At 67.9% G+C, this 55,616-nt stretch carries 52 protein-coding genes (2 of these 52 running past the window's edge); 26 read left to right on the top strand and 26 right to left on the bottom strand.

Annotation, left to right across the window (positions count from 1 at the left end; all coding sequences use genetic code 11):
* On the top strand, positions 1-160 hold the 3' portion of the coding sequence (rpsT, locus tag AC5I49_RS25155; protein ID WP_016448982.1) for a 30S ribosomal protein S20. The gene continues 140 nt to the left of window position 1, outside the view; only the last 160 of its 300 coding nucleotides appear in the window; its start codon lies off the left edge, out of view; the stop codon is at positions 158-160.
* A gap of 238 nt (positions 161-398) precedes the next feature.
* Here rpsT and AC5I49_RS25150 read toward each other — a convergent pair whose 3' ends face one another.
* Positions 399-716: a DUF3579 domain-containing protein gene (locus AC5I49_RS25150; protein ID WP_012204103.1), complete on the bottom strand. Its 318-nt coding sequence runs from the start codon at positions 714-716 to the stop codon at positions 399-401.
* A gap of 349 nt (positions 717-1,065) precedes the next feature.
* Here AC5I49_RS25150 and AC5I49_RS25145 point away from each other — a divergent pair, with 349 nt between their 5' ends.
* The 4 genes from AC5I49_RS25145 (at position 1,066) to AC5I49_RS25130 (ending at position 3,907) form a co-directional block, all read left to right on the top strand.
* Positions 1,066-2,262 (top strand): aspartate aminotransferase family protein, encoded by a 1,197-nt coding sequence (locus AC5I49_RS25145; RefSeq protein ID WP_495790065.1) that lies wholly within the window; start codon positions 1,066-1,068, stop codon positions 2,260-2,262.
* Positions 2,263-2,272: 10 nt separating this feature from the next.
* On the top strand, positions 2,273-3,205 hold the full coding sequence (gene argF / locus AC5I49_RS25140; RefSeq protein WP_016448984.1) for an ornithine carbamoyltransferase: 933 nt from the start codon (positions 2,273-2,275) through the stop codon (positions 3,203-3,205).
* Positions 3,206-3,246: 41 nt separating this feature from the next.
* The gene (locus AC5I49_RS25135; RefSeq protein ID WP_016448985.1) at positions 3,247-3,465 is read left to right on the top strand and encodes a hypothetical protein; all 219 of its coding nucleotides are present in this window, start codon (positions 3,247-3,249) and stop codon (positions 3,463-3,465) included.
* A gap of 94 nt (positions 3,466-3,559) precedes the next feature.
* Positions 3,560-3,907, top strand: a complete 348-nt coding sequence (locus AC5I49_RS25130) for a YkgJ family cysteine cluster protein (protein ID WP_016448986.1) — start codon at positions 3,560-3,562, stop codon at positions 3,905-3,907.
* A gap of 50 nt (positions 3,908-3,957) precedes the next feature.
* Here the strand turns inward: AC5I49_RS25130 and AC5I49_RS25125 are convergent, their stop codons facing one another.
* The 3 genes from AC5I49_RS25125 to AC5I49_RS25115 are packed head-to-tail and all read right to left on the bottom strand — an operon-like array spanning position 3,958 to position 6,454.
* A complete protein-coding gene (locus tag AC5I49_RS25125; RefSeq protein ID WP_016448987.1) occupies positions 3,958-4,152 on the bottom strand; it encodes a hypothetical protein in 195 nt (64 codons plus the stop codon).
* Between the two features lie 14 nt (positions 4,153-4,166).
* Positions 4,167-6,110 (bottom strand): ferrous iron transporter B, encoded by a 1,944-nt coding sequence (gene feoB, locus AC5I49_RS25120; protein WP_016448988.1) that lies wholly within the window; start codon positions 6,108-6,110, stop codon positions 4,167-4,169.
* Positions 6,107-6,454, bottom strand: coding sequence for a FeoA family protein (locus AC5I49_RS25115; protein ID WP_495790064.1), 348 nt, complete (start codon positions 6,452-6,454; stop codon positions 6,107-6,109). The genes feoB and AC5I49_RS25115 overlap by 4 nt, the downstream gene beginning before the upstream one ends.
* Positions 6,455-6,649: 195 nt before the next feature.
* On the opposite strand from AC5I49_RS25115, the gene AC5I49_RS25110 reads away from it, so the two are divergent.
* On the top strand, positions 6,650-6,970 hold the full coding sequence (locus AC5I49_RS25110; protein ID WP_026062772.1) for a YkgJ family cysteine cluster protein: 321 nt from the start codon (positions 6,650-6,652) through the stop codon (positions 6,968-6,970).
* A gap of 24 nt (positions 6,971-6,994) precedes the next feature.
* On the opposite strand, the gene AC5I49_RS25105 is transcribed toward AC5I49_RS25110, so the two are convergent.
* Entirely contained in the window at positions 6,995-7,465 is a 471-nt protein-coding gene (locus AC5I49_RS25105) for an Lrp/AsnC family transcriptional regulator (RefSeq protein ID WP_277849568.1), read from the bottom strand.
* 138 nt (positions 7,466-7,603) lie between these two features.
* On the opposite strand from AC5I49_RS25105, the gene AC5I49_RS25100 reads away from it, so the two are divergent.
* The 9 genes from AC5I49_RS25100 (at position 7,604) to kynU (ending at position 16,747) form a co-directional block, all read left to right on the top strand.
* The gene (locus AC5I49_RS25100) at positions 7,604-9,043 is read left to right on the top strand and encodes an amino acid permease (RefSeq protein ID WP_212646165.1); all 1,440 of its coding nucleotides are present in this window, start codon (positions 7,604-7,606) and stop codon (positions 9,041-9,043) included.
* Between the two features lie 75 nt (positions 9,044-9,118).
* Positions 9,119-10,324 carry an amino acid aminotransferase gene (locus AC5I49_RS25095; protein WP_250438815.1) on the top strand — a complete coding sequence of 402 codons (1,206 nt, stop codon included), beginning with the start codon at positions 9,119-9,121 and terminating at the stop codon, positions 10,322-10,324.
* A complete protein-coding gene (kynA, locus tag AC5I49_RS25090) occupies positions 10,321-11,181 on the top strand; it encodes a tryptophan 2,3-dioxygenase (RefSeq protein WP_046238767.1) in 861 nt (286 codons plus the stop codon). The genes AC5I49_RS25095 and kynA (AC5I49_RS25090) overlap by 4 nt, the downstream gene beginning before the upstream one ends.
* A 176-nt stretch (positions 11,182-11,357) precedes the next feature.
* Complete coding sequence (locus AC5I49_RS25085) at positions 11,358-11,735, top strand: RidA family protein (protein WP_013803668.1); 378 nt, start codon at positions 11,358-11,360, stop codon at positions 11,733-11,735.
* 105 nt (positions 11,736-11,840) lie between these two features.
* Positions 11,841-12,461, top strand: a complete 621-nt coding sequence (locus AC5I49_RS25080) for a LysE family translocator (RefSeq protein WP_192366967.1) — start codon at positions 11,841-11,843, stop codon at positions 12,459-12,461.
* Positions 12,462-12,473: 12 nt separating this feature from the next.
* The gene (locus tag AC5I49_RS25075; protein WP_016448995.1) at positions 12,474-13,259 is read left to right on the top strand and encodes a helix-turn-helix domain-containing protein; all 786 of its coding nucleotides are present in this window, start codon (positions 12,474-12,476) and stop codon (positions 13,257-13,259) included.
* Positions 13,260-13,358: 99 nt separating this feature from the next.
* A complete protein-coding gene (locus AC5I49_RS25070) occupies positions 13,359-14,756 on the top strand; it encodes an amino acid permease (RefSeq protein WP_016448996.1) in 1,398 nt (465 codons plus the stop codon).
* A 4-nt stretch (positions 14,757-14,760) separates the two neighbouring features.
* Positions 14,761-15,390: an arylformamidase gene (gene kynB / locus AC5I49_RS25065; RefSeq protein WP_043824042.1), complete on the top strand. Its 630-nt coding sequence runs from the start codon at positions 14,761-14,763 to the stop codon at positions 15,388-15,390.
* A gap of 52 nt (positions 15,391-15,442) precedes the next feature.
* Entirely contained in the window at positions 15,443-16,747 is a 1,305-nt protein-coding gene (gene kynU, locus AC5I49_RS25060) for a kynureninase (RefSeq protein WP_034365330.1), read from the top strand.
* A gap of 17 nt (positions 16,748-16,764) precedes the next feature.
* Here the strand turns inward: kynU and AC5I49_RS25055 are convergent, their stop codons facing one another.
* Both AC5I49_RS25055 and ada read right to left on the bottom strand, forming a co-directional pair.
* Positions 16,765-17,769: a DNA-3-methyladenine glycosylase family protein gene (locus AC5I49_RS25055; protein ID WP_495790063.1), complete on the bottom strand. Its 1,005-nt coding sequence runs from the start codon at positions 17,767-17,769 to the stop codon at positions 16,765-16,767.
* Positions 17,766-18,674 carry a bifunctional DNA-binding transcriptional regulator/O6-methylguanine-DNA methyltransferase Ada gene (gene ada / locus AC5I49_RS25050; RefSeq protein WP_495790090.1) on the bottom strand — a complete coding sequence of 303 codons (909 nt, stop codon included), beginning with the start codon at positions 18,672-18,674 and terminating at the stop codon, positions 17,766-17,768. Before ada ends, AC5I49_RS25055 begins: the two co-directional genes overlap by 4 nt.
* 163 nt (positions 18,675-18,837) lie before the next feature.
* Between ada and kynA (AC5I49_RS25045) the strand changes: the two genes are divergently transcribed.
* Both kynA (AC5I49_RS25045) and AC5I49_RS25040 read left to right on the top strand, forming a co-directional pair.
* Positions 18,838-19,713, top strand: coding sequence for a tryptophan 2,3-dioxygenase (kynA, locus tag AC5I49_RS25045; protein ID WP_495790062.1), 876 nt, complete (start codon positions 18,838-18,840; stop codon positions 19,711-19,713).
* Positions 19,714-19,804: 91 nt separating this feature from the next.
* On the top strand, positions 19,805-21,103 hold the full coding sequence (locus tag AC5I49_RS25040; RefSeq protein WP_016449002.1) for an MFS transporter: 1,299 nt from the start codon (positions 19,805-19,807) through the stop codon (positions 21,101-21,103).
* Positions 21,104-21,121: 18 nt separating this feature from the next.
* Here the strand turns inward: AC5I49_RS25040 and AC5I49_RS25035 are convergent, their stop codons facing one another.
* The 3 genes from AC5I49_RS25035 to AC5I49_RS25025 form a co-directional block, all read right to left on the bottom strand.
* Positions 21,122-22,330, bottom strand: coding sequence for an FAD-dependent monooxygenase (locus AC5I49_RS25035; protein WP_016452603.1), 1,209 nt, complete (start codon positions 22,328-22,330; stop codon positions 21,122-21,124).
* Positions 22,331-22,705: 375 nt separating this feature from the next.
* Positions 22,706-22,999 carry an H-NS histone family protein gene (locus AC5I49_RS25030; RefSeq protein ID WP_016449004.1) on the bottom strand — a complete coding sequence of 98 codons (294 nt, stop codon included), beginning with the start codon at positions 22,997-22,999 and terminating at the stop codon, positions 22,706-22,708.
* Between the two features lie 100 nt (positions 23,000-23,099).
* Complete coding sequence (locus tag AC5I49_RS25025; RefSeq protein ID WP_016449005.1) at positions 23,100-24,413, bottom strand: hemolysin family protein; 1,314 nt, start codon at positions 24,411-24,413, stop codon at positions 23,100-23,102.
* A 24-nt stretch (positions 24,414-24,437) separates the two neighbouring features.
* Between AC5I49_RS25025 and AC5I49_RS25020 the strand changes: the two genes are divergently transcribed.
* Positions 24,438-25,283: a symmetrical bis(5'-nucleosyl)-tetraphosphatase gene (locus AC5I49_RS25020; RefSeq protein ID WP_016449006.1), complete on the top strand. Its 846-nt coding sequence runs from the start codon at positions 24,438-24,440 to the stop codon at positions 25,281-25,283.
* A 78-nt stretch (positions 25,284-25,361) separates the two neighbouring features.
* Here AC5I49_RS25020 and AC5I49_RS25015 read toward each other — a convergent pair whose 3' ends face one another.
* From AC5I49_RS25015 to AC5I49_RS25005, 3 genes are all read right to left on the bottom strand, one after another.
* A complete protein-coding gene (locus AC5I49_RS25015; RefSeq protein ID WP_016452606.1) occupies positions 25,362-26,858 on the bottom strand; it encodes a DEAD/DEAH box helicase in 1,497 nt (498 codons plus the stop codon).
* A 185-nt stretch (positions 26,859-27,043) separates the two neighbouring features.
* A complete protein-coding gene (gene ypfJ, locus AC5I49_RS25010; protein WP_016449008.1) occupies positions 27,044-27,925 on the bottom strand; it encodes a KPN_02809 family neutral zinc metallopeptidase in 882 nt (293 codons plus the stop codon).
* 108 nt (positions 27,926-28,033) lie between these two features.
* Complete coding sequence (locus AC5I49_RS25005; protein ID WP_227468495.1) at positions 28,034-28,390, bottom strand: hypothetical protein; 357 nt, start codon at positions 28,388-28,390, stop codon at positions 28,034-28,036.
* Between the two features lie 101 nt (positions 28,391-28,491).
* On the opposite strand from AC5I49_RS25005, the gene AC5I49_RS25000 reads away from it, so the two are divergent.
* From AC5I49_RS25000 to nadB, 4 genes are all read left to right on the top strand, one after another.
* Positions 28,492-29,439, top strand: coding sequence for a delta(1)-pyrroline-2-carboxylate reductase family protein (locus tag AC5I49_RS25000; RefSeq protein WP_016449010.1), 948 nt, complete (start codon positions 28,492-28,494; stop codon positions 29,437-29,439).
* Between the two features lie 15 nt (positions 29,440-29,454).
* Positions 29,455-31,206: a sensor domain-containing diguanylate cyclase gene (locus tag AC5I49_RS24995; protein WP_016449011.1), complete on the top strand. Its 1,752-nt coding sequence runs from the start codon at positions 29,455-29,457 to the stop codon at positions 31,204-31,206.
* A 144-nt stretch (positions 31,207-31,350) separates the two neighbouring features.
* Positions 31,351-32,484 (top strand): quinolinate synthase NadA, encoded by a 1,134-nt coding sequence (nadA, locus tag AC5I49_RS24990; RefSeq protein ID WP_495790061.1) that lies wholly within the window; start codon positions 31,351-31,353, stop codon positions 32,482-32,484.
* 10 nt (positions 32,485-32,494) lie between these two features.
* Entirely contained in the window at positions 32,495-33,997 is a 1,503-nt protein-coding gene (gene nadB, locus AC5I49_RS24985) for an L-aspartate oxidase (protein ID WP_495790060.1), read from the top strand.
* A gap of 195 nt (positions 33,998-34,192) precedes the next feature.
* Here the strand turns inward: nadB and dcd are convergent, their stop codons facing one another.
* The 3 genes from dcd to AC5I49_RS24970 form a co-directional block, all read right to left on the bottom strand.
* Complete coding sequence (dcd, locus tag AC5I49_RS24980) at positions 34,193-34,765, bottom strand: dCTP deaminase (protein ID WP_013803686.1); 573 nt, start codon at positions 34,763-34,765, stop codon at positions 34,193-34,195.
* Positions 34,766-34,833: 68 nt separating this feature from the next.
* A complete protein-coding gene (guaD, locus tag AC5I49_RS24975; RefSeq protein WP_479930113.1) occupies positions 34,834-36,126 on the bottom strand; it encodes a guanine deaminase in 1,293 nt (430 codons plus the stop codon).
* Between the two features lie 111 nt (positions 36,127-36,237).
* On the bottom strand, positions 36,238-37,344 hold the full coding sequence (locus AC5I49_RS24970) for a BMP family ABC transporter substrate-binding protein (RefSeq protein ID WP_495790059.1): 1,107 nt from the start codon (positions 37,342-37,344) through the stop codon (positions 36,238-36,240).
* A 461-nt stretch (positions 37,345-37,805) separates the two neighbouring features.
* Here AC5I49_RS24970 and AC5I49_RS24965 point away from each other — a divergent pair, with 461 nt between their 5' ends.
* Complete coding sequence (locus tag AC5I49_RS24965) at positions 37,806-38,246, top strand: HIT family protein (RefSeq protein WP_349335476.1); 441 nt, start codon at positions 37,806-37,808, stop codon at positions 38,244-38,246.
* A gap of 6 nt (positions 38,247-38,252) precedes the next feature.
* Here AC5I49_RS24965 and AC5I49_RS24960 read toward each other — a convergent pair whose 3' ends face one another.
* The 8 genes from AC5I49_RS24960 to AC5I49_RS24925 all read right to left on the bottom strand — a co-directional run bounded on the left by AC5I49_RS24960 (position 38,253) and on the right by AC5I49_RS24925 (position 47,789).
* Positions 38,253-39,302 carry an adenosine deaminase gene (locus AC5I49_RS24960; protein WP_495790058.1) on the bottom strand — a complete coding sequence of 350 codons (1,050 nt, stop codon included), beginning with the start codon at positions 39,300-39,302 and terminating at the stop codon, positions 38,253-38,255.
* On the bottom strand, positions 39,302-40,309 hold the full coding sequence (locus AC5I49_RS24955; RefSeq protein WP_495790057.1) for an aromatic ring-hydroxylating dioxygenase subunit alpha: 1,008 nt from the start codon (positions 40,307-40,309) through the stop codon (positions 39,302-39,304). Before AC5I49_RS24955 ends, AC5I49_RS24960 begins: the two co-directional genes overlap by 1 nt.
* A gap of 195 nt (positions 40,310-40,504) precedes the next feature.
* Entirely contained in the window at positions 40,505-41,662 is a 1,158-nt protein-coding gene (locus AC5I49_RS24950; protein ID WP_016449762.1) for a BMP family ABC transporter substrate-binding protein, read from the bottom strand.
* Positions 41,663-41,912: 250 nt separating this feature from the next.
* Positions 41,913-43,085: a BMP family ABC transporter substrate-binding protein gene (locus AC5I49_RS24945; RefSeq protein WP_016449763.1), complete on the bottom strand. Its 1,173-nt coding sequence runs from the start codon at positions 43,083-43,085 to the stop codon at positions 41,913-41,915.
* Positions 43,086-43,133: 48 nt separating this feature from the next.
* Positions 43,134-44,054, bottom strand: a complete 921-nt coding sequence (locus tag AC5I49_RS24940; RefSeq protein ID WP_016449764.1) for an ABC transporter permease — start codon at positions 44,052-44,054, stop codon at positions 43,134-43,136.
* Positions 44,054-45,160 carry an ABC transporter permease gene (locus AC5I49_RS24935; protein WP_016449765.1) on the bottom strand — a complete coding sequence of 369 codons (1,107 nt, stop codon included), beginning with the start codon at positions 45,158-45,160 and terminating at the stop codon, positions 44,054-44,056. The genes AC5I49_RS24940 and AC5I49_RS24935 overlap by 1 nt, the downstream gene beginning before the upstream one ends.
* Positions 45,147-46,736: an ABC transporter ATP-binding protein gene (locus AC5I49_RS24930; protein WP_017404025.1), complete on the bottom strand. Its 1,590-nt coding sequence runs from the start codon at positions 46,734-46,736 to the stop codon at positions 45,147-45,149. Before AC5I49_RS24930 ends, AC5I49_RS24935 begins: the two co-directional genes overlap by 14 nt.
* Positions 46,737-46,856: 120 nt before the next feature.
* Complete coding sequence (locus tag AC5I49_RS24925; RefSeq protein WP_495790056.1) at positions 46,857-47,789, bottom strand: LysR family transcriptional regulator; 933 nt, start codon at positions 47,787-47,789, stop codon at positions 46,857-46,859.
* Between the two features lie 276 nt (positions 47,790-48,065).
* Here AC5I49_RS24925 and AC5I49_RS24920 point away from each other — a divergent pair, with 276 nt between their 5' ends.
* Together AC5I49_RS24920 and AC5I49_RS24915 are read left to right on the top strand one after the other, a co-directional pair.
* Positions 48,066-50,390 carry a DUF6351 family protein gene (locus tag AC5I49_RS24920; RefSeq protein WP_495790055.1) on the top strand — a complete coding sequence of 775 codons (2,325 nt, stop codon included), beginning with the start codon at positions 48,066-48,068 and terminating at the stop codon, positions 50,388-50,390.
* A 114-nt stretch (positions 50,391-50,504) separates the two neighbouring features.
* Complete coding sequence (locus AC5I49_RS24915) at positions 50,505-51,197, top strand: Crp/Fnr family transcriptional regulator (protein WP_017404028.1); 693 nt, start codon at positions 50,505-50,507, stop codon at positions 51,195-51,197.
* Between the two features lie 16 nt (positions 51,198-51,213).
* Here the strand turns inward: AC5I49_RS24915 and AC5I49_RS24910 are convergent, their stop codons facing one another.
* Together AC5I49_RS24910 and AC5I49_RS24905 are read right to left on the bottom strand one after the other, a co-directional pair.
* Positions 51,214-53,475 carry a sensor domain-containing diguanylate cyclase gene (locus tag AC5I49_RS24910; RefSeq protein ID WP_016452621.1) on the bottom strand — a complete coding sequence of 754 codons (2,262 nt, stop codon included), beginning with the start codon at positions 53,473-53,475 and terminating at the stop codon, positions 51,214-51,216.
* A 120-nt stretch (positions 53,476-53,595) separates the two neighbouring features.
* Entirely contained in the window at positions 53,596-54,231 is a 636-nt protein-coding gene (locus AC5I49_RS24905; protein ID WP_016449769.1) for a Crp/Fnr family transcriptional regulator, read from the bottom strand.
* Positions 54,232-54,371: 140 nt separating this feature from the next.
* Between AC5I49_RS24905 and AC5I49_RS24900 the strand changes: the two genes are divergently transcribed.
* A protein-coding gene (locus AC5I49_RS24900; RefSeq protein ID WP_495790054.1) for an EAL domain-containing protein crosses the window boundary here: on the top strand, positions 54,372-55,616 show its 5' portion. Its footprint extends 639 nt past the window's final position; the window shows 1,245 of its 1,884 coding nt (coding positions 1-1,245); its start codon is at positions 54,372-54,374; its stop codon lies off the right edge, out of view.

The following is a 55,616-nucleotide window of genomic DNA, read 5'->3' as shown; positions in this document are numbered from 1 at the left end:
TCTGACTGGCGACAAGGCCAAGGCAACCGAACTGTTTGCCGCAGCCCAATCCGTTCTGGACACGATCGCCGACAAGGGCATCTTCCACAAGAACAAGGCCGCTCGCGACAAGAGCCGCCTGTCCGCCAAGGTCAAGGCCCTGGCAGCCCCCGCCGCCTAATCCACTTAGGCAACCGCACGGATGGCCCCGGCCATCTGCCGTTTGTAACGGGTGCGCTGTCAGCGAACGAGAAAACCGCCTTCGGGCGGTTTTTTTGTGCCTGGACAAAGGCGCCGCCATCGGCAATCGCACCGAAGGAAAAGCCCGGCTCCACCAGCAAAGCGCAGCCGAAAAAAAACGCACCCCAGGCGCGCTTCACATCGGGCGGGAACCGGCCCCGCAAAAAAAGAAGCCGGCCTCAGCGGGCCGGCTCGTCCGGTATCAGGCAGGCTTCGGCAACCTGCAGGTTGTTGTCCTTGGCGAAATTCAGGCAGAAATCCCAGGCCATGGGCTCGTAGTCGCGCAGGTCGCGATGCACGACCACGCACTTGACGCCGTTGAGCGTTGTGGGAACACACCAGGGCGAGTAGCTCAGGTGGCTGCCGCGCTGGGCACCACCGGGACGGAACTGGCTCATGACGCCCGCCAGCCGCTCGGCCCAGTCGCTGGGCCGGAAAGTCTTGCCTTCGTGGGTGATGCCCTGGATGAACAGTTCTTTGCTGGAGGGAGAGACCATCAGGATGCGCACCAAAATACGACTTGCGCAACAAGGAGCAAAACAGGCGGCTTGCCAAGGGGCCCAGCACCTTGCCACTTCCTGTTTGCGCAAGTCCTTCAAAAAAGTCAGAGCCCGCAGACAGGATCGCTGCCGGCAGGCCAAGCGGGCATTTTATCTCTTATATAAGAGCTGGACCGTTGTGCAGCGCACTAACCAAGTGTGGCGTAGGTTCATTGCATGGCTGTGATGCGCAAACCGCAACGGTAGGCCATTGCGCGGCCCCTAGAATCGGGCTTCGCTGTTTTTCAGGCATCTGCGGCGGCAACGCCCGGATGCCGTTTACTTTCCAGCTCAGGAGATTTTTGCAATGACCGCTTTCATCGAGGCTGCCTCGCCCCACGTGATGAACACCTATGGCCGCGTACCGATCGCTCTGGAGCGAGGCCAGGGCTGCCGCGTGTGGGACGTCAACGGCAAGCAGTACCTCGATGCGCTGGGCGGCATTGCCGTGAATACGCTGGGCCACAACCACCCCAAGCTGGTGCCTGCGCTGCAGGACCAGGTGGCCAAGCTCATCCACACCTCCAACTACTACCATGTGCCCGGCCAGGAAACGCTGGCCAAGCTGCTGACCGAGCGCGCGAAGATGACCAATGTCTTCTTCTGCAGCACGGGCCTGGAGGCCAACGAGGCCGCCATCAAGATCGCGCGCAAGTACGGCGTGGACAAGGGCATCGCCAAGCCGGTGATCGTGGTCTACGAGCATGCCTTCCACGGCCGCTCCATCGCCACCATGACGGCCACGGGCAACCCCAAGGTGCGCGACGGCTTCGGCCCGCTGCTCGACGGCTTCCTGCGCGTGCCGGTCAATGACTTCGAAGCGCTGCAACAGGCCACGGCCGACAACCCCGACGTGGTGGCCGTGATGATGGAGCCCATCCAGGGCGAAGGCGGCCTGCACCCCATGCGCATCGAGTACATGCAGCAGGTGCGCGCTCTGTGCGATGCCAATGGCTGGCTGATGATGTTCGACGAAGTCCAGGCAGGCATGGGCCGCACGGGCAAGTGGTTCGCCCACCAGTGGGCCGGCATCATCCCCGACGTGATGACCCTGGCCAAGGGCCTGGGCTCGGGCGTGCCCATCGGCGCCGTCGTCGCCCACGGCAAGGCGGCCACCGTGCTGCAGCCGGGCAACCACGGCTCCACCTTCGGCGGCAATCCGCTGGCCATGCGTGCGGGCATCGAAACCATCCGCATCATGGAAGAAGACGGCCTGCTGGCCCATGCCACCAAGGTGGGAGACCGCCTGAAGTCCACGCTGCAAAAGGAGCTGGCCGACGTCAAGGGCGTGGTCGATGTTCGCGGCCAGGGCCTGATCATCGGCATCGAGCTGAACAAGCCCTGCGGCGCCCTGCTGGGCCGTGGCGCCGAAGCCGGCCTGCTGTTCAGCGTGACCGCCGACACCGTGGTGCGCCTGGTGCCGCCGCTGATCATGACCGAGGCCGAGGCCGACGAAGTGGTCGCCAAGCTCAAGCCCCTGATCGTGCAATTCCTGTCCGAATGAGGACCTGCCTATGACTGCCATCAAGCACTATCTGCAGTTTTCCGACTTCACGGCCGACGAGTACGCCTATGTGCTCGAGCGCGCGGCCCTGATCAAGAAGAAGTTCAAGAACTACGAAAAGCACCACACGCTCAGCGACCGCACGCTGGCCATGATCTTCGAGAAGGCCAGCACGCGCACCCGCGTGAGCTTCGAGGCCGGCATGTACCAGCTCGGCGGCTCGGTGGTCCACCTGACCACGGGCGACAGCCAGCTGGGCCGCGCCGAGCCCATCGAGGACAGCGCGCGCGTCATCAGCCGCATGACCGACCTGGTGATGATCCGCACCTACGGCCAGGACAAGATCGTGCGCTTTGCCGAGTACTCGCGCGTGCCCGTCATCAACGGCCTGACCAACGAGTTCCACCCCTGCCAGATCCTGGCCGACATCTTCACCTTCATCGAGCACCGCGGCTCGATCCAGGGCAAGACCGTCGCCTGGGTCGGCGACGGCAACAACATGGCCAACACCTGGCTGCAGGCGGCCGACCTGCTGGGCTTCACCGTCCACGTCAGCACGCCGGGCGGCTACGAAGTGGACGAGAAGCTGGCCTTTGGCGGCAAGGCGCCGCGCGAGGGCTGCTACAAGGTCTTCAAGGACCCGCTGGATGCCTGCAAGGGCGCCGACCTGGTGACCACCGACGTGTGGACCAGCATGGGCTACGAGGCCGAGAACGAGGCCCGCAAGAAGGCCTTCGCCGACTGGTGCGTGGATGCCGAGATGATGGCCGCCGCGCGTGCCGACGCCCTGTTCATGCACTGCCTGCCCGCCCACCGTGGCGAGGAAGTGCAGGCCGAGGTCATCGACGGGCCGCAGTCCGTGGTCTGGGATGAGGCAGAGAACCGGATGCACGTGCAAAAGGCACTGATGGAGTACCTGCTGCTGGGCCGCCAGCCGGGCTGATCACGCCCACTCCTTTGGCCCAGGCGCATTCCCCCACACCCATGCACCTGAGCCACGAACACTCCAGACACCGCCTGCAGGCCAAGCGCCCCCAGGCGGTGTTTCCGTTGGGCGGCTGCGCATTGCGCCATCCGCACATTGCACGCCATACGCGCGTGCCCTCGTTCTTCGGGCCGCGCCGGCATTTCGCGGCCCGGGTGCGTGCGCTGTTCGTGCGCATCCACACCTTCTATCTGAAGTTCCTCCAGGGCCATACCTAGGGCCGCACCTCCTCTTCCCAGCCTTATGCGCCGCCCCGGGCACCGGGCGCGGCAAGCCTGTGCGTGCCCTGCTGTCTCCCGAAGAAGAACTTCCATGTCCGAAGCCCTGCATCCCTGCCTGAACTGCGGCGTCTGCTGCGAACACTTCCGTGTCGAATTTTCCGTCTACGAACTGCGCTCCATGGGCGGCACCGTTCCCGATGAACTGGCCCATGAGGTCCACGGCAACCGCTGGCGCATGAACGGCACCGAGCGCCGCCCCGTGCGCTGCACGGCCCTCACGGGCCGCTGCGGCGAACAGGTGGCATGCAGCATCTACGAGCAGCGCTCATCGACCTGCCGGGAATTCGAGATGGGCACGGACCGCTGCAACGCTGCGCGCCTGGCGCATGGCCTGCCTGCGCTGGATGACGGCGCCCGCATCTGGCTGGCCGCTGCCTGAGCGTGCAGCCGGCCGGCGGCCCGGCGACCGGCCTGGCGACCGATCTGGCGCTATGGCTGGCGCCTGTCCGGTGCGCAGCTGTCTCCGCCGCAGGCGCTGCAGCCGCCGCAGCCGCCCCCGTCCTTGGGCGCCAGCGACGGATGCAGCTGACCGGCCTTCAGCCGCCAACGCGCCGGCAGGTAGCGCCAGACCAGGGACACGGCCGCCACCACCACGATCACGCCCACGATGATGTTTTGCCACATGCTCAATGCCCTCCTCAGCCCGCGCCCAGCGCGAGGGCCACGCGGTAGGTGATGAAGCTGGCCAGGTAGGCCAGCGCGAACAGGTAGCCCGTCATCAGCAGCGGATAGCGCCAGCCATTGGTCTCGCGCCGCACGGCCGCCAGCGTGGAAATGCACTGGGGCGCGAACACGAACCAGGCCAGCAGCGACAGCGCCGTGGCCAGGGACCAGGTATGGGCGATCAGCGGCCCCAGCTGCTCGGCCATGGCCTCGTCGCTGGCAGCGGACAGCGCATAGACCGTGCCCATGGCACTGACGGCCACTTCGCGCGCGGCCATGCCGGGCACCAGGGCGATGGCGATCTGCCAGTTGAAGCCGATCGGCGCCAGCACCACCTCCAGCCAGCCGCCGATGCGGCCTGCAAAGCTGTAGCGGATGGCCGCTTCGGTGACGCCATCGGGCGGCGCCGGGTAGCTGGCCAGGAACCACAGCACGATGCTCACGGTCAGGATGATGCCGCCGACGCGGCGCAGGAAGATCATGGCGCGCTCGTACAGGCCCAGGGCCAGGCTGCGCGGGCTGGGCCAGCGGTAGGAGGGCAGCTCCATCAGCAGCGGCGTGGGGCCGGCGCTGCGGCCCACCAGCTTGGCCACGCCGGCCACGGCCATGGCGCTGGCGATGCCGGCCACGTACAGCGCAAACAGCACCAGGCCCTGCAAATTGAAGATGCCGCCCACCGTGCGCTCGGGAATGAAGGCGCTGATCAGCAGCGCATAGACCGGCAGGCGCGCCGAGCAGGTCATCAGCGGCGCGATCATGATGGTCACCAGGCGGTCGCGCCAGCTGGTGATGGAGCGCGTGGCCATGATGCCGGGCACGGCGCAGGCGAAGCTGGACAGCAGCGGAATGAAGGAGCGGCCCGACAGGCCGACCTTGCCCATGATGCGGTCCAGCAAAAAGGCGGCACGCGGCAGGTAGCCCGAATCCTCGAGTGCAAGGATGAACAGGAACAGGATCAGGATCTGCGGCAGGAAGACCAGCACGGCGCCCGTGCCGGCGATCACGCCATCGGCCAGCAGGCTGCGCAGCGCGCCTTCGGGCATGTGCTCGTTGACCAGGGCCGAGACGGCCGAAACGCCGCCCTCGATGCCATCCATCAGCGGCTGTGCCCAGCTGAACACGGCCTGGAACATCAGGAACAGCGTGGCTGCCAGCAGCAGCATGCCCCACAGCGGGTGCAGCACCACGGCGTCGATGCGGTCGTCGCGCCGGGTGTCCACCACGGGCTCCTTGACGCAGTCGGCCATGATGCGGGCCACCTGCTGGTGCAGGGCCAGGACCTGCTCGCGCGCATCGCCCGGGCGGGCCGGGGCCTGCAGCTGCGGCGCCGCCAGGGCGCGGGCTTCGGGGCCGTCCAGCCATTGCAGCAGTTCGCGCGCGCCGTCCTGGCGCACGCCCACCGTGGACAGCACGGGCATGCCCAGGGCGCGTGACAGCGCCTCGCGGTCGATATCGATGCCCTGGCGCCTGGCCATGTCGCTCATGTTGAGCACCAGCAGCATGGGCAGGCCCAGGCGCTGGGCCTCCAGCACCAGGCGCAGGTTCAAGCGCAGATGGGTGGCGTCGGTGACGCAGACCAGCAGTTCGGGCGGCGCCTCGCGCGCATGGCGACCCGAGACGATGTCGCGCGTGATGCGCTCATCCTCGCTGTGCGCATGCAGGCTGTAGGTGCCCGGCAGGTCCAGCACGCGCACGCGCCGGCCGCTGGCCGTGCTCAGCCAGCCTTCCTTGCGCTCCACGGTCACGCCCGCGTAGTTGGCCACCTTCTGGCGTGCGCCGGTCAGCAGGTTGAACAGCGCCGTCTTGCCGCAGTTGGGATTGCCCAGCAGGGCCAGGCGCAGTGCTGAATCACCGCTGCCGCCGCCACCCTGGGCAGGCTGCAGCGGCTGGATGAGTTTGGGAGAGGACGACGCGCTCATGCCACCGCCTCCGGCGCCACGCGCACCAGGGCCGCCTCATGGCGGCGCAAAGCGAACGTGGTCTGGCCCACGCGCACGGCCAGCGGGTCGTCGCCCGGAAAGCCCGCGGCCAGGATGCGCACGGGCTCGCCGGGCAGAAAGCCGATCTCCATGAGCCGCAGCAGCAGTTCCTGCTCGCTGGCATCGCGTGCGGCATGGAGCTCGACCACGCGCGCCGATACCTGGCGGGGCAGGGCATCAAGGGTGATGGCCGTGGTGGCAGCAACGGCAGCAGAGGAGGACATGGGAGGCGCGGACAGCGTGGACGGAGCCGCAGCGTCCGTCGCGAGGTTCATCGAATGCATGGCGTGTTGTATCAATTGATTTTTATTCTCATTTTGATTTTGATCGAACCCGGGCGGCGGGACCGCGCATGGTATCGGAGTGCGGGACAGGGTTTTGCGTTCCCGGCTTTGCCCCCTGGCGGGCCCAGGCGGGCGGCGCGCGGCACAATGGCGGCCGACGCCGACACGGCCTTTGCGCACTCCCCTCCCCACGCCATGACCCATCCCTGCCTGAGCTGCGGCGCCTGCTGCGCATCGTTTCGCGTGGACTTTTCCGTGCACGAGTCGCAGGCGCAGGGCGGCCGCGTGCCAGCCGGGCTGGCCGAGGAAGTCACCGACCACACCTGCCGCATGCGCGGAACCGACTGGGCGCGTCCCCGCTGCGCGGCCCTGGTCGGCAAGGTGGGCGAGAAGGCCCATTGCGGCATCTATGAATGGCGCCCCTCGCCCTGCCGCGAGTTCGCCGCCGGCAGCGATGCCTGCAACCGCGTGCGCGTGCGCCATGGCATGCAGGCGCTGGACAGCGGCCTGCTGTAGCAACCAGCCAGGCGCCACCAGCCGTCATTCCACCGGCAGCCCCGCCAACTGCCCCTTGAACTCCTGCAGCGAGAAATGCGTGTGCACCTGGCGCACGCCGGGCAGCCGGTGCAGGCGGGTGAGCAGCAGATCGGAATAGGCGTCGAGATCGCGCGCCACGACGACCAGCAGGAAGTCCTCCGGCCCCGAGATGCCGTGGAACATCACGACCTCTGGAATGGCGCAGACCGCTTCCTGGAAATGGCGCGAGGACTCCTCGTTCTGGTGGTCTATGCCCACCATCACGAAGGCCAGCACGCCAAAGCCTATGGCGCGCCGGCTCAGCGCGGCGTGGTAGCCGGTGATCACGCCCTCGTCCTCCAGCCGCTTGATGCGCCGCCATGACGGTGACTGCGACAAATGCACACGCTGCGCCAGCTCACCCGAGGTCAGCCGCGCGTTGTCCTGCAGGGCGCGGATCAGCAGCCGGTCCGTTCTGTCGATGTCGATTGGCATAAACCACCTATGAATTCATGTTTCACAGAATAACTTATCCAAGATCAAGTCGATTTAGGGATAACTACTAAACGCCCCGCGAAGGCCGTCCATAGCATCCGCCTCCGAAGCCCCCCACAGCAACGGAGACAACAACCCATGCCAGCCTTCGAAGACATCGTCCAGCGCGAAGCCGGACTCAAACAGCAGCTGTCCGCCGGACAGATGACCATGATCGCCATCGGCGGTGCCGTCGGCACCGGCCTGTTCCTGGGCAGCGGCTTTGCCATCGGCTTTGCCGGGCCCAGCGTGCTGATCAGCTATGCCATCGGCGCAGTGATCTCGCTGCTGCTCATGGGCTGCCTGGCCGAGATGACGGTGGCCCACCCGACCTCGGGCTCGTTCGGCGCCTATGCCGAGCACTACATCAGCCCGATGGCCGGCTTCATGGTCCGCTATGCCTACTGGGCCTGCGTGGTGCTGGCCGTGGGCACCGAGGTGACGGCCGTGGGCCTGTACATGGGCTACTGGTTCCCCGAGGTGCCGCGCTGGGCCTGGGTGGTGATCTTCTCGGGCGCGCTCATCGGAGTGAACATGATGAGCGTCAAGGCCTTCGGCGCCGTGGAGTACAGCTTCTCCATGATCAAGATCATCGCCATCGCAGCCTTCATCGTGGTGGGCGCCTGGGTGGTGTTCGGCGCCCGTCCGGACGGCGTGGGCTTTGCCAACTACGTCAACAACGGCGGCTTCTTCCCCAACGGCCTGTGGGGGACCTGGGTGGGCGTGATCATCGCCATCTTCAGCTACCTGAGCATCGAGATGATCGCGGTGGCCGCCGGCGAGGCCAAGGACCCGCAGCGCGCCGTCACCAGCGCCTTCCGCTCCACCATGGTGCGCCTGGTGGTGTTCTACCTGGCCACGATCGCGCTGATGCTGGCCATCGTGCCGTGGTCGGCCGCCGGCAAGGAGGGCAGCCCCTTCGTCAAGGTGATGGAGATCATCGGCCTGCCCGGCGCGGCCAGCGTGGTCAATTTCGTGGTGCTGGTGGCCGCCCTGTCGGCCATGAACAGCCAGCTGTACATCACCACCCGCATGATGTTCAGCCTCTCGCGCGCCGGCCATGCGCCCGCCGTGCTGGGCCGCGTGAACTCGCGCGGCGTGCCGCTGCCGGCGCTGCTGCTGTCGTGCCTGGGCATTGCCGTGGCCACCCTGTTCAACATCATCAATCCCGAGCAGTCCTTCATGCTGATGATGGCCGTGGCCATGTTCGGCGCCATGTTCACGTGGTTCATGATTTTCGTGACCCACCTGTTCTTCCGCATTCACTGGGTGCGCCAGGGCAACCGGCCGCTGGCCTTTCGCATGTGGGGCTTTCCGGTGCTGACGCTGCTGGGCGCGGCGCTGATGCTGGCCGCCCTGGTGTCCACGCTGTTCACCGACGTGTTCCGCCTGACCGTGCTCACGGGCCTGCCCTTTTTGCTGCTGCTGGCCGCCGTCTACGCCATCTGGTATCGCCGGCCGGCCGGCCAGCCCTCCCCTCAGACCCCAACCCCAACCCAGACCCCAACATCCACCCAAGCCCAGGTTCCCGCCCGGTGACATCCGGCCTCCCGTTTCTCTCTCTGCCTTAGACACATGACGACTCTTGCCCCCCTCGATACCGCCCGCGCCTCGATGTTCAGCCACGTCCCGCCCTACCCCGGTGATCCCATCCTGTCGCTGATGGAAGCCTTTCAGCAGGACCCGCGCACCGACAAGGTCAGCCTGAGCATCGGCCTGTATTTCGACGAGGCCGGCCGCCTGCCCGTGCTGGACTGCGTGCGCCAGGCTGGCGATGCCCTGGCCCGCGAGCAAAGCCCCAGCGGCTACCTGCCCATCGAAGGCATTGCTCCCTACCGCCAGCTGGTGCAGGACCTGGTGTTCGGCGCCGGTCATGAGGCCGTGCGCAGTCAGCGCATCGCCACCGTGCAGACCCTGGGCGGCTCGGGCGCGCTCAAGCTGGGCGCGGACTTCATCCAGCACTATTTCCCCGGCGCCGAGGTCTGGCTCAGCGATCCCACCTGGGACAACCACCTGGCCATCTTCCAGGGCGCGGGACTGCGCACCCACAGCTATCCCTACTACGACGCGGCCACGGGCAGCCTGCGCTTCGACGCCATGCTGCAGACGCTGCGCGAACTGCCCTCGGGCAGCGTGGTGCTGCTGCATGCCAGCTGCCACAACCCCACGGGCGTGGACCTGTCGCGCGAGCAGTGGCAGCAACTGATCCCGGTGATCGTGGAGCGCGGCCTGATCCCCTTCGTGGACATGGCCTACCAGGGCTTTGGCGATGGGCTCGATGAAGACGCCTGGTCCGTGCGCGCCCTGGCCGACGCGGGCGCCCAGGCCTTCGTGGCCAATTCGTTTTCCAAGAACTTCTCGCTGTATGGCGAACGCGTGGGTGGCCTCAGCGTGGTCTGCAACGACGCGTCCACGGCCGGCAATGTGCTGGGCCAGCTCAAGGCCACGGTGCGCAGCAACTATTCCTCGCCACCCACCCGTGGCGCACGCCTGGTGCAGCAGGTGCTGGCATCGCCCGAGCTGAGCGCCCAATGGGCGCAGGAGCTGGCGCAGATGCGCGGGCGCATCAAGGACATGCGCGCCCAGCTGCACGGCGCGCTGCATGAACGCTTTGGCGAGCGGCGCGACTTCGGCTTCCTGCTGACCCAGCGCGGCATGTTCAGCTACACAGGCATCACCGAGCCCCAGGTCCACCGCCTGCGCGACGAGCATGGCGTGTACCTGATCCGCTCGGGCCGCATGTGCATGTCGGGCCTGTCCGGCGCCAACGTGCAGTACGTGGCCGACGCCATTGCCACGGTGCTGGAGTCGCCGCAATGAGCGGCTGCCCCGTCCATGGCGGCCTGACCGAGCGCATCGTCGCCGAGGAAAGGGCGCAGCTGGATTTCAGCCAGTCCATGAGCTATGGCGACTACCTGCAGCTGGACGCCATCCTGGGCGCACAGCAACTGCTGTCGCCCACGCATGACGAGTTGCTGTTCATCATCCAGCACCAGACCAGCGAGCTGTGGATGAAGCTCATGCTGCACGAGCTGGGCGCCGCCACGGCCGCCGTGGCGGCCGACCGCCATGCAGATGCCTTCAAGATGCTGGCCCGCGTGAGCCGCATCATGGAGCAGCTGGTAGGCGCCTGGTCCGTGCTGGCCACCATGACGCCTACCGAGTACACGGCCATGCGCCCGTATCTCGCCAGCTCCAGCGGCTTCCAGAGCTACCAGTACCGCTGCATCGAGTTCGCGCTGGGCAACAAGAACGCCGCGATGCTCCAGCCCCATGCCCACCGCCCGGACCTGCTGGCGCGGGTGGAGGCCGCATGGCGAGCGCCTTCCCTGTACGACGAGGCCCTGCGCCTGCTGGCACGCCAGGGGTTGGCCATTCCTGCCGGGCACCTGGAACGCGACTGGACCCAGCCCTACACGGCCAGCCCCGAGGTCGAGGCCGCCTGGGCGCAGGTCTACCGCGACCCGCAGTCGCACTGGGACCTGTACCAGCTCGGCGAAAAGCTCGCCGACATCGAGGACGCATTCCGCCTGTGGCGCTTTCGCCATGTGACCACGGTGGAGCGCGTCATCGGCTTCAAGCGCGGCACGGGCGGCACGGGCGGCGTCAGCTACCTGCGCAAGATGCTGGACGTGGTGCTGTTCCCCGAAATCTGGTCCGTGAGAACGAAACTGTGACCCCTGAGCGGCTTTGCCGCTTCCCCCGCTCTCGCTGCGCGGGCGCGGGACCACACCATCGCTGCGGGGCGGCGCGGCCGGCCTAGGCCCTTGCTCGGCGTCCGCCGATGGGCCGCGCCAAGTTTCCGGCGCAAGAACACCATGCCTTCGCATGTAGTCAAAACACAAGGAAATCCATGAAGCAAATCATCGACGTGGGACTGCCGCCGCTCAAGCAGCCCTTCTCCTGGGCCGTCAAGGCCAGCGGCCAGATGCTGTTCACGGCCCACGGCCCCGTGCGGCCCGACGGCAGCATCGACACCGGCCCCATCGAACAGCAGGCGCGCCTGACCTTCACCAACCTGCGCAACGCGCTGCAGGCCGCAGGCGGCACGCTGGCGCATGTGACCCAGGTGCTGATCTACATGACCGACGTGGCCGACATGCCGGCCATCGACGCCGTGTACCGCGAGTTCTTCGAGGCGCCCTATCCCAACCGCTCCAGCATGGGGATTTCGGCGCTGGTGGTGCCGGGCATGAAGCTGGAGATCGTGGCCTACGCCATGCTCCCCTAGAGGCTGTGACGGACATGCCGGCGCCCCGCAATTGCGTTCAATACAGGGCCGGCGTGCGGGACGAGACTGCGTGCCTTGTGCAGTCCTGCGTCCGCGCGAAATCTCATGTCCTCCTCGCTGCTCGCCATGGGCGTCTTCACCCTCGTGGGCGCCATCACGCCCGGCCCCGTCAATGTGCTGGCCCTGCGCCACGGCGCAGCCCGCTCGCGCCTGGTCTCTGCCGCCTATGTGCTGGGCGCCAGCGCCAGCTATGCGGCCGTGGTCTGGGTCATGGGCCAGGGAGCACAGTGGCTGCTGCAGACGCTGCCGCAGCTGTCCACGGCCGCACAGTGGCTGTGCGCCGCCTATCTGCTGTGGCTGGCCTGGCGGCTGGCCAATGCGCCTGTGGGCCAGGCCGGGAGGCAGCAAAACGGCGGATCGCAGCGCACGCTGCAGGCCCTGCTGCAAGCACTGTTGCAGGGCACGGCCGTGCAGACGCTCAACCCCAAGGCCTGGCTGGTGGCGCTGGCCGGCGTGGGCCTGTTCGTGCTGCCCCACGCGAATGCGCCGTGGGCGCTGCTGCAGTTTTGCGCCATCTCGCTGCTGGCCTGCCTGGTGGGGGTCGGCAGCTGGGCGCTGCTAGGGCAGCTGCTTTCGGGCTGGCTGCGCACCGAACGCCGCCAGCGCCTGTTCCACCGCCTGCTGGCCCTGCTGCTGGTCGCCAGCGTGGCGGCCATGCTGGCATGATGGCTGGCCGCCATGACTTCAGCCTCTCCCCACCGATTCCACCGCCATCCGGCCGCTCCCTGGGCCGAGCTGCGCGACAGCGCGCGCTCGCCGCATTGCTTTCGGCTGCACATGCATGCCGAGTACTCGATCGGCATCGTGGACGCGGGCCGCACCGTGTTCCACCATGCCCACGGCCCGCAGCCCGTGGAGGCGGGCGGCGTGGTGCTGATCGAGCCCGGCGCCTGGCATGCCTGCAATCCCGACCCCGGCGCGCCATGGTCCTACCGCATGCTGTTTGTCGATGCCGACTGGCTGCACGCGCGGCTGGGCGTGGCCGCGCTGCGCTTTCCCCGGCGCACGCTCACGGATGCGGACATCGCCCGCCTGGTGGATGGCCTGTGCCGCCCCGTCGATGGCGCGGCCGCCGCCGACCGCCTGGCCCTGGGCCTGGAGCACCTGCTGGACCGCTGTGCCCAGCCCGCAGCCTTGCCCCTGCCCGGCGATGCGGCGGCCCTGGCCCCCGCGCTGCAGCGCCTGCATGCAGGACCCGATGCAGGCCTGACCGTGCAGTCCCTGGCCCAGGAATGCGGCATGAGCGCCACGCGCTTCATCCGCCGCTTCAAGGCGGCCACGGGCATGACGCCCGGCAGCTACCGCCTGAACCTGCGCATCAACGGCGCGCGCCGCCTGCTGGCCACGGGGGCGGCGCTGTCCGATGCGGCCTATGCCATGGGCTTTGCCGACCAGGCCCACCTGCAGCGCGCCTTCAAGGCCCACCATGCGCTGACGCCGGGCTGCTACGCACGCGGAGCCTGAGCCGGACCCTCCCATGGTTTTGCAGCGGCCAGCCCGGAGCCGGCGGTGAAAGCGCAGATACTTACGCCTTCCGCTTTCAGCCCCCAACCGCCGCGCACCATGGCCGCCTTCCAAGACATTCAGCAACGAGAAACCGGCCTGCGCCAGCAGCTGTCCGCCGCCCAGATGGTGATGATCGCCATCGGAGGCGCCATCGGCACCGGCCTTTTCATGGGCAGCGCCTTCGCCATCGGATTCGCCGGCCCCAGCGTGCTGGTCAGCTACGCCATCGGCGCGCTGATCTCGCTGCTGCTCATGGGCTGCCTGGCCGAGATGACGGTGGCCCATCCGACCTCGGGCTCGTTCGGCGCCTATGCCGAGCACTACATCAGCCCGATGGCCGGCTTCATGGTCCGCTATGCCTACTGGGCCGCCGTGGTGCTGGCCGTGGGCATGGAGGTGACGGCCATAGGCATCTACATGGGCTACTGGTTCCCCGACGTGCCGCGCTGGATCTGGGTGGTGGTGTTCTCGGGCGCGCTGGTGGCCGTCAACGCCAGCAGCGTCAAGGCCTTCGGCCAGGTGGAGTACGGCTTTTCCATGGTCAAGATCATCGCCATCGTGGCCTTCATCCTGATCGGCGCCTGGGTGGTGTTCGGCTCGCAGCCCCAGGGCATCGGCTTTTTCAACTACACGGCCGATGGCGGCTTCTTCCCCAAGGGCCTGTGGGGCACCTGGGTGGCCGTGATCATCGCCATCTTCAGCTACCTGAGCCTGGAGGCCGTGGCCGTGGCGGCTGGCGAGGCCGAGGACCCCAAGCGCGCCATCACCCGGGCCTTTCGCACCACCATGGCGCGCCTGGTGATCTTCTACCTGCTGACGCTGGCGCTGATGCTGGCCATCGTGCCCTGGCAGCAGGCCGGCACGGACAAGAGCCCCTTCGTGAAGGTTATGGAGATCATCGGCATCCCGGGCGCTGCCAGCATCATCAACTTCGTGGTGCTGGTGGCCGCGCTGTCGGCCATGAACAGCCAGCTGTATGTGACCTCGCGCATGATGTTCAGCCTGTCGCGCGGCGGCTATGCGCCCTCGGTGTTCGGGCGGCTGAACAGCCGCGGCGTGCCCGTGGCGGCGATTGCCATCTCCTGCCTGGGCATTGCCGTGGCCGTGGCCGTGAACCTGTGGAAGCCCGAAGGCTCGCTGCTGTGGATGATGTCCGTGTCCATGTTCGGCGCCATGTTCACCTGGTTCATGATCTTCGTGACCCATCTGTTTTTCCGCGCGCGCTGGTCGCGCGAGCATCCGGGCCAGCGCCTGCAGTTCCGCATGTGGGGCTATCCGCTGTTCACGCTGGCCGGCGCCGCGCTGATGCTGGGCGTGATCGTCACCACCTATTTCACCGAGGTCTTCCACATGACGCTGCTCACGGGCCTGCCCTTCCTGGGCCTGCTGGCCCTGGTGTATGCGCTGTGGTACCGGCCGCGCGCACAGGCCGCCCGAACCGCCCCGAAGGAGTGAAACCATGACCCGCAGACTCTGGGACATCTCCCCGGCCGTGCAGGCCGCCAGCCCCGTCTTTCCCGGCGACACGGCCTACAGCCAGCAATGGTGCGCCACCATCGGGCCGGGCTGCCCGGTCAATGTCAGCGCCATCACGCTGTCGCCCCATGTGGGAGCGCATGCCGATGCACCGCTGCACTATGACGCCGACGGGGCATCCATCGGCAACGTGGATCTCGACGCCTTCCTCGGCCCCTGCCGCGTGATCCACGCCATCGGCAAGGGACCGCTGGTCGAATGGGAGCACATCGCCCACGCCGTGGAGCATCTTCCGGCACGCGTGCTGGTGCGCACCTACGAGCGCGCCCCCACCACCTGGGACCAGGAACTGGCAGCCTATGCACCGGCCACGGTCGAGCGTCTGGCCGACCTGGGCGTGAAGCTCATCGGCATTGACACGGCCAGCATCGACCCGGCCAGCAGCAAGAGCCTGGACAGCCACCAGGTGATCCGCCGGCGCGGCCTGCGCGTACTGGAGAACCTGGTGCTGGACGAGGTGGCCGAGGGCGACTACGAGCTCATCGCCCTGCCGCTCAAGCTGGTCGAGGCCGATGCCTCGCCCGTGCGCGCCGTGCTGCGTGCCCTGGCCTGATTCCCGGGCCGCACCTTTCGCCTTTCGCCTTTTCCATACCCAAGGAGACCCCGTGACGAGCCTGCAAGACTGCCTCACCCTCGATGCGCAAGACCCGCTGCGCGCCCTGCGCGACCAATTCACGCTGCCCGAAGGCGTGATCTACCTTGACGGCAATTCGCTGGGCGCCAGCCCCCGCGCCGCCGCCGCGCGCGTGGCCGAGGTGGTGCAGCAGGAATGGGCCCAGGGCCTGATCCGCTCGTGGAACGATGCCGGATGGATCAGCCTGCCCCAGCGCCTGGGCGACCAGTTCGCCCCCTGGCTGGGCGTGGGCGCGGGCGAGCTGGTGTTCACCGACACGGCCTCCATCAACCTCTACAAGGTGCTGACGGCTGCGGCCCGCATCGCGCGCGAGGACGCGCCGCAGCGCAAGCGCCTGATCAGCGAGCGCAGCAACTTCCCCACCGACCTCTACATCGCCCAGTCGGTCTGCCAGGAATACGGCCTGGAGCTGGTGCTGCTCGAACCCGAGGAGATTGCCGATGCGCTGACCGACGAGGTCGCCATCTGCATGCTCACCCATGTGAACTACCGCACGGGCGCCATGCACGACATGGCTGCCGTGACGGCTGCCGCGCAGGGCAAGGGCATTCTCTGCGTCTGGGACCTGTGCCACAGCGCGGGCGCCGTGCCTGTCGATCTCAAGGGAGCGAATGCAGACTTCGCCATCGGCTGCAGCTACAAGTACCTCAACGGCGGCCCGGGCGCGCCGGCCTTTGTCTGGGCCAACCCGCGCCTGATCAACCGCTTCTGGCAGCCGCTGTCGGGCTGGTTCGGCCATGCCGAGCCTTTCAAGTTCGTGCCGGACTACCACCCGGCCCAGGGCATACAGCGCTACCTGTGCGGCACCCAGCCCATGGTCAGCCTGAGCGTGCTGCAGTGCGGCCTGGACGTGTTCACTGCCGTGGAGCCGCTGGGCGGCATGGACGCGCTGCGCAACAAGTCGCTGGCGCTGACCGACCTGTTCATCGCCCTGGTCGAGGAACGCTGCCAGGGCCACGGCCTGGGCCTGGCCACGCCGCGCGAGCACGGCCGGCGCGGCTCCCAGGTCTGCCTCACGCGCGAGGAGGGGCTGGGCGTGGACGGCAAGGACAGCGGCGCCTATGCCATCGTGCAGGCGCTGATCGCGCGCGGCGTGATCGGCGACTTCCGCAAGGGCGACGGCACGGGCCTGCACAAGGACATCCTGCGCTTCGGCTTCACGCCGCTGTACGTGGGATTCGAAGATGTCTGGCATGCCGTGGAGCACCTGCGCCAGGTGCTGGAATCGGGCGAATGGCGCAAGCCGGAGTTCAACCGCGTCAATGCGGTGACCTGAAGCCTGGAGCCAGCCCTTCAGAACGCCGTGGACGACAGCGAGGCCCAGAGATGGGCCGCGACCAGGGCGCGCCAGGGCGCGAAGTCCCGCAGCCACAACTCGGTCTGCGCGGCGTCCACGGATTCCGTCTCCAGCAGCCGCGCCAGGGCGCGGCGCACGGCCACATCGCCGTGCAACGGGCCGTCCAGGTGGCCATAGCCGCGCAGCAGCATGTAGTTCACGGTCCACGGGCCTATCCCCTTGAGAGCCAGCAGCCGCCCGCGGATCTCGGCCACCGGCAGTTCAGGCAAGGCCGCCCAGTCGTCCAGCGGCAATTCACCCGACTGCACGGCCTGCGCCAGCAGGCGCAGCGTGTGCGTCTTGCTCCGCGAAAAGCCGGCTGCGCGCAGGTCGTCCTCGCTCAGCTGCGCCACCTGCGCGGCCTCCGGCATGCACCACAGCTGCTGCGGCGCGTCGGCATGGCCATCGTGCAGCGCCACCGGCTGGCCGGCTGCGGCGATCAGGCGGCGGCGCAGCGACACGGCTGCCGCCACGCTGATCTGCTGCCCGGTGACGGCCCAGCTCAGCGCCTCCCAGGGCGTGCAGGCCGCGGGCACATGCAGGCCAGGCTGGCGCGCCAGCAGCGGTCCCAGCCGCTCATGGCGGCCAAAGCGGCGCTCGAACTCCCCCACATCCTGGGACAGTCCGAACATGCGCCGCAGCATGGCGGCCAGCACATCGTCCATGCCGGTGATTGCGCCCGCATCGGCGGGCAGGTGCCATCGGGCCTGGACCACGGCCGCCTCTTCGCACTGCTGCGTCAGCTCCAGGGTGAGCAGCGTGGGAAGGCCTTTCCACATCAGGCCCTTGTGCATGCGGATGGTGCCGCCATCCTGCAGATCGCATTCGGACAGGCGCTGGGCATCGCGCCGGTGAAAGCCCCAGAACTCGGTCATGCGGTAGCCGGCCGGCAGCGTCAGTTGCTGCTGCGCCTGATAGGTCTGGCCGGTGCCACGCCCTCGCCCCTGCCCCTGCCCGCTCATGCGCTTCCTGCCTGGCGCAGCGATGCGTGCCCAGCGTCCTTGCCAGCCGCCTCCTGCGCCTGGCGCGCCTCGCGCAGCAGCAGGGCGCGCTTGCGCTCCACGCCCCAGCGGTAGCCGGAGATGCTGCCGTCGTTGCGCACCACGCGGTGGCAGGGCACGGCCACGGCAATGGGGTTGGCCGCGACGGCGCTGGCCACGGCCCGGGCACCCGTGGGCATGCCCAGGCGCAGGGCCAGTTCCGAATAGCTCAGCGTCTGCCCGGCGGGAATGGCGCACAGCGCCTGCCATACGCGCTGCTGGAAGGCCGTGCCCTGCACATCCAGCGGCAGTGCCAGGCCCCGGCGCGGCTGCTCGACCAGGGCCACGACCTGGGCCACGGTGTGCTCGAATCCGGCATCGCCGCCCACCAGTTCGGCCAGCGGAAAGCGCTGCTGCAGGTCCTGCACCAGGGCCTCGGCATCGTCGCCCAGCAGCACGCAGCACACGCCGCGATCGGTGCTGGCCACCAGGATGCTGCCCAGCGTGCATTCGGCCACCGCAAAGCGGATGGTCTGGCGCATGCCGCCGCGCCGGTAGTCACCGGGCGCCATGCCCAGCATGGCGCCTGCATCGCGGTAGAAACTGCTGCTGGCCGCATAGCCGCTGAGGTAGGCGGCATCGGTGACCGAGTCGCTCTTGCCTGGCTGCAGCGCCTGGCGCAGCGCACGCGCGCGGTGCGCCTTGGCATAGGCCTTGGGCGTGAGGCCCGTGGCCTGCTTGAACAATCGGTGCAGCTGCCAGGGGCTCAGCCCGGAGCGTTCTGCCAGCGCGCCCAGGGCGGGGGGCGGCTCCTCGGTCTCCAGCCAGCGGCAGCATCGGGCCACCAGGGCAGCGGGGTTGGCAGGGGCATCGCTGGCTTGATTCATGGCTTGGTGGGACACGGCATGTCTTTCAGGATCATCGGATGCCTTACTCTACGCAGCCCGGCGCGGGCGCGCATCCCGCTTCTTGCAAGCCGCAGGATTGCTGCGCGGGATTCGGTTACGCTGCGCCCTGCATTTTCCGCATCGAGACTTGCGAGACTCCCACATGACCACCGAACACTCCGGCTGTCCCATGAACAGCTCCGGCCGCACCGAATCCATCGTCAAAGAGGAGCGCGCCCAGCTGGACTTCAGCCAGTCCATGAGCTATGGCGACTACCTGCACCTGGACCAGATCCTCACGGCACAGCACCCGCTGTCGCCCGCGCATGACGAGATGCTGTTCATCATCCAGCACCAGACCAGCGAGCTGTGGATGAAGCTGATGCTGCATGAGGTCCGCGCCGCCACGGCCGCCATCGCAGGCGGCACGCGCGCCGACGCCTTCAAGATGCTGGCCCGCGTCAGCCGCATCATGGAGCAACTGGTCAGCGCCTGGACCGTGCTGTCCACCATGACGCCGCCCGAGTACACGGCCATGCGTCCCTACCTGGCCAGCTCCAGCGGCTTCCAGAGCTACCAGTACCGCTGCATCGAGTTCTCCCTGGGCAACAAGAATGCCGCCATGCTCCAGCCCCATGCCCACCGGCCCGATCTGCTGGCCCAGGTGGAGGCGGCATGGCGCTCGCCCTCGCTCTACGACGTGTCCCTGCAACTGCTGGCGCGCGAGGGCATCGAGGTGCCCGCCGACCGGCTGGAGCGAGACTGGACCCAGCCCTACGAGGCCAGCGAAGGCGTCAAGCAGGCCTGGATCACGGTCTACCGCGATCCCCACCAGCACTGGGACCTGTACCAGCTCGGCGAAAAGCTGGCCGACATCGAGGACGCCTTCCGACTTTGGCGCTTCCGCCATCTGACCACGGTGGAGCGCGTCATCGGCTTCAAGCGCGGCACGGGCGGCACCGGCGGCGTCAGCTACCTGCGCAAGATGCTGGACGTGGTGCTGTTCCCCGAAATCTGGGCGCTGCGCACCGAGCTGTAAGAACTGGCGGGCGCCACCGACGGCAGACCGCTGCGGTGGCGACAGCGCGCATGCGCGCAAACGGGTAAGCTGCGGCGCCAGGAGAAATACCGTGTCCGCAGCGCCGCAACAGCCCCCACACAACAACACACACACAGAGGCTTCGCAGACCTCCACCGCAGCACCGCCGCCACGCAGCCAGCTGCTGTGGGCCATGCTGCTGGCCCTGCTCTCGGCCTTTGCGCTGAGCCAGGCCTTTCGTACCACGACCTCGGTCATGGCGACCGGCCTGCAGCAGGATTTCGGGCTTACGGCCCAGTCGCTGGGGGCCTTTGCGGGCCTGTTCGGACTGTCCTTCGGCGTGGCCCAGTTGCTCATGGGCATCGGCATGGATCTCTACGGCCTGCGCCGCACGGTGCTGCTGTCGTTTCCGCTGGCGATCGCGGGATCGGCACTGTCCGCCGCCGCACCCAATTACGGCTGGCTGATGGTGGGCCAGTTGCTGATCGGCGTGGGCTGCTCGCCGGCCTTCCTGGCCTGCACCATGTTCATCTCGCGCCACTTTCCCATGGACCGCTTCGCCTTTCTGTCGGGCGTGGGCATGGGCGTGGGCGGCTTGGGGCTGCTGTTCACAGGCACGCCGCTGGCCTGGCTGGTCCAGCATTTCGGCTGGCGCTCGGGCTTTGCGCTGCTGGCCGTGATGTCGGCCCTGTCGTGGCTGCTGATCTGGTGGCGCGTGCACGAGCCCGCCCGCCGCGGAGCACAGACCGCCGCACGGGAAAGCTGGGGCGTGGCGGCACGCCGCATGGCCGAGCTGTTCACGCTGCCGCACACCCTGGGTATCGTCCTGCTGGCCATGGCCTGCTATGCATCGTTTCTGGCGCTGCGCGGCCTGTGGCTGGGGCCGCTGCTCATCCATCGCTATGGCTTTTCGCTGGTGGAAAGCGGCAATGTGGCGCTGGTCGTATCGATGATCTCGCTGTTCAGCCCCGCGATTTTCGGGCGCATGGATCCCGGCCCAGGACGGCGCCGGCGCTGGCTCACCAATTACTCGCTGCTCATGGGCAGCCTGTTCATGCTCATGGCCTTTTTGCACCATGGCTGGACCAATGTGGCGCTGATCTTCGCCATGGGCCTGCTGTCCGGCTATTCGGTGCTGCAGTACGCCGATGTGCGCGCTTCCTACCCCCCAGAGATGACCGGCCGCGCACTGTCGCTGTTCACCATGGCCATGTTCCTGGGTGTGGCCCTGGTGCAATGGTTCACGGGCTGGGTGGCGGCCTGGGCCGAGGCCTGGGGCGTGGAGCCCTACAAGGCCGTGATGATCTCGATTGCGGCCACGCTGGTGGGCGCGTCGACCGCGTTCCGTTTCCTGCCCTCCTCGCCGCTGCTGCGCCAGGCATCCGCCTAGCGGCCGGAGTCTGTGCCTCTACAAGGCGTTGGCGGCCGAGCCATCGCCACGGTACAGCCAGGGCAGATCCATCAGCCGGGAGCCCAGCAGGCGCAGCGACAGGTCACGCCCCCAGCGCACCGGACCCGTGGCATGGAAGATGCGGCCATTGCGCTGCGAGCGCGCCTGCACGCGCGCATTGCGCTGCCAGCGATTGAGCGCGTAGCGGCGCAGGCGCATGTTCACATCCAGGTCATGCATGGACAGGGCGCGCTGCAGCTCCGCTGCATCTTCAATCGCCATGCCGGCGCCCTGGGCCAGATAGGGTCGCATGGGGTGGGCGGCATCGCCCAGCAAGGCCACCACGCCGCGCGCCATCTGCGCGGCCGATTGCACGGGCGGGCGATCGCCCACCGGCCACAGCCGCCAGTCACCGCCAGCGGCAGGCACATGCTGGATCAGGTCCAGCAGATGCGGGCAACTGCCCTGCAGCACCCGCACCAGATCATCGAGATTGCCCGCGTGGTCCCAGTTCGCCAGGTCCTCGGGCGCCGGGCCCTGGACGATGACCACCAGGTTCTGCAGCTCGCCCCGGCGCACGGGGTACTGGATGGCATGCATGCGCGAGCCCAGCCAGGCCGTGACATCGGTGGCACGCAGCCGCTTGGGCAACTGGGCCTGGTGCACCAGGGCGCGGTAGGCCAGGTGCCCGGTGACACGAGGCGGGCCGTCGCCCAGCAGCTGCTGGCGCAGGACGCTGCGCACGCCGTCGGCGGCGACCAGGGCATCGCCTTCGATCAGCTTGCCGGCCTGGGTTCGCACGGTGACCACGCCGTCAGTCTCGGAAAAGCTCTCGATGGGCTGGCCCAGGTTCAGGTGCATGCCCGGATAAGTCTGAGCGGCTTCCCGCAGCAGCTGCTGCAGATCGGCCCGGTGGATGGTGGCGTAAGCAGCGCCGTAGCGATGCACGGCCTCGCTGCCCAGAGGCATGTGCCCCAGTTCCTGCCCTGTGGCGGCGCTGCGCACCCGCAGGCTGTCCGGCAGCGCCACCACCTGCTGCAGCGGCTTTTGCAGGCCCCAGGCCTGCAGGCGGCGCACCACATTCGGCCCCAGCTGGATTCCAGCCCCCACTTCGCTGAGCACGCGTGCCTGTTCGAAAAGACGCACTTCCCAGCCCGCCCGCGATGCACCAATCGCGGCAGCCAGGCCACCAATGCCGCCGCCGGCAATCAACACCTGCTTGTTCATGCGCGTATTGTGCCCCTGCCTTCGCCCATGGTGGCTGGTGCCTGGATATTCAAGTCGGCCACCACTGAAGAAAATCAAAAAATCATCGGATTTGTCTGAAACACGCATGCATCCGCCATGCGTTGAGACGCCAAGACCCGGAAACACCCACCTCGCATGCTCCAAACTGCCGCAAGGTGCATCACTGGCACTGTGCATTTTGCGTTACCGCCAGAAATCGGCCCTGGCATCGCCGCCGCGCAATGTCCGTGCACAGGCCCACGCTTTGCACAGCGCATGATAGTCATTCTCAACCGAGTCAATTTTTGACAAATGGCCGTGCCAATGAAAAAAGCCCGCACAAGGCGGGCTCTTTCAACATGCGCGATGGAAAAATCAGATGACGAACTTTTCGCGGTCCTGATTCTGAATCCACTTCGGCGGCTTGCCGCGTCCGGTCCAGGTCTGGCCAGTGGCGGGATCACGGTACTTGGGCGCCACCTTGGTGCCCGTTGCACCCGCATTGCCGCGACCACGAGCCGAAGGAAAGACGTCATCCGCAGTCAGGCCATATTCGGCAATCAAATTGCGAACCTTGCCCACGGCGTCAGACAGTTCACGCTTGCGCGCTTCCTGGATCTGTTGCTCCAGTTCCTGTCGCTGCTTCAGCAATTCCTTGTAAGAGCTCATGGTGTGCGCCTTGAAAGTTGTTTAAGAGCTTTCATTATAAAAACATAATCGCCCTACAGGGCAAGACACATGTAAGCAAAATCCACAATATCGCAGTTGCCTATTGCAGCGAGGAGCCTTCGGATAATTCCGAAATGGCAAGCACCTTGTCAATGCGTTTGCCATCGAGATCAATCACCTCGAAGATCCAGCCCGCGCAGCTGATCCGCTCTCCCAGAACCGGCAAATGACCGCTTTCCGCCATGAGAAGGCCGGCAACGGTGTTGTATCGACCACGGTGCTCATCGGGCAGGTCACGAATATCGAGGCGCGCCTTCAGCTCCGATATGGGCATCAGCCCGTCCAATAACCAGGAGCCATCCCCACGCTGCATGGCCCATGCTTCCGTTTCGGTCACAGGCTGTAACTCGCCGGTAATCGCCTCCAGCAAATCGCGCGGCGTCATGATGCCCTGCACCACGCCATATTCATCCACCACGAACACCATGCGCCCGGATCGGGCACGCAATTGCTCCAGCAGTTCCATGGCGCTGAGCGTCTCGGGCAGGAACGAGGCCGGCAGTACATGCTCGTAGAGCGTGGAGCCCGCCGCATCGGGACCCAATGCCAGCAGGCGCGCCACGCTGATGATGCCGACCACGTCATCAAGGGAATTGCGGCACACCGGATACCAGGAATGGCCGCCCTTTGCGTGGTCATCGGCCGAGGCCTGCAATGCCTCGGTGACGGTCATGTCGGCATCCAGCCATTGCACATCGCCGCGCGGCACCATGATCGACGTCAGCGAGCGGTCATCGAGATGGAAGACGTTCTGCACCATCTGGTGTTCGCTGGCCTCGATGACGCCGGCATCGCGGCCCTCGGCAAGGCTGGCCGCGATCTCCTCCTCGGTCACGGAGCGTGCCGCCGATTCATTGATGCGCAGCAAGGTCAGCATGGCGCGGGTGGAGAAGGCCAGCAGCCGCACAAAAGGCTTGGCTGCCGACGCCACCCACGTCATGGGCCGTGAGACCACGATGGCCACGGTTTCGGGATAGAGCTGGCCGATGCGCTTGGGCACCAGCTCGCCGAAAACGATGGTGACGAAGGTGATCACGGTCACGACGACTGCCGTTGCCGAAATGCTGGCTGCGCGCTCTGGAACGCCCAGGCCCAGCAGCCATGCGGCCAGTCCGTCGCTGAAGGCCGCCTCACCCAGGATACCGTTGAGCAGGCCGATGGAGGTGATGCCCACCTGCACCGAAGAAAGAAATTGCGTGGGGTTGTCGAGCAAGGCCAGTGCCGCCACCGCTCCCTTGTCGCCTGTTTCAGCCAGTGCCACCAACCGAGCCTTGCGGCTGGAGGCCAGTGCCAATTCGGACATTGCAAACACCCCATTGAGCAGCGTAAGCAACGCGATCAGCAGAAAATCCATGGTTCGTATATCAGAAAGAAGACCATGGCACTTTACTGTATCGGTGATATCCAGGGATGCCACGACGCCTTTGAGCGCCTGCTGCAACGCGTGGATTTCTCCGCCAGCCGCGATACCTTGTACATCCTCGGCGACCTGGTGAATCGCGGCCCGGCATCGGACAAGGTACTGCGCACCTGCATGGCCGCCGGCGACTCCATGCGCGCCCTGCTGGGCAACCATGACCTGCACCTGCTGGCCGCCGCCCACGGCGTGCGCCGCAACAGCCGCCGCGACACCTTGGCCCAGGTGCTGCAAGCGCCCGATCGTGACCAGCTCCTGGACTGGCTGCGACAGCAGCCGCTGGCGCGCAGCCACCGCACGGTGCATGGCGATGAGCTGCTGATGGTCCACGCAGGCGTGCTGCCGCAGTGGACCGCCCAGGAAGTGATGGACCTTGCAGGCGAGGTGCACACGGTACTTCGCAGCGCGCAATTGCCGGATTTCCTGCAAGCCATGTACGGCAACCAGCCCGATCGCTGGTCGCCGGATCTGCAGGGCTGGGAACGGCTGCGTGTCATCGTCAACGCGCTGACCCGGCTGCGTTTTTGCAGCGCTCAGGGGGTCATGGATTTCGACAGCACGGAGTCGGCAGAGCAGGCGGCGCCAGGACTCATGCCCTGGTTCGATGTGCCGGGCCGCGCCACGGCGGGCGTGCCCATTGCCTTTGGCCACTGGTCCACGCTGGGCCATATCAACCGGCCCGATCTGGTGGCGCTGGACACGGGCTGCGTCTGGGGTGGCTGCCTGAGCATGATGCGCTTCGGCGACCATCTGGCGGACAGGGAGCTGATCCAGGTGGATTGCCCGCAGGCCCAGGCCCCAGGCTGATCAGGAGCAGCCCGTGCACCCATGAAAAAACGCCTGCAAGGCAGGCGTTATTCGGGAGGCAGGCCGCGTGTGCGGCGCTCAGACCTCGGAGGTGGCGACGGGCGCGGCGGGCGCGACCGGTGCCTTGAACAGCGCCGCCAGCTTGCGCTTGGGCTTGATGTTGCCGCCGGCCTTGGGCGCAGCGCGCTGGCTTTCCCAGTTGGCGTCGGCGCTGGCCGAAGGCTCATAGGGCTTGTCGAAGAAGGGGTCGGAATGCGCCGGGCGCTGGGCCATGCGCGAGCCGCGATGGCCGAAGCCCGTGCTGCCGCGTGCGGCATCGGCACCGCGATCGCCACGCTCGCCGCCGCGATCCCGTTCACGACCGTACCCGCCGCCAGCGCCTTGGCGCGGCAGCTCGTCGAAACGGTGACCACGCGGTGCGCTGCCGCGGAAATCTTCCATGGGGCAGGTTTCGACGTTGATCTTCTTCTTGATGAGCTTCTCGATCTCGCCCACCAGGCGCGCATCGTGGTTGGTCACCAGGGTCACGGCAATGCCGGAGGCGCCTGCGCGGCCCGTGCGGCCGATGCGGTGCACATAGTCTTCGGCGTTGAAGGGCACGTCGTAGTTGAAGACGGCCGGCACGTCCTTGATGTCCAGGCCGCGGGCCGCGACATCGGTACACACCAGCAGATCGACCTCGCCGCGCTTGAAGGCTTCAAGCGCCTTCAGGCGCTCGTCCTGGCTCTTGTCGCCGTGCAGCGCCGTTGCGCGCAGGCCATCACGCTCCAGGGCACGCGTCAGGCGGGCGCAGCCCAGCTTGCTGTTGGAAAAGACGAAGGCCTGGCGGATCTCGCGCTGCTTGAGCAGCGAACGCAGCGCATAGCGCTTGTCGTCGTCGCTGACGCTGTAGAAGCGCTGCTCCACCGTGGACGCCGTCTCGTTGGGACGGGCCACTTCGATGGTGACGGGGTCTTGCAGGTAGCTGCCGGCCAGGCGCTTGATCTCGGGCGAGAAGGTGGCGCTGAACAGCAAGGTGGTGCGTGTCTTGGGCAGATGGGACAGGATGCGCTGCAGGTCGGGCAGGAAGCCGATGTCCAGCATGCGGTCCGCCTCGTCGAGCACCACGTACTCGACCTGGTTGAGCACCACGTTCTTGGCTTCGATATGGTCAAGCAGCCGGCCCGGCGTGGCCACCAGCACCTCGACGCCCTTTTTCAGTTCCAGCGTCTGCGGTTTCATGTCCATGCCGCCGAACACCACGGTGCTGCGCAGCTTGGTGTACTTGGCGTACTGGGCGATCTGCTGAGCCACCTGGTCCGCCAGTTCGCGCGTGGGCAAAAGCACCAACGCCCGCACGGGGTGCCGTGCAGGCGAAGCGGAGGCATTTTCGTGGCGCATCAGCCGCTGCAGCAACGGCAGCGAGAACGCTGCCGTCTTGCCCGTGCCGGTCTGGGCTGCGCCCATGACATCCTTGCCGGTCAGAACAACCGGAATGGCCTGCGCCTGGATGGGCGTCATGGACTCGTAGCCCATGTCGGCCACGGCGCGCGCCAGGGACTCGGCCAGTTGGAGATTGGAGAAAGAGCTTGTCATTGAGGACGCTATTGTCGCACCTAGCGCGATTTGTGCGTTGCAATAACGCCAATTGGCACCTGGACAAGCATGGCGTTGCGTGAGCGCAACCCGCAAAAACCCGGTACGAGGGCCCGCTATGCGGGCATTTTTTCATCGCCGGGACACCGCCTCGAGACGGGACAGCGCCCCTCGGGGGTCATTTTTCAAAGCGAAGCGGCCGAGAAAGTGTCGCAGGACTTGACGCTGCCGGTGCGCAGACCGGTGCTGAACCAGCGCTGGCGCTGGGCACTGGTGCCATGCGTGAAGCTGTCGGGCACGACGGCGCCGCCACCGGCGCGCTGCAGGGCGTCGTCGCCGATCTTGGAAGCGGCATTCATGGCCGACTCCACATCGCCCTGCTCCAGGATCTGGCGTGCGCTTTGCGCGCGGTTCGCCCAGACGCCGGCCAGGCAATCGGCCTGCAGCTCCAGCTTGACCGACAGATGGTTGTATTCGACCTTGCTGACGCGGCCCCGCGCACGGTCCACCTGAGCGCTGATGCCCAGCAGGTTCTGCACGTGGTGGCCCACCTCGTGGGCAATCACATAGGCCTGTGCGAAATCGCCGGGGGCGCCGAGCTGGTTCTTGAGCGTCTCGTAGAAGCCCAGGTCGATATAGACCTTCTGGTCGGCAGGGCAGTAGAACGGCCCCATGGCGGACTGGCCCGTGCCGCAGGCCGTGGGCGTGGCGCCGCGGAACAGCACGAGCTTGGGATCGGCATATTGGGCGCCGCCCTGGCGGAACACCTCGCGCCACACATCCTCGGTATCGGCCAGCACGGTGGAGACGAAGCGGGCGAGCTGGTCGTCGGCCGGCGGCTTGTGGGCCGGCCCCTGGGGCTGCTGCACCTGCACCGGCGCGCCGCCGCTGAGCGCCCCCAGGATGGTCAGCGGATTGATGCCCAGCACCCAGCCACCGACCAGGGCGATGACGATGGTGCCGATGCCGATGCTGCGCCCGCCAAAGACGGGACCACCACCGCCACCACCACCGTCATCACGGCGGTCCTCCACATTGTCCGACTCGCGGTTGCCTTCCCATCTCATGGTGTTCGCTCCTGGATCTGTGCTGCGGCCTGCAGCATCGGGCGGCGATATTACGTCGGAACCTGCGGGGCCGCAGCGTCCGCAGTCCCGGCAATGATACGGCGTGTATCAGCGCACGGGCTGCACCGCCATGGGGGCAGTGACGGGCGGCGCCTGGCTGCGCAGTACCTGCTCGCGCGCCACCAGCACCATGCCGGCCAGCAGCGCGGCGACGATGCACAGGCCGACGACGACCGCCAGGCCCAGCCCCCATCCGCCGCGCCTGCGCCGCTCGCGTGCAGGCTCGCCGGGCCTGCGGGGCGCAGGTGCCTGTTCGCTGGGAGGCTCCTCGCGCTGCCACGGTTCGGGCGCGGGCCCGCGCCGCTGCTGCTCGTAGCGCGGGGCCGATTCCTTGCGGGGAGCTTCGGGCCGCGCCGAACCGTCCCAGCTGGGCTCCTCGCGCGGATAAGAAGACTTTTGTGACATAGGCGACATCGTAGTGCCTGCGCAGGCCCGCGCGGGCCTGGGTGCACCACCGGACACATCGCGCATTGGCCTGCGCGCGCCTACTGTGTACAGTCGCGGCCATGAGCCATTCCAGCACGCACTCCTCCGCCGCCCTAGACGCGCAGGCCACGGCCGCCCTGCTGCCCTGGAAGGAGCTGGCCGAAGAGATCGCGGCTGTACTGCTGCAGCCCCGGGCAGTGCAGGTGCCGCCGCGCATCGTGATGCCACTGCCCGCAGGAGGCAGCCTGTTTTGCATGCCCGCCACCGATGGGCAGGTGGCCATGACCAAGCTGATCAGCCTCACGCCCGGCAATGCCGGCACGCCGCGCGCCACCATCCAGGGCGATGTGGTGGTCTTCGATGTGGCCACGGGCGAGCGCCGCCTGATCCTGGACGGCCCCACGGTCACGGCGCGGCGCACGGCCGCCGTATCGCTGCTGGCCGCGCAAAGGCTGGCTCCCAATCCGCAGGGCCCGCTGCTGATCGTGGGCGCCGGCGTGCAGGGCCTGGCCCATATGCAGGCCTTTGCAGCAGGCCTGGGCGTGCGCGAGGTCCAGGTGGCATCGCGCAGCGCCGAAAGCGCCCAGTCACTGGTCAGCCAGGCGCATGCCATGGGCCTGCAGGCCAGTGCCGTGCAGGATCTGGAGGCCGCCGCGCGCCATTGCCCGCTGATCGTGACCTGCACGCCGGCCCGCGCCGTGGTGCTGCATGCAGCCCCGCGCGCCGATGCCTTTGTATCGGCCGTGGGCGCCTTCACGCCGCAGATGGTGGAGCTGGCGCCCAGCCTGTGCCTGGACCTTGCGCAGGCGGGCCGCGTCGTCGTCGATACCGCAGATGCGCTGCACGAAGCCGGTGATCTGCTGCAGGCGGGCATGGACGTGGCCGCCCTGCCCACGCTGGAGCAGGTGGTGCGCGAGCAATGGCTGCGCCCGCAGGTGCCGGTGCTGTTCAAATCCTGCGGATGGGGGGGCTGGGACCTTGCGGCCACCCGCCTGGCAATGCGCCGGGCTGCGCTTCAGAACAGTTGACGACGGATTTCTGCGTTGAACGAGCTTTCTCCCCCGGATTCCCCCGCCCCGCCCCCAAGCACCGAGCCCGGCCGCTGGCAGCGCCTGGGCCTGCGCACGCAACTGGCCCTGGTCTTCGGCTCGCTGCTGGTGGGCGTGACGGTGCTGATGTCACTGGCCTTCGGCGAACTGCTGCGCTGGCGCATGGAGCGCGAGGTCAGCGCCTCGCTGCATGCCATGGCCTCCAACGCGGCGCGGCAGTTGTCTGAAGGGCTGTTCAGCCGTGCCCATACCGTGGAGGTGCTGGCCGCTTCGCCGGAGCTGTGGGTGCAAGGGCTGGATTCCCCGGGCGTGGGAGCGCTGCTCAACCGCGCCCGTTCGCTGACGCCGTCCAACCTCTGGATAGGCGTGGCCGACGCCGAGGGCACGGTGCGCAGCGCCACCGACCAGTTGCTGGTGGGCCACGATGTCAGCGACCGGCCCTGGTTCGAGCCGGGGCTGCAGCGCGTGCATGTGGGCGACGTGCGTGCCTCCTCGCCGCGCATGGCCGCGCTGCTTGCGCCCCCGGCCGACGGCGCGCCGCGCCGGTTCATGGACTTTGCAGCGCCCATCCGCGTGGGCGGACTCACGCAGGGCGTGCTGTGCATGCACAGCAGCTGGGAATGGGTGCGAGAGACCATGCAGACCTTGCAGCAGGCCGACAGCGGGGATCGCCAGATCGGCCTCTTCATCTTTGACCGCCACGGCAAGATCATCCACGCCCCGGGCGACAGCCTGGAGCCGCTGCAGGCGCTGGACCAGCGCCTGCCGGTGGCCCATACCGTGTCTGCCGATACGTCCGATGCCACGCTGCTGCCCGTGCAGGTGGCGCGCTGGCAGGACAGCCCGCAGAGCTTTCTGACGGCCACCGTGCCGCTGCAGGCCCACAACCGGGTGACGGCCATGGGCTGGCACATCGTGGCCCGCCAGCCGCACGACAGCGCCTATGCGCCCGCGCGCCAGGCCATGCACCAGGTGCTGGCCGGCGGCCTGGCGGCGGCGCTGGTGGCCGCCGTCATCGCCTGGCTGGTGGCACGAAGGCTCAGCCAGGACCTCAAGCGCCTGGCCCGCGCGGCCAACGGCATCGATGGCAGCGGCGCGGCGCCGGACATTCCGCAGCTGCACAGCAGCCGCGAAGTGCACCGCCTCTCGCAGGCGCTGCGCGGCAGCATTGCCCAGCTGCGCTCGGCCAACGAGGCCATGGAGCGCCAGGTGCGCGAGCGCACCCTGCAGCTGCAGCAGGCCAATGCCGAGCTGGAGCACCAGGCGCGCAGCGATCCGCTCACGGGCCTGCTCAACCGCCGGGGCTTCGATTTCCAGCTGGACTTCGCCATGGCGCTGGCGCGCCGCAGCGGCCGCCCCTTGAGCGTGCTCGTCATCGACGTGGACCACTTCAAGCGCATCAACGACCAGCATGGCCATGACATGGGCGACGCCGTGCTGCGCACCCTGGCGCGCGCCTTCCGCATGCGGCTGCGCGAGTCCGACGTGCTGGCCCGCATGGGGGGCGAGGAATTCCTGGCCCTGCTGCCCGACACCACGGCCGACGCGGCCGTGGCCATTGCAGAGCAACTGCGCGAACTGCTGGCCTCCACGCCCATGGCCCACGGCGAGCCCGTCACCGCCAGCGTGGGCGTGGCCACGCTGCGCGGCACCACGGACACGGCCGCCGCCATGCTGCGCCGTGGCGACGAAGCGCTGTACGAGGCCAAGGGCGCAGGCCGCAACAACGTGCAGCTTCAGCGCTGAGACGGCCCCGCGCCGCTTTCTGCCCCCTCGGCTTGCCGCCTGCCGCAAAACACCAGTGCGGGAAAAAACATCACACTAATACTCAAATTGAGCATATTATTCGCAGCCATCACCAGACCTTTTCCACAGTCCCGGACGGCCACCATGCAGCTCAAATCCGTGCAGTACGACAAGCCCCATTTCTCCCACGCCGGCCAGTGCGGCATCGGCGAGGCATGGGCCCGCATTCCCCCTGAACTGGACCGCGCCCAGCGCCTTCGGACCACCGAGCGCATACGCGCCCTGCTGCACGAGCGCGATGCCGTGCTCGTGGCCCACTACTACGTGGATGGCGAACTGCAGGACCTGGCGCGCAAGACCGGCGGCTGCGTGGGCGATTCGCTGGAGATGGCGCGCTTCGGCGCCCAGCACCAGGCCAGCACCCTGGTCGTGGCCGGCGTGCGCTTCATGGGAGAGACCGCCAAGATCCTCAGCCCGGAAAAGCGCGTGCTCATGCCAGACGACGACGCCAGCTGCTCGCTGGACCTGGGCTGCCCGGCAGACGAGTTCAGCGCCTTTTGCGACGCCCACCCGGACCGCACGGTCGTGGTCTACGCCAATACCAGCGCGGCGGTGAAGGCGCGCGCCGACTGGGTGGTCACATCGTCGGTGGGACAGGACATCGTGGCCCACCTGCACGCCTGCGGCGAGAAAATCCTCTGGGCTCCCGACCGCCACCTGGGCGCCCACATCCAGCGCCAGACCGGCGCCGACATGCTGCTGTGGCATGGCTCCTGCCTGGTCCATGACGAGTTCAAGGCCGACGAACTGGCCGCCATGGCACTGGAGTATCCGCAGGCCGCCATCCTCGTGCATCCCGAGTCGCCGGCCGCCGTGGCCGCCCAGGCGGACGTGGTGGGCTCCACCACCCAGCTCATCAACGCGGCTGGCCGGCTGCCCACCGACACCTTCATCGTCGCCACCGACCAGGGCATCCTGCACGACATGCGCATGCGCTACCCGGGCAAGACCTTCCTGCCCGCGCCCACGGCCGGCCAGGGCGCCACCTGCAAGAGCTGCGCCATGTGCCCGTGGATGGCGATGAACAGCCTGCAGGGCGTGGAGCTGGCCCTGGAGCAGGGCCTGTGCGCCATCGAGGTGGATCCCGCCATCGCCCAGGCCGCGCGCCGGCCCATCGAACGCATGCTGGCTTTCGCGGCCGGCCACCGCCAGCCCGTGCGCGCCAGCGGCGACCTTGCGCGCGATGCGGCGCTCTTCCAGCACTTCGGTCCCGCCTGAGGACAGCGCCATGACACAGCCTTGCACAGACGTACTCATCATCGGCGCCGGCCTGGCCGGCATGGCCGCCGCCCTGTCGCTGCCGCCGCATCTGCGCGTGGCCCTGCTCAGCAAGGGCGCGGCCGAGGAATGTGCCAGCGCCTGGGCCCAGGGCGGCATTGCCGCCGTGCTGGATGCACAGGACAGCATCGACGACCACGTGGCAGACACCCTGGTCGCGGGCGCAGGCCAGTGCGATGCACAGGCCGTGCGCGCCATCCTTGAGCAGGCGCCTGCCGCCATCGATTGGCTGGTGGCCCACGGCGTGCCTTTCACGCGTGACGACAGCGGTGGCTTGCACCTCACGCGCGAGGGCGGCCACGGCCGCCGCCGCATCGTGCATGCCGCAGACTGCACCGGCCAGGCCGTGCACGCCGCCCTGCTGCGCGCCTGCCGGGAGCGCGCGAACATCGATCTGCATGAACACACCAGCGCGCTGGACCTGCTGACCGAAGGACAGCCTGCGCACTGCACAGGCGCGCTGGTGCGCCTGCCCGATGGCCGCCAGCAGCGCTGGCATGCCGCGCATACCGTGCTGGCCACGGGCGGGCTGGGGCAGGTCTATCCAGCCACCACCAACCCGGCCACCGCCACGGGCGATGGCGTGGCCATGGCCTGGCGCGCGGGCTGCCGCGTGAGTGATCTGGAGTTCATGCAGTTCCATCCCACGGCCCTGCAGGTGGGCGGCCGCGCGGCCGGCCTGGTCTCCGAGGCATTGCGTGGCGAAGGCGCCCTGCTGCGCCTGCCGGACGGCACGCGCTTCATGCCTGCCCATGACGAGCGGGCCGAACTGGCGCCGCGCGACATCGTGGCCCGGGCCATCCGGCACGAGATGGACCGCCATGGCCTGGCCTTCGTGCACCTGGACATCAGCCACAGGCCTCGCGCCTGGCTGCAGTCGCATTTCCCGGGCGTGATGGCCCTGTGCGCCAGCCATGGCATCGACATTGCGACGCAGCCGATTCCCGTGGCCCCCTGCGCCCACTACGCCTGCGGCGGCGTGCTGGCCGATATCGACGGGCGCACGGATGTCGATGGCCTGCGCGCCATCGGCGAGGTGGCGCGCACCGGACTGCACGGCGCCAACCGGCTGGCCAGCAATTCGCTGCTCGAATGCGTGGTGATGGGCCGCGCGGCCGCCCGGGCCATCGCGCAGCAGCCAGCAGCCGCCCCGGCGCTGGCCCGGCCGACCGAAACCCTGCAGGCCGGCGCACAGGAGCAGGACACGGCCGCCATCGCACAGGAGTTGCGCCAGCTCATGCAGGACTGCGTGGGCATACAGCGCAGCGACCAGGGCCTGGCGCAGGCCGTGCAGCGCATTGCGGCATGGCGGGAAAGGCTGGCACCTGCCGCAGGCAATGCGCTGCGCAACCAGCTCGATGTCTGCTGGCTCATGGCCACGGCTGCCGCCGCACGGCGCGAGAGCTGCGGCGCGCATTCGCGCATCGACGCCACACCGGCGCTGGTGGAATGAAGAATGACCCCCACGCTCCCCAAGGGGGCCGCTTTTCATCTTGGGGCGGCCCGGCGATGAAGAATGACCCCCACGCTACCCTTGCTGCGCAAGGTCCGCTGCCCCCCGAGGGGGCCGCTTTTCATCTTGGGGCGGCCCAGCGATGAAAAAGGCCCGCAGCTTTCGCTGCGGGCCTTGTCTTCCGGGCCAAAGCCGTCAGGCCTTGGGAAGCGTCACGCCCACCTGGCCCTGGTACTTGCCGCCACGGTCGCGGTAGCTGACCTCGCAGACATCGTCGGGATCGCTCTCGAAGAACAGCACCTGGGCGCAGCCCTCGCCGGCGTAGATGCGGGCGGGCAGCGGCGTGGTGTTGGAGAACTCCAGCGTCACATAGCCTTCCCATTCGGGCTCGAAGGGCGTGACGTTGACGATGATGCCGCAGCGCGCGTAGGTGCTTTTGCCCAGGCAGATGGTCAGCACGTTGCGCGGGATGCGGAAGTACTCGACCGTGCGCGCCAGCGCGAAGCTGTTGGGCGGGATGATGCAGCTGTCGCCCTCGAAATCGACGAAGCTCTTTTCATCGAAGTTCTTGGGGTCCACCACGGTGCTGTGGATGTTGGTGAACACCTTGAATTCGGGTGCGCAGCGGATGTCGTAGCCATAGCTGCTGGTGCCGTAGCTGATGATCTTGCGGCCATCGACGTTGCGAACCTGGGCCGGCTCGAAAGGCTCGATCATGCCGTGATCCTCGGCCATGCGACGGATCCACTTGTCGCTCTTGATGCTCATGGCAATTCCTCGTTCCCTAGCTGCACTTGTCAGGCGCCAGCACCCGGCCGGGCACTGGCGCAAAGGCGCTATTTTGCTTGAGAAACGACGGTGCGCTCGATCAGGCGGTCATCGCCCAGGATGATCATGGCGAACAGCAGCTCGTCCAGGCTCCCCGCCTGGCGGGTCTTGCGCTCGAGCAGCGGCGTGCAGGCCGGGTTGATGACCACGAAGTCGGCCTCGCAGCCCGGCTGCAGGTTGCCCACCTGGCCCGCCAGGCCCAGGGCGCGCGCCGCGCCCGCCGTGTGCTGCCACCACAGGTTGCCCGGAGACAGGCTCAGGCCCTGCTTGGTCTGGCCCTCGCGGCCCGCCACATAGGCGGCCTGCATGGTGCGGAAAGGGCTGAAGCTCATGCCGCCGCCCACGTCGCTGGCCAGGCCGTAGAGGAACTGCGCGGCGTCGGCCCGCGCAAAGTCGAAGAAGCCGCTGCCCAGGAACAGGTTGCTGGTGGGGCTCACGGCGGCGGCGGTGCTGCGTTCACGCATCAGGGCGCGGTCTTCATCGTCCAGGTGGATGCAGTGCGCGTAGACGGCGCGCTCGCGCATCAGGCCGAAGTCGTCGTAGACCGACAGATAGCTGCGGGCCTTCGGAAAGAGTTCGGCCACCCAGCGCACTTCGTCCAGGTTCTCGGCCACGTGCGACTGGATCCAGACATCGGCGTAGCGTGCGGCCAGCTCGCCCGCGCCGCGCAGCTGCTCATGCGTGCTGGTGGGCGCAAAGCGCGGCGTGATCGCGTAGCCCAGGCGGTCCACGCCATGCCAGCGCTGGATCAGGTTTTCGGTGTCGATCAGGCTTTGTTCGGTCTGGTCGCGCACGCCGTCGGGACTGTGGCGGTCCTGCAGGACCTTGCCCGTGATCATGCGCATGCCGCGGGCCTGCGACGCGCCCATGAGCGCATCGACCGACCCCGGGTGCGAGGTGGCAAAGGCCAGCGCCGTGGTCACGCCGTTGCGCTGCAGCTCGTCCAGGAAGAACTCGGCCACGCTGTCGGCATGCGCGCGTTCGCAGAAGGCCGACTCATGAGGGAAGGTGTATTTCTCCAGCCAGGGCAGCAGGCCTGCGGCAGGCGCGCCGATCACATCGGTCTGCGGATAGTGGATGTGCAGGTCGATGAAGCCTGGCGCCAGCATGCGGCCCGGCAGATGGGTGACTTCGGCGCCCGGCTGTCCGGTGAACTGCGCCTGCAGCGCCTGCCAGCTGCCGGCGGCGACGACGCGCTGCTGCCCCCTGTCATCCGGGGCGACGGCCAGCAGGCCGTCTTCGTCGTAGAGCGCCTGGCCATCGTCGGCAAAACGCAGCAATGAGGAACGGTAGATTTGCATGCCGCCAAGCTTAGCGGGCGGACAGGCAGATGCCATATCCGCAGCGCTATAGGCGCCATCGGCAGGCGCCACCCTAGGGTTTACGCCAGGGCGGCAGCCAGGGGTCCCACCTCACTTGGGCAGGGTGGCCTGCACGCCTTCCACCAGCCAGTTCATCTGCAGGATCTGCGCATCGTCCAGCTGCTTGCCGGCTGGAATGCGCACCTGGCCCTGGTTGTCGCGCACCGGCTGGTCGCCGGCCTTGAAGGGCTGCAGGCGGCCCTGGGCCATGTCCTTTTGGCGCTGCAGCACTTCCTCGCGCACGGCCGGCGGCAGCCTGGGGCCGAAGCCCTCCACGCGGATCATGCCCTCGCGCACGCCGCCCCAGGTGTCCTGGCTCTTCCAGCTGCCGTCCAGCACCGCTTTGGCGCGCGCCGTGTAGTAGTCGCCCCACTGGTGGGTGACGGCCAGCAACTGGGCGTCGGGCCCGTCCTTGCGCATGTCGGAGTGGTAGGCAATCGCCATGCGGCCGCGCTCCTGGGCGGCATGCATCACGGCGGTGGATGCGACCTGGAAGGACACCACGTCCACGCCGCCGTTGAACAGTGCCATGGCCGCATCGCGCTCGCGCGGCGGGTCGAACCAGGTATCCAGCCAGACCACCTTGACCGTGGCCTTGGGATTGACCGAGCGCATGCCCAGCGTGAAGGCGTTGATGCCTTGCAGCACCTCGGGAATCGGAAAGCCGACCACGAAGCCGGCCACGCCCGTCTTGCTGGCACGGCCTGCGGCAATGCCCGACAGATAGCGGCCCTCGTAGTAGCGCGCATTCGAGGTGGCCACGTTGTCGGCGCGCTTGAAGCCCGTGACCGACTCGAACTTCACCTGCGGGAAGTCGCGCGCCACGCGCATCACGGACTCGGTGTAGCCGAAGCTGGTGGTGAAGATCAGCTGGTTGCCCGAGGCGGCCAGGTCGCGCAGCACGCGCTCGGCGTCGGGGCCCTCGGGCACGCTGTCCACGGCGCGGGTCTGCACGCGCGGGCCCAGGGCCGCCTGCAATGCGCGCCGGCCCTCGTCGTGCTGGCGCGTCCAGCCGGCGTCGAGCACGGGCGTCAGATAGACGAAGGCGGCCTTGAGGGGCGCGGAACCTGCGGGGGATGAAGGGGCGGGATGGCCTTGGGACAAGGCCGTGGATACAAGACTTGCAGCCGCGACTGCGGCTGCGAGGTTTTTGTACATGGTGTTCCTCTACATGGCCCGGAAATGAAAACGCACCTGCCGTGGGCAGCGGCCGGTGCGGGGCGCGATTATAGGCAGCGGCCCCGAGGGCTGCCTGGGCCTGCGCTTATGGCCTCCATAAGGGGCGGCAGATACCGTCTACTAGAGCGTGTTATGCACTTTTAAGTGCCCGCGAAAGCCGGGAAATGGGCCCGGAACGAGGCGCAGCGCGCGCCGCGGTTGCCATACCGCAAGTGTGCTGCAACGAAGGGCCGGGCCCATTTCCCGGCTTTCCCGAAGGGTTGGCTCTGCGCGCAGGCGCTCGCGGCGTTGCAGCGCTTGCCAAGGCTCCAGCCTTGGCGGCGCACTGCGCCTTGCGATCACCAGCGCGCAGAACCAACGCGGGTACTTAAAAGTGCTTAACACGCTCTAAGATCGTCGGCAAATTCCACCCCCAAGCAACCACCAAGGAGTACAAGACCATGCCGATGTTCGTCGATACCTCGCCCCCGGGCCAGTGCATCTTCTGCCGCCTCGTGGCGGGCGAGATCCCGTCCGCCAAGGTGTTCGAGGACGAGCAGACCATCGCCTTCATGGACATCGGCCAGGTCAATCCCGGCCATGTGCTGGTGGCCAGCAAGCGCCATGCCGTGACCCTGCTGGACCTCACGCCCGACGAGGCCGGCGCCGTGATGCGCACGGCCCAGCGCGTGGCGCAGGCCGTGCAGTCAGCGTTCGACCCCGATGGCATCAGCCTGTTCCAGGCCAACGGCGCGGCGGGCGGGCAGACCGTCTTCCACTTCCACCTGCATGTGCTGCCGCGCCACGAGGGCGACGGCGTGGGCCTGGGCTGGCCGCGCAAGGAGCCCGGCATGCAGGCGCTGCAAGAGCATGCCGAGCGCCTCAGGAAGGCGCTGGCCTGAGCGGACTCAGGCCAGGGCTGCGTACTTGGCGAACACGGCCTCCAGCTGGCGCATCCAGTGGGCGCGCTGCTGGGGCGTGACGAAGCTGGCGTCAAAGCTGTTGACCGCCAGCTGCCAGGCCTGCTGCGAGTTCATGCCCGTGGCGGCGAACAGCTGCAGGTAGTTCTCGTTCACGTAGCCGCCGAAGTAGGCCGGATCATCGGAATTGACCGTGACCTTGAGACCCGCCTCCAGCAGCTGCGGCAGGTTGTGCTGCGCCAGGTCGGACACCACGCACAGCTTGAGGTTGGACAGCGGGCAGACGGTCAGCGGCACGCCGTCGCGCACCAGGCGCTGCATCAGGGCCTCGTCGCGCGCGGCCTGCACGCCGTGGTCTATGCGCTCGGAATGCAGCACGTCCAGCGCGCCCCAGATATAGGCGGGAGGTCCCTCCTCGCCCGCATGCGCGACCAGGTGCAGGCCCAGCTCGCGGCAGCGCGCGAACACGCGGGCGAACTTCTCGGGCGGGTTGCCGACCTCGCTGCTGTCAAGGCCCACGCCGATGAAGCGGTCGCGCAGCGGCAGCGCGGCCTCCAGCGTGGCGAAGGCGTCCTCCTCGCTGAGGTGGCGCAGAAAGCTCAGGATCAGCGCCGACGAGATGCCCTGCTCTATCTCCGCATCGCGGCAGGCGCGGTACAGGCCGTTGATCACGGTCTCCATGCCCACGCCGCGCTGGGTGTGGGTCTGGGGGTCGAAGAAGATCTCGGCATGGACCACGTTGTCCTGCGCGGCGCGCGTCAGGTAGGCGCGGCCCATGTCGTAGAAATCCTGCTCGTACAGCAGCACGCTGGCGCCGGCGTAGTAGATGTCCAGAAAGCTTTGCAGGTCGGTGAAGGCATAGGCGCGGCGCAGGTCTTCCACGCTGGCATAGGGCAGCTTCACGCCGTTGCGCTGGGCCAGCGCGAAGATCAGCTCGGGCTCCAGCGAGCCTTCGATGTGCATGTGCAGCTCGGCCTTGGGCATGGCCTTGAGCAACTGGGGCAGATGCGCGGCATCCACGGCGGGTACGGTGTGCATCAGCAGACTCCGAAGGTGATGCCGCTGGCCCGGAGGTAGCGGCGGTAGGCGGACGACATGCGGTCGGCCGCAGAGTGCATTTCGGCGCGCGGGTCCAGCGGCAGGCACTTGGGCTGCTGCGACTCCAGCACGGGCTGGTCCTGGCAGAAGATGGTGTGCTGGAATTCCTGCAGCTGTGCGTCGGGCGAATCGAAGTCTGCCACGGCCAGCCGGAACCAGACGCGGCTGGTCTCGGGCGTGACGGGGCAGATGAACAGGGCGATGGACTCGCGCCATCCGGCCCTGGTGGTGCCGGATTCGGGCAGCTTGGTCAGCACGGCGGCATAGGGCGCCGTGACTTCGTAGGTGTACTCGACCTCGGCCGCGCTGGTGGAGTGCAGGTTGGACTGCGGCTGCACGGCCTTGCAGCCCGTGGCCAGCACGCCCGTGGCCGTGGTCTCCACGGCATAGGCTTCGATGGCCGTGGCGTCGCGGCTGCCCAGCCAGCCTTCGTGGACAAAGCCGAAGTGCGACATGTCCAGGAAGTTCTCGATGATGCGCGGCGCGCTGGCGGCCACGTCGTAGGGGCCGCAGTTGAGCTTGCGCAGGTGCGCGTCCGCCTCGGCTTCAAACGCTGGCAGTGCCGCCAGGGCCGCCAGGGCCGGAGCCGCCGAGAGCTCCTCGCCCGTGGCCAGCCGCACCCAGACCAGGCCGTAGGCGTCCTGTGCCTCGAAGGCCTTCACGCACTGCGAGGGCGGGGGCGTGAAGCTGGGCAGGGCCGGCACCTTGACGCACTGGCCGCTGTCGGCGAACTGCCAGCCGTGGTAGGGGCATTCAAGGTGGCCGTTCTCGACACGGCCCATGGACAGGCGTGCGCCACGGTGCGGGCAGCGGTCCACGAAGACGCGGACCAGGCCTTGCGGATCGCGCCACAGCACCAGGGGCTGGTCCAGCAGTTGCACGCCCAGCGGCGCATCGACAACTTCGTGGGCCTGGGCCACGGGATGCCAGAGGGAGTTTTCGATCATGGGGGGAATCTCTTGCTGTCTGTCTGTGCCGCGGCGGCGGGCAGGCCGCGGCTGGGAGCGAGCATAAACCCGCTCGATGCGCAGCACAGGTACGGTACAGGTACACCTGTGCTGCGCATGAACGCCAAGGCCGCCCGAAGGCGGCCCTGGCGGCAACAGGCAACCCGGCCTGCGCCGGGTGGCCTGGCGTCTGTCTTACTTGCTGTCCTGGCCCGGCACCTTGCCTTCCACACCCTTGACGTAGAAGTTGATGCCCGTCAGGAACTTGTCTTCGGCCACGGCGTCGGCGGCCAGCAGTTCCTTGCCGTCCTGGCCTGTGATCGGGCCCTTCCAGATGTGGAAGGTGCCGTCCTTCAGACCCTTCTTGACCTCTTCGATCCGGGCCTTGGCCTCGGCGGGCACGTCATCGGCCAGCGAGACGATGTCGATCGCGCCTTCCTTCACGCCCCACCAGGTCTGCTGGCTGCTCCACTTGCCGTCCAGCATCTCGCGCACGGTCTTGGTGTAGTAGGGAGTCCAGTTGATGATGGCCGAGCCCAGGTGGGCCTTGGGGCCGTAGGCCGTCATGTCGGAGTCCCAGCCGAAGGCGCGCTTGCCCTTTTCCTCGGCCGTCTTGAGCACGGCGGCGGAGTCGGTGTTCTGGAACAGGATGTCGGCGCCGCCGTTGATCAGCGAAGTCGCAGCCTCGGTTTCCTTCGGGGGGGCGAACCACTCGTTGACCCAGACCACCTTGGTCTTGATCTTGGGGTTCATGGACTGCGCGCCCAGCGTGAAGCTGTTGATGTTGCGCAGCACTTCGGGAATCGGCACGGAGCCGACCACGCCCAGCACGTTGGACTTGGTCATGGAGCCCGCGATGATGCCGGCCAGATAAGCGCCTTCGTAGGTGCGGCTGTCGTAGGTGCTGACGTTGGCGGCGGTCTTGTAGCCGGTGGCGTGCTCGAACTTCACATCGGGGAAGTCGGGAGCGATCTTCTGGATGGGCTCCATGTAGCCGAAGGTGGTGCCGAAGACCAGCTTGTTGCCGTTGGCGGCCATGTCGCGCAGCACGCGCTCGGCGTCGGCGCCCTCGGGCACGCTCTCGACGTAGGAGGTCTTGATCTTGTCGCCGAATTCCTTCTCCAGCGCCAGGCGGCCCTGGTCGTGGGCAAAGGTGTAGCCGCCGTCACCGACGGGGCCCACGTAGGCGAAGGCGATCTTCAAAGGCTCGGTTGCAGCGGCAGCAGGGGCCTCGGCAACGGGAGCGGGCGCAGGCGCGGCCTCCTCCTTCTTGCCACAGCCGGCCAGCGCGGCGGCGGCCACGGCCGACAGCGCTGCCACCTTGATCAGGGAGCGTTTGTGAAGATCAGTCATCGAAGTTTCCTCAAGTGGTCCTGCGGCAGGCAGGAAGAAGGCGGTGTCCGCAGGGGCGCAGACCCGCCGCGATGGGTCCCGAGAATAAAGCAAGAATGGCGCCAGCCGGCTGCGCCAGAGCCACCAGGCATGCGGGAAAACCACATTTTGGGGGCTTTGCACAATCATGGTGCATAGGGCGGACCCGTCTGGCGGATCGCGGCAGAAAAAAGGGCCCCGAAGGGCCCTTGTTGCATGGACTGCCGCCGGATCACTTGGCGCCCGGCACCTTGCCTTCGACGCCGTTGACGAAGAAGTTGATGCTGGTCATGAAGCCCAGGTCGCCGACCTGGCCTGCCGTCAGCACTTCCTTGCCCGCGTTGTCCTTGATGGGGCCGGTCCAGACGGCGAAGCTGCCGTCCTTCAAGCCGTCGCGTGCCTTGGCGACCTTGTCCTTGATGTCCTGGGGCACGTCGTCGGCGATCTTCACGAGGTCGATGGCGCCTTCCTTCACGCCCCACCAGAACGAGCCGCCCTGCCACTTGCCGTCCAGCGTGTCCTGGGTGACCTTGCTGTAGTAAGGCGTCCAGTCGATCACGGCCGAGCCCAGGTGGGCCTTGGGCGCGAAGGCGCTCATGTCGCCGTCCTTGCCGAAGGCGCGCGCACCGCGTTCCTCGGCCGTCTTGAGCACGGCCGGGGAGTTGGTGTTCTGGTAGAGCACGTCCACGCCGCCGTTGATCAGCGAGGTGGCGGCCTCGGACTCCTTGGGCGGGGCGAACCACTCGTTCACCCAGACCACCTTGGCCTTGATCGAGGGATCGACGCTTTGCGCGCCCAGCACGAAGCTGTTGATGTTGCGCACCACTTCCGGGATAGGCACCGAGGCCACGACGCCGATGGTCTTGGTCTTGGTCATGCCGCCGGCCACGATGCCGGCCAGGTAGGCGCCCTCGAAGGTCTTGGTGTCGTAGGTGGCCACGTTGTCGGCATTCTTGTAGCCGGTGGCGTGCTCGAACTTCACGTCCTTGAGGTCGGCCGCCACCTTCTGCACGAACTCCTGGTAGCCGAAGCTGGTCGCGAAGATCAGCTTGTTGCCCTGGCCGGCCATGTCGCGCATCACGCGCTCGGCATCGGCGCTCTCGGGCACGCTTTCGACAAAGGAGGTTTCCACCTTGTCGCCGAACTTCTCCTGGATGGCCTTGCGGCCCAGCTCATGCTGGAAGGTCCAGCCGCCGTCGCCGATGGGGCTGACGTACATGAAGCCGATCTTGAGCTTCTCGGCCGGCGCCTGGGCGGCAGGCGCGGCAGCGGGAGCAGGCGCTGCGGCCTCTTCCTTCTTGCCGCAGGCGGTCAGGGCCGCCACCGAGATGGCCGACAGGCCGATCATCTTCACAAGCGTGCTTTTGAGGCCAGGTTTCAGGGTGCGTTCGCGCAAAGCGGGCATGCGTTTGTCCTTTTGTGGTTCTGGAGGGAGAGAGAAACAATGAAAGCGTCAGGAGCCCGGGTAGAAGGGCTTGCCCAGCGAGGCCGGCATGTTGGCGCGGATCCAGGTCGGATTGCGCGAGATCAGCACCAGCACGACGATGGTCGCCAGGTACGGCAGCATGGACAGCAGTTGGCTGGCCACCTGCACGCCCGTGGCCTGCAGGTGGAACTGCAGCATGGTCACGCCGCCGAACAGGTAGGCGCCCAGCAGCACGCGCGCAGGGCGCCAGGTGGCGAAGGTGGTCAGCGCCAGCGCGATCCAGCCCCGGCCCGACACCATGCCTTCCACCCACAGCGGCGTGTAGACGGTGGAGATGTAGGCACCGGCCAGACCGCACATGGCGCCGCCGAAGACCACGGCCGCCAGGCGGATGCGGCGCACCGGATAGCCCAGCGCATGGGCCGACTGGGGCGACTCGCCCACGGCGCGCAGCACCAGGCCGGCCCGGGTGCGGTAGAGGAACCAGACCAGGGCCGCCGCAATGGCCACCGCGCCATAGACCAGCGGATGCAGGCGGAACAGCGCCGTGCCCACCACGGGCAGGTCGGACAGCCAGGGCACGGCGAACTTGGGCAGCTCGGGCAGGCGCGCCTGCACATAGCCCAGGCCCAGGAAGGCCGAGAAGCCCGTGCCGAACAGCGACAGGGCCAGCCCCGTCGCGTACTGGTTGGTGTTCAGCCAGATCACCAGCACGCCGAAGATGGCGGCCAGCAGCGCGCCCGCACCCATGCCGGCCAGAAAGCCCACGGTGGTGCTGCCCGTGTGGACCACGGCGGCAAAGCCCGCGATGGCGGCGCACAGCATCATGCCCTCGGCACCCAGGTTGACGATGCCGGCCTTTTCATTGATCAGCAGGCCCAGCGCGGCCAGCGCCAGCACGGTGCCGGCGCTGAGCGTGGAGCCCAGCAGCAGTGCATAGGATTCCATCAGCGGGCCTCCTTGACGGCAGGCGCCGCTGCGGGCGGGACCACGGGCGTGCGGGACACCCAGCGCACGCGGTAGGCCACCAGCGTGTCGCAGGCCAGCAGCGTGAACAGCAGCAGGCCCTGGAACACGCCGGTCAGCGCCTTGGGCAGGCCCAGGCGCGACTGGGCGAGTTCGCCCCCGATATAGAACATGCTCATGAGAATCGCGGAAAAGATCATGCCCACGGGATGCAGGCGACCGACGAAGGCCACGATGATGGCGGCGAAGCCGTAGCCGGCCGGGACATAGGGCGTGAGCTGGCCCAGCGGGCCGGCCACTTCCAGCGCACCGGCCAGGCCGGCGGCGGCGCCCGAGATCAGCAGCGCCGTCCACAGCGCACGGCGCGAGGAAAAGCCCGCGTAGCGTGCGGCAGCCGGAGCCAGCCCACCGACCTGCAGCGCAAAGCCGGCGCGGGTGCGGAACAGGAAGATCCACAGCATGGCCGCCGCGGCCAGCGCCAGCAGCAGGCCGATATTGGTGCGCATGCCCTGCATCAGCTTGGGGATCTGCGTGACGCGCTCGAAGGTCTTGGTCTGCGGGAAGTTGTAGCCCATGGGGTCCTTCCACGGCCCGTAGACCAGAAAGCCCAGCACCAGGGTGGCCACGTAGACCAGCATCAGGCTGACCAGGATTTCATTGGCATTGAAGCGGTCGCGCAGCAGGGCCACGATGCCGGCCCAGACCATGCCGCCCAGCATGCCGGCCACCAGGATGGCGGGCACGATCCAGGGCCCCGTGGTCTTGTCCGCCAGCAGCGCCACGCCGCCTGCGGCCACGGCGCCGATCACGAACTGGCCTTCGGCACCGATGTTCCAGACATTGGAGCGAAAGCACACGGCCAGGCCCAGCGCGATCAGCAGCAGCGGCGTGGCCTTGACGGCCAGCTCGCCCAGCGCATAGGTGGACTTGACGGGGTCCCAGAAGAAGGCCTGCAGGCCGCGCACCGGGTCCTTGCCCAGCATCACGAACAGGCACACGCCGATCAGCACGGTGATGGCCAGCGCCAGCACGGGCGAACCGTAGGTCCACAGCTTCGAGGCCTGGGGGCGTTGCTCAAGCTTGAACATGGGCGCCTCCCTTGGTGGCACTCGGGGCGGCGTTCGGGGCGGCAGCACCGTCCCACAGGCCGCTCATCCACTCGCCGATCTGCTGCACGGTGGCATCGGCCCGCGCCACGGAGGGCGACAGCCGGCCCTTGGCCACCACATGCAGGCGGTCACATATCTCGAACAATTCGTCCAACTCCTCGCTGAGCACCAGCACGGCGCAGCCCTCGTCGCGCAATTGCAGGATGGCGCCGCGGATCTGCGCGGCCGCCCCCACGTCCACCCCCCAGGTGGGCTGGGAGATGATGAGCAGCGCGGGCCTGGCATCGATCTCGCGGCCCACGATGAATTTCTGCAGGTTGCCGCCCGACAGCGACTGCGCCGCCGCGTTGGGGCCGCCGGCCTTGACGTTGAAGCGCGCAATGATGGCGCGCGCCTGCTCCTGCAGCTGGCCCATGCGGATCCAGCCGCCTTTGCCCAGCGCGGTCTTGCGCGTCAGCAGCAGGTTGTGCGCCAGGCCCATGCTGGGCACGGCGCCGCGGCCAAGACGCTCCTCCGGCACGAAGTGCAGGCCCAGCGCACGGCGCCGGCCGGGGCCCAGGCGCCCCGCCTCCCGGCCGGCAATCTGCACCATTTCGGGCGCTGCGCGCGTGTCCTCGCCGGACAGCGCATACAGCAATTCCTTCTGGCCATTGCCCGAGACACCGGCGATGCCCACGACTTCGCCCGCGCGCACATCGAGCTGTATGCCATGCAGGTCCACGCCGAAGGGCTCCGAGCGCGGCAGCGCCAGGCCCTGCACGCGCAGCACGCTGGCGCCGACCTGGGATTCGCGGTGCGTGAGCTCGGGCGGCTCCGAGCCGATCATCAGCCGCGACAGCGAGGCATTGCTCTCCACGGCCGGATTGCACACGCCCGTCACCTGCCCGCCGCGCAGCACGGTACAGGCCGTGCACAGCGAGCGGATCTCGTGCAGCTTGTGGCTGATGTAGAGGATGGAGCAGCCCTCGGACGCCAGGCGGCGCAGCACGACGAAGAGCTTCTCCACCGCCTGCGGCGTGAGTACCGAGGTGGGCTCGTCAAGAATGAGCACGCGCGGGTGCGTGAGCAGGGCGCGGATGATTTCCACGCGCTGCATCTCGCCCACGCTCAGCGTGTGCACGGGGCGGTGGGGATCGACCTCCAGCCCGTAGTCATGCGCCGTGGACTCGATGCGCTGCACCACCTCGGCCAGCGGCAGGCTCTTGTCCAGGCCCAGCCAGACGTTCTCGGCCACGGACAGCGTGTCGAACAGGCTGAAATGCTGGAACACCATGGCGATGCCCAGCTGGCGCGCCTCCTGCGGGTTGCGGATGTGGACCGGCTTGCCATCGACCTCGATGCGGCCCTCGTCGGGCTTGACGGCGCCGTAGATGATCTTCATCAGCGTGGACTTGCCGGCGCCGTTCTCGCCCAGGATGGCATGCACTTCGCCGGCGCCCACGGTCAGCGAGATGCCGTTGTTGGCCACCACCGCCGGATAGCGCTTGGTGATGCCTGTCAGCTGAAGCCGCGGCGGCGCTGCTGCTGGCAGGGGGACTGTATCGGGGGGATTCATGGCTGGGATTGTCTTTCAATTTCTGCAACAAACTGGAACACAAGTCCTTGAAACCGCCTCGGCGGCCCTCATATCGGCCATCACTTTGTTCACCCAAAAGGCGGTTCCTATCGCCGTCGCCTAGCGGGCACGGGACATCAGCGCCACCTGCCGCACGGCGTCGCGCAGCCAGCGCGTGGACGCGCCCATGTGCGTGCGGGCATGCCACAGCTGGTAGTACACCAGCGGCGCAAACTCCACCGGGCAAGGCAGGATCACCAGGGGCAGGCGCTGGCTGAAGCGCTCGCAGAACAGCCGCCCCGTGGTCAGCACCAGCAAGCTGGTGGCCACGATGTCGGGAATCAGGCTGAAATGCGCGCAGCGCGCCGCCACCTGGCGCTGCAGGCCCATGCGGGAGAGCTGGTCGTCGATCACGCCGCGCGCGCCCGGGTAGGTGGGCGTGGGCGCGATGTGCTCGGCCTCCAGCCACTGGGCCACGTCCCAGCCGCGTCGCACGGCCGGGTGGTGGGGGCTGACCAGGCAGACCACCTCGTCCTCGAACAGGCTGGCCATGTGCAGGCCCTGCGGCGGCTCGGGCCAGTTGCCGATCACCACGTCCACATCGCCCTGGGCCAGTTGCACCTCGTAGTGCGCGTCGCCGTTGAGGGCCAGGATGTCCACGGGGCAGCCGGGCGCCTCGGTCTTGAGATGGGCCACCAGGCGCGGCAGGAACAGCGGGTCCAGGTAGTCGCTGGCGGCGATGCGGAAGGTGCGCGTGGAGGTGCGGGGATCGAAATGGCGCGCATCGCTGAACAGGCCCTCGGCCGCGCGCAGGATGTCGGCGGCCGGCTGCACCATGCGCAGCCCGGCCTCGGTGGGCTGCATGTGCGCGCCCGAGCGCACCAGCAGCGAATCGCCGGCCAGGTCGCGCAGGCGCTTGAGCGCGGCGGACACCGCCGGCTGGTGCATGCCCAGGCGCAATGCGGCACGCGAGACGCTGCGCTCGGTCAGCACCGTGTGCAGCACCCGTATCAGGTGCAGATCAATCTTGTCGAACAGGGCCTGGTCGCGCATGTAGCGAAGCAATCAGCGAAAAAAAGAGCGGTCGCGCCGGGGACGCGCCGCAGGTCATGGGGAGCCCGCAGCGTAACCCAGCCATGACCCCCGCCAGCTAGATACAAGCACCAAGAATGCCCTGGGCAGGGGCGGTTAAACACTTGTGCACGCAGCACATGCAATATGCGAGCCAGTCGCCGGCAAACCATTGTCCAAACCTATACAGACTTGCAGACTGTTAGCGTGATTCAATGAAATCGCTTCAAAAGGAAGTGGATTGCAGGAGACAAGACGATGAAACAGCCAACCCTTTTTTCGGGCATGGTGGCCGCAGCCACGCTCGCCAGTGTGCTGACCGCCTGCGGCGGCAGCGGTGATTCAGGCCTGGGTGTCATCGAGATACGCAGCCTGTCCAACCGGGCCGACATGATCAGCGACGGCAATGCCTATATTGAAATTGTGCTGCCCAAGGGCAGCCCGCACGGTGCGCTGAAGGTGGCGCTCAATGGCACGGATGTCACCGCCCGGTTCGCCCAGCGCGCCAATGGCCGCATTCTGGGCCGGGTCGAGGGATTGAGGGTGGGCGCCAACACCCTCACCGCCACGGCGGCCGGCAGCGCGAGGGCACGGCTGGACATCACCAACCATGGCCGGGGCGATCCCATCTTCGCCGGGCCGCAGACCGCGCCGTGGATCTGCGCCACGCGCAATGGCGCGCAAGCCACCGTTTCCGTGCCGGGCACGGCACTTTCGGCGACCGTGACCACGCGCGTCAGCGGTCTCGATACCGATCCGGTGGATGTCCAGTGCAATACCAGGACCCAGTACACCTACTACTACATGCCCAAGGCCAGGCAAGGCAGCGCCTGCACGATGGGTCCGGCAGGCGCCACGCCCTGTCATGTGGCCTACGACCCATCGCAGCGCCCGGCCGACAGCGAGATCGCCGACTTCACCAACGACCGCGGAGATACGGTCAAGCACCTGCTGCGCATGGAAACTGGCGTCATGGGCCGCGGCACCTTCCAGATCCTGGCCTACCATGACCCCGCGCAGGCCTGGACGCCCTGGGAGCCGCAAAAGGGATGGAACGGCAAGGTGCTATGGCGATTCGGCGCAGCCGCTTCCGGCAATCGCTTCCAGGAGCCGGCGGTCAACCTCCTCGACCAGTTCAGCGGCAGCCTGCCGTTCGACCCCAACGCGCTCGCGGCAGGCCACATGGTCGTGAAAGCCATGCTGACCAACCACCTGCACAACAACAACGAGTTGCTGGCCGCCGAGAACATGATGCGCATCAAGGAGCACCTGATCGAGAACTACGGCGAAGTGCGCTACACCATGGGCGACGGCGACTCGGGTGGCTCCATGATGCAGACAGTGATCGCCTCCGCCATGCCGGGTCTGCTGCAGGGCATACAGACGGGGCTGAGCTATCCCGATGCGGTGTCCACCTGGATGGAAACACGCGACTGCGGCCTGCTGTCCAACTACTACAGGACGGCCGCAGGACAGGCACTGAGCGACACCGCGAAGGCCGCCATCAATGGCCATCCGGCCAGCTACTGCGACAAATGGGTAGGGAGCTTCATCGCCCCCCAGAACCCCCGGCTGCCCGACAACTGCGGCGTGGGCTTTCCCGCCTCCATCGTCTACGACCCGCGCACACGCGGCCAGGGCGTGCGCTGCTCGATCCACGACATGCTGGTCCCGGTGTTCGGGACGTTCAAGGACACCGACGGCCACACCAAGCCGCAGCTGCCGTATGACAACACGGGCCTGCAGTACGGACTCAAGGCACTGCAGTCGGGCGCCATCGACGCGGAGGCTTTCGTGCAGCTCAACGAAGGCATCGGCAGCTACACCAACGACATGGACTGGACCGGCGGCACTGCGTCCAGGCCGGCAGCCCGCGAGCGGGCCGTGGCCAGCCTGCTGCCCAGGCTCTACAGCAGTGGCCTCACCAGCAACGGCAGGAACCTGTCCCAGGTGGCCATCATCGACCTGCGGCCCGAGGGCGGCAGCGACATCCACATGACCTGGCGCAGCCTGCAGCAACGCGCACGGCTGGATGCCGCCAACGGCCACCATGACAACCACGTGATCCGCGCCAGCAAGGGCATGATCCCGCTGCTGATCGCCCCTGCCATGCGACGCGAGGCCTTTGTCATGATGGACCGCTGGCTGACCGCCGTGGAGCGCGACACCACCGGCGCGGCGCTGGCACAGAAAGTGGTGCGCAACAGGCCTTCGGATGTCAGGGATGGATGCATCGCCGCGACGGGAGCCGTCCCTTCGGATCTCGACAAAGTCCTGGCCCTGGACGACCCAGCCTGTCCCCTCAAGCCGACCCTGTCGCCACGCCAGGTGGCCGGAGGTCCGCTCGCGGAGGACATCTACCAGTGCCAGCTCAAGCCCCTTTCGTTCACCAGCCCGGAGTACGCCGGCATCACCTTCAGCCCGGCACAGCAAAAGCGCCTTGCCGCAGTGTTTGCGGCAGGAGTGTGCGACTGGAGCCAGGCCGGAACGGGCCAGAGCCAGGAGGCGGCCTTCCTGACCGATTTCAGTGCCGGCCCGGCGGGCACCAAGGCCGGGCCTGCGCCGGTCTCGCGCAACGATTGAGCTGCACCCTGCGCGAAGTCCCGCAGGGGTCCGGGGGCCGGTGATCAGGGTTTGCAGCGTGCCAATCCAGGCAATGAAGCAGCAGACTTTCATTGAAGATTTGCATCAAGCACCATGCAGCCGCCCACGATCAACGCCGTCCTCAAGTCCGCGCCCTTTGCGCCCCACCTGAGCAGGGCCCACCTGCTCAGGTTGCGGCGGGAGGTGCTGTTGCGGCACATACCGGCCGGCGCCCCGCTTTGCCACAAGACGCACCGGGCCGGCCACTGGGCCGGCATCGTCCAGGGAGCGGTCAAGATCCATGCGCTGTCGCCTACCGGGCGCAGCACCACGCTGGCCACCTTTACCCCGGGTTGCTGGTTCGGCGAGGGCACACTGCTCAAGCACGAATGCTGGCCGTTCGACGCGACGGCGATCGAGGATACGCTGGTGGCACTGATGCCGGCCAGCACCTTTCACTGGCTGCTGGAGCGCAGCCTCGGCTTCAACCGCTTCCTGCTGGACCAGCTCAATGCGCGCCTGGGCCAGTTCATCGGCCGCTGCGAGCATGCGCGGCTGCACCATTCCAGCCGCCATGTGGCGCACTGCATCTCGGAGCTGACCGATTCGAGGCTGTATCCGGACACCGGCAACCGGCACCTGGGCATGTCGCAGGAGGAGTTGGCCAGCCTGGCCGGCGTGTCGCGCCAGATCGTCAATCGCACCCTGGGAGAGCTGGAGGACATCGGAGCGGTCCGCGTCTCCTATGGGGCATTGACCCTGATCGATCCCGAGGGACTGCGTCGCTTCAGCGAATCCTTCGAATGAGGCGCGGCCCCGGCGCTCATGCGGCCTCCAGCACCTCGACGCGGTTGCGGCCCTTGCGCTTGGCCGCATAGCAGGCCATGTCGGCCGAGCGCAGCGCGCTGCTGACCGTGTGCTGGCGGGCATCGAGCACCACCATGCCGACGCTGGCGCCCATCAGGTAGCGCTGGCCCTCGTGCGCGCCTTCCCAGTCCTGCACGGCCATGCACAGGCTCTGCGCCAGCAGCATGCCCTGCTCGGCCGGGACGCCGGCCAGCAGCACGGCGAACTCGTCACCGCCCAGGCGCGCCACCCAGCCCAAGGGCCGCACCACGCTGTCGATCAGCCGGGCCATGTGGCACAGCACCTCGTCGCCGGCCGCATGGCCTCCCTGCTGGTTGACGTGGGCGAAGTGGTCCAGGTCCAGGAACAGGATTACGCCATGGTGCGGCATGGGAGAAATGGCGACTTCGACCGCGGCCGTGGCCACGGCAGCAACCTCGGCGTCGGCTTGCGAGGAGGAGGCCTCTTCCTGCAGCGCCTCGGCGGGCAGGCGCTGGGCGGCGCTGCATTCCTGCAGCCATTCATGCAGGCGCATGGCAAAGGCCTCGCGGTTGGGCAGCAGGGTCAGCGGATCGTGCATGGCCTTCCAGCCCGGCTGCTCGCGCACCAGGCGCTGCATGGTCACGTCCTCGACCACCCAGACCAGGGTGGGATCGGCCGGCACCACGGCGCGTGGCTCCAGGCCGCGCTGCAGGCGCTGCAGGCTCTGGCCGTGCAGGCGCACCCAGATGGGGCGGCCGTCCTTGCGGACAAAGCACTGCTCGCTGTCGAACTGGCCGTACATGTCCAGGTCCTTGCGCACACGCTCCAGCAACTGGGCGTGCGCAGCGTCGGAGGCGCACAGCTGGCGTATCGCCTGCCCCTGCAGTTCGCGCGGCGGATATCCCAGCATGCGCGCGGCCTGCAGGCCCACCAGCTCCAGATGCGCCGCATGCGTGACCACCAGGCCCACGGGCGCGTAGTCCATCAGCGTTTGCAGCTGCAGTTGCAGCCGGCCGACCTCGTGGGCCTGGTCCTGGCCCATCTGGCCCAGGCGGTGCAGGGCCTGCCACAGCGTGGAAGCCTCTCCCCAGGCATGGGTCCAGGGCATGCGCCAGCCGCCTTCCTCGGCATGGCCTGGCGCCGGCTCCGGCGCGGGATCGGGCTCTTCGGCCATCAGCCGCCCCTGGCTCGCCAGCCATTGGCGTGCACTGCGATGCAAGGCGGCCATGGGTTCGGTAACCAGGATCAGCAGCAGCACCAGCAGCGCCGTGACCCCCGCGACGGCTGCCAGCAGCCACCAGAGCACGCGCGGCGCCAGGCTGGGCGCAATGGCTTCCTCGGGGGTGATCCTGACCACCAGCCACTGCGGCAGCGGCATGCCGGCCGTCGTCACCAGGTAGCCGGCGCGGCGCTGGGTATCGGGGCCCACCTGCAGGCCGCCGGCGGAAGGGTCCTGCAACCAGTCCGCGCCCAGGCCGGGCTCGGCCTCGGCGCGCGCCGTCCAGCGCGACGGATCGGAGTGGGCCAGGATCTGCCCGTCGCGCTGCATGACCAGCAGCCGCCCTGCGGAGCGCGAAGGGTCGATGCCGGGCGGCAGCAGCGCCTGGCCGGACATGCGCACGCCCGCCGAAAGCACGCCGCTGACCGTGCCGTTGCCGGCGCGCAGCGGCACGGCGTACAGCAACTCCATCATTGCGGGATCGGCCCCCTTGCGGACCATGGTGGAGACCACGGGCTTGCCATCGGCCAGGCTGCGCCGCATCACGTCGCGCACGCCTTCGTCCAGATCGACCAGGGGTTCGGAGCGGCCGCCGCGCAGGCTCAATTGCAGTTGCCCACGCGCATCGGCCAGCTGCAATGTGTCGAACAGCCGCACGGATGCGTCTCCGCGCAGCATCTCGCCCATCAGGCGGCTGGGGTCGCCGCCCTGGTCGGCCATGCCCTGGGCCAGCACCCACAGCAGGCGCTGCTGCTGCTCCAGCCGCGAGGCCAGCATGCGCGCCACGGTATCGACCTCGTCGGCCTGCCGGGCCATGGCGCGCTCCAGCGTCTGCTGGCGCATGCTGTGCGATACCCACCAGGCACTGCCCAGGCCCACCACAAGCACGGCCGCGGCGGCCAGCGCCAGCACCGTGCAGCGCATGGCGCCCCAGCCTGTGGACGCGCGCGGCCACGAGGGCGAGTCCGGCACCTGCGGAGCATCCTGGGATGCCAGCAGCGCCTGGAAAAAGGGGGATCGACGGGCGTCCAGTGACATGACGCCCTCAATATATGCAGACCCGAAAGCCGTCCCACTGGGTGGAACCCGCGAACCAGTGGATACCCCGCCCCGCAAGGCCCGGCGCTTGCAGGCCGGCACCCGTCAGCGGCGTGGGAATCAGCCTACCGCCAGCACCTCGAGCGCCGCAGGCTTGGGCAGATCGATGACATTGCCCCGGCCCGCGATGAGTCCATGTTCACGCAACTGGCGCAGCACGCGCGAGAAGGTCTCGGGCGCAATGCCGAGCTGGGCGGCGATCAGCCGCTTGCGCAGGTGCAGCGTCACGCGCAGGCCGCCCGCCTCGTGCGGCATGGCATGGCGCAGCAACCACTGTGCGCAGCGTGCCTCGGCATCCTTGGACAGGCGGCTCACGGCCAGCTCGGTCTGGGCGCAGTAGGCCTGGGCCATGTCCTGCAGCAGTTGCTGGGCGGGAGACGGCAGTTGCGAGACGGCCTGCAGGAAGTCGGCCTGGGGCAACTGCTGCACGCGGACATCGCTGTCGGCCAGCATGTCCAGGCTGCTGCCGCGCCGCTGCAGCACAAAGGCCGCATCCAGCCAGGCCGGCCCCTCCACCACACCCAGCTGGTGGCGCATCTGCCCACCCTGGCCTATGCCCAGGAGCACGCGACCGCGTTCCAGATACATCACCGTATCCGGCGACTGCCGACGCAGCCTGAGCCAGGTACCCGCGGCCAACACCTGGGCGGAACCCGGCGCGAAGGCGAAAGCTTGCAAGGAAGACAGGGCGAACATGCACGCAACTTTGCCGGCTTTGCAGCCGCCGCGTTTTGAGCCACGTCAATCGGCTGCCAGCACGCACGCCGACAGGCGGCATACTTGTCACAAGTATGTCACCAATGAAACGTAATGTATCCAACTGAAAAGTTGAGCCCATGATCGATCCCCAGATGCTCGCCAGCCTGCCCGCTGCGGCGGCCGTGCTGTCGGCCGCAGTGCGGTCCGGTGCAGGCCCCGTGGCACAGCTCATGCGCGCGGGCGGCCTGTACTGCGTCTTCCAGCCGCTGGCCGACTTGCGCAGCGGCAGCATCTATGCGCATGAGGCGCTGATCCGCGGCCCCCGGGGCATGCCGTTGCACACGCCCGACGCCTTGCTCAAGGGCGCTGCGGCCGAGGGCATTCTTCGGGAATTCGAGCTGCTGGCGGTCTGCGTGGCGCTGCAGGACTGGGGCCGGCAGGGCGCGCCGGGCCGGCTGTTCGTCAACCTCAGCGCCCAGGCGCTGGTGCAGGCCGTGGGCGTCTGCGGCCCCGGCATGGTCGGGGACACGGTGCGCGGCTTCGGCGTGCAGGCGCGGTCCCTGGTGGTGGAGATCACCGAGCACGACCATGTGACCGACATGCCCGCCGTCTGCGCCGCCGTCAAGGCCGTGCACGCCACGGGCGCGCGCCTGGCGCTCGACGACTTTGGCGATGGCCGCTCCAGCCTGCGCCTGTGGTCCGAGGCCAAGCCGGACTTCGTCAAGATCGACAAGTACTTCATCCACCAGATCGAGCAGCGCCCGGCCACGCTGCAGCTGCTGCAGGCCATCAAGGGCATTGCCGAGGTCTTCGGAACCACGCTGATCGCCGAAGGCATAGAGACCGAGGACGAGCTGCGCACCCTGCGCGACCTGGGCATTGCGTACGGCCAGGGATGGCTGCTGGGCCGGCCCGCCGAAGCCGCCCAGCCGCAGATCAGCCCGCAGGCGCTGAGCGTGGCGCAGGACCCGCGCGTGGCCGTGCTGCCCCACCAGGGCCACAGCGCCCGCCCGGGCGTGCTGCGCAACCTGATGGTGATGCAGGCGCCCTGCGTGGCACCGGCGGCCAGCAACGACGAGGTGGCCGAGCTGTTCCAGGCCGGGCAGCAGCTGCACGCCATTGCCGTCGTGGAGGCCGGCCGGCCGCTGGCCCTCATCAACCGCCAGCAGTTCATGAACCACTACGCCACGCTGTACTTCCGTGAAGTCCACGGACGCAAGCCCTGCCTGGCCTTTGCCAACGTGCAGCCGCGCATCGTGGAGCTGGACTGCGATGTGGACCAGCTCGTCGGCATCCTGACCTCGCAGGACCAGCGCTACCTGAGCGACGGCTTCATCGTCACCGACAACGGCCGCTATGTGGGCCTGGGCACGGGCGAGCAG

This window comes from Delftia sp., assembly GCF_059499305.1.
This window is presented reverse-complemented; position numbering and strand designations above follow the sequence as displayed.

Coding starts and splice junctions, on each gene's coding strand:
- AC5I49_RS25150 (WP_012204103.1), bottom strand. CDS start 716: ATGGTCTCTCCCTCCAGCAAAGAACTGTTCATCCAGGGCATCACCCAC.
- AC5I49_RS25145 (WP_495790065.1), top strand. CDS start 1,066: ATGACCGCTTTCATCGAGGCTGCCTCGCCCCACGTGATGAACACCTAT.
- argF (WP_016448984.1), top strand. CDS start 2,273: ATGACTGCCATCAAGCACTATCTGCAGTTTTCCGACTTCACGGCCGAC.
- AC5I49_RS25135 (WP_016448985.1), top strand. CDS start 3,247: ATGCACCTGAGCCACGAACACTCCAGACACCGCCTGCAGGCCAAGCGC.
- AC5I49_RS25130 (WP_016448986.1), top strand. CDS start 3,560: ATGTCCGAAGCCCTGCATCCCTGCCTGAACTGCGGCGTCTGCTGCGAA.
- AC5I49_RS25125 (WP_016448987.1), bottom strand. CDS start 4,152: ATGTGGCAAAACATCATCGTGGGCGTGATCGTGGTGGTGGCGGCCGTG.
- feoB (WP_016448988.1), bottom strand. CDS start 6,110: ATGAGCGCGTCGTCCTCTCCCAAACTCATCCAGCCGCTGCAGCCTGCC.
- AC5I49_RS25115 (WP_495790064.1), bottom strand. CDS start 6,454: ATGCATTCGATGAACCTCGCGACGGACGCTGCGGCTCCGTCCACGCTG.
- AC5I49_RS25110 (WP_026062772.1), top strand. CDS start 6,650: ATGACCCATCCCTGCCTGAGCTGCGGCGCCTGCTGCGCATCGTTTCGC.
- AC5I49_RS25105 (WP_277849568.1), bottom strand. CDS start 7,465: ATGCCAATCGACATCGACAGAACGGACCGGCTGCTGATCCGCGCCCTG.
- AC5I49_RS25100 (WP_212646165.1), top strand. CDS start 7,604: ATGCCAGCCTTCGAAGACATCGTCCAGCGCGAAGCCGGACTCAAACAG.
- AC5I49_RS25095 (WP_250438815.1), top strand. CDS start 9,119: ATGTTCAGCCACGTCCCGCCCTACCCCGGTGATCCCATCCTGTCGCTG.
- kynA (WP_046238767.1), top strand. CDS start 10,321: ATGAGCGGCTGCCCCGTCCATGGCGGCCTGACCGAGCGCATCGTCGCC.
- AC5I49_RS25085 (WP_013803668.1), top strand. CDS start 11,358: ATGAAGCAAATCATCGACGTGGGACTGCCGCCGCTCAAGCAGCCCTTC.
- AC5I49_RS25080 (WP_192366967.1), top strand. CDS start 11,841: ATGTCCTCCTCGCTGCTCGCCATGGGCGTCTTCACCCTCGTGGGCGCC.
- AC5I49_RS25075 (WP_016448995.1), top strand. CDS start 12,474: ATGACTTCAGCCTCTCCCCACCGATTCCACCGCCATCCGGCCGCTCCC.
- AC5I49_RS25070 (WP_016448996.1), top strand. CDS start 13,359: ATGGCCGCCTTCCAAGACATTCAGCAACGAGAAACCGGCCTGCGCCAG.
- kynB (WP_043824042.1), top strand. CDS start 14,761: ATGACCCGCAGACTCTGGGACATCTCCCCGGCCGTGCAGGCCGCCAGC.
- AC5I49_RS25055 (WP_495790063.1), bottom strand. CDS start 17,769: ATGAGCGGGCAGGGGCAGGGGCGAGGGCGTGGCACCGGCCAGACCTAT.
- ada (WP_495790090.1), bottom strand. CDS start 18,674: ATGAATCAAGCCAGCGATGCCCCTGCCAACCCCGCTGCCCTGGTGGCC.
- kynA (WP_495790062.1), top strand. CDS start 18,838: ATGACCACCGAACACTCCGGCTGTCCCATGAACAGCTCCGGCCGCACC.
- AC5I49_RS25035 (WP_016452603.1), bottom strand. CDS start 22,330: ATGAACAAGCAGGTGTTGATTGCCGGCGGCGGCATTGGTGGCCTGGCT.
- AC5I49_RS25030 (WP_016449004.1), bottom strand. CDS start 22,999: ATGAGCTCTTACAAGGAATTGCTGAAGCAGCGACAGGAACTGGAGCAA.
- AC5I49_RS25025 (WP_016449005.1), bottom strand. CDS start 24,413: ATGGATTTTCTGCTGATCGCGTTGCTTACGCTGCTCAATGGGGTGTTT.
- AC5I49_RS25020 (WP_016449006.1), top strand. CDS start 24,438: ATGGCACTTTACTGTATCGGTGATATCCAGGGATGCCACGACGCCTTT.
- AC5I49_RS25015 (WP_016452606.1), bottom strand. CDS start 26,858: ATGACAAGCTCTTTCTCCAATCTCCAACTGGCCGAGTCCCTGGCGCGC.
- ypfJ (WP_016449008.1), bottom strand. CDS start 27,925: ATGAGATGGGAAGGCAACCGCGAGTCGGACAATGTGGAGGACCGCCGT.
- AC5I49_RS25005 (WP_227468495.1), bottom strand. CDS start 28,390: ATGTCACAAAAGTCTTCTTATCCGCGCGAGGAGCCCAGCTGGGACGGT.
- AC5I49_RS25000 (WP_016449010.1), top strand. CDS start 28,492: ATGAGCCATTCCAGCACGCACTCCTCCGCCGCCCTAGACGCGCAGGCC.
- nadA (WP_495790061.1), top strand. CDS start 31,351: ATGCAGCTCAAATCCGTGCAGTACGACAAGCCCCATTTCTCCCACGCC.
- nadB (WP_495790060.1), top strand. CDS start 32,495: ATGACACAGCCTTGCACAGACGTACTCATCATCGGCGCCGGCCTGGCC.
- dcd (WP_013803686.1), bottom strand. CDS start 34,765: ATGAGCATCAAGAGCGACAAGTGGATCCGTCGCATGGCCGAGGATCAC.
- guaD (WP_479930113.1), bottom strand. CDS start 36,126: ATGCAAATCTACCGTTCCTCATTGCTGCGTTTTGCCGACGATGGCCAG.
- AC5I49_RS24970 (WP_495790059.1), bottom strand. CDS start 37,344: ATGTACAAAAACCTCGCAGCCGCAGTCGCGGCTGCAAGTCTTGTATCC.
- AC5I49_RS24965 (WP_349335476.1), top strand. CDS start 37,806: ATGCCGATGTTCGTCGATACCTCGCCCCCGGGCCAGTGCATCTTCTGC.
- AC5I49_RS24960 (WP_495790058.1), bottom strand. CDS start 39,302: ATGCACACCGTACCCGCCGTGGATGCCGCGCATCTGCCCCAGTTGCTC.
- AC5I49_RS24955 (WP_495790057.1), bottom strand. CDS start 40,309: ATGATCGAAAACTCCCTCTGGCATCCCGTGGCCCAGGCCCACGAAGTT.
- AC5I49_RS24950 (WP_016449762.1), bottom strand. CDS start 41,662: ATGACTGATCTTCACAAACGCTCCCTGATCAAGGTGGCAGCGCTGTCG.
- AC5I49_RS24945 (WP_016449763.1), bottom strand. CDS start 43,085: ATGCCCGCTTTGCGCGAACGCACCCTGAAACCTGGCCTCAAAAGCACG.
- AC5I49_RS24940 (WP_016449764.1), bottom strand. CDS start 44,054: ATGGAATCCTATGCACTGCTGCTGGGCTCCACGCTCAGCGCCGGCACC.
- AC5I49_RS24935 (WP_016449765.1), bottom strand. CDS start 45,160: ATGTTCAAGCTTGAGCAACGCCCCCAGGCCTCGAAGCTGTGGACCTAC.
- AC5I49_RS24930 (WP_017404025.1), bottom strand. CDS start 46,736: ATGAATCCCCCCGATACAGTCCCCCTGCCAGCAGCAGCGCCGCCGCGG.
- AC5I49_RS24925 (WP_495790056.1), bottom strand. CDS start 47,789: ATGCGCGACCAGGCCCTGTTCGACAAGATTGATCTGCACCTGATACGG.
- AC5I49_RS24920 (WP_495790055.1), top strand. CDS start 48,066: ATGAAACAGCCAACCCTTTTTTCGGGCATGGTGGCCGCAGCCACGCTC.
- AC5I49_RS24915 (WP_017404028.1), top strand. CDS start 50,505: ATGCAGCCGCCCACGATCAACGCCGTCCTCAAGTCCGCGCCCTTTGCG.
- AC5I49_RS24910 (WP_016452621.1), bottom strand. CDS start 53,475: ATGTCACTGGACGCCCGTCGATCCCCCTTTTTCCAGGCGCTGCTGGCA.
- AC5I49_RS24905 (WP_016449769.1), bottom strand. CDS start 54,231: ATGTTCGCCCTGTCTTCCTTGCAAGCTTTCGCCTTCGCGCCGGGTTCC.